The sequence below is a fragment of the Arthrobacter tecti genome (genome assembly GCF_054511355.1).
Genome location: NZ_JBTNCT010000006.1, coordinates 114,454 through 170,151 on the forward strand (window position 1 = coordinate 114,454; position 55,698 = coordinate 170,151).

Here is a 55,698-nt window from a genome sequence, read left to right on the forward strand (position 1 = left end):
AGAACGGATGTCCGGCCGGGTCAAGGTACACCCGGACACCCTCCTGCGGCTGAAACTCCGCGAGCTCCGCTCCCAGCCCGACGGCATGACTGCCGGCGGCATCCAGGTCGTCAACGTAGATGTCCAGATGCATCATCATCGGATGGTCTCCATCACCTGCCGGCCACACCGGGCGCACATACTGCGGTTCCGTCTGGAAAGACAGCGCCGCACCGCCGTCGGGCGCCTTGAGCATCGCCCAGTCATCCTCCGCGAACTTCGCCTCCCAGCCGAGCAGTTGCCGGTAAAAGTCGGCGAGCGCGCGGGCATCGGGTGAATCGAGGACGGTTGCTGAAAGCTGCAGTTTCAATTGGGACTCCGATCTTTTGGATGGCCTTGTGCGCACACAAGTCTTACGCCAACCTGCGGCCGCTGGAAAGAGGTGCATGTATTCTGTCAACGCTGGCCGACGGGCTCAGCGACACAGCACAGAGAGGAGGGCGTCGGACTCGTGGCCAGGCCCGGAGGTAGATCAATCTCCCGGGCTGCCGTGCTTGTCACCGGACTGACGGCGGTGTCCACGCTCCTCGGCTTCCTGCGCGACGTCGTCATTGCGGCGATCTTCGGCGCCGGAGCCCAGCTCGATGCCTATCTTGTGGCTCAGGGCCTCATGAATATCGTGCTCGGCCTGGTTGCTTACGCGATGGCGCGCTCGGCTACTCCGGTGGTCGCCCGCGAGGCAACCACTGAGGAGAACGGGTGTAGAGGCCACACCGGGTTCAACGTCGCTTTCACCGTCACCATGCTGATTCTCGGCGTGGGATCGGTCATCATGGGCATTTTCGCCGCACCGGTGACGTCCCTCATCGCGCCGGGTTTCGACGCCGGTGAAGCGGCCACGGTCACGATGCTCACCCGCATCATCCTCATCGCCACCGTGCTGGTCGCCGGCACCGATCTGCTCGCCGCCCTCGCGCAGTCCCATGGCCGCTTCGCCTGGGCTTCCCTGCAGGGCGTGCCTTTCAACCTCATCATGATCGCGGCTGCCGGGCTGTTCGGTCCGCAGTACGGGGTCAGCGCCCTCGCCGTCGGTTTCGTGGTGGGTTCCGCGGCCCGGCTGCTCCTGCAGTTGCCGCCGCTGCGCAGCATCGGCACCCGCGTCCGGCCGCGCCTGGCGCTGAAGGACCCCGGTTTCCGCGAGATTGCCGTCCTGGTTCCCCCGATGCTCGTTGGCAGCGCGATCGGCAACATCAACACCCTCGTGGACCGTGCGGTCGGCTCCACCCTTGAGGAGGGCGCCATCACCGCGCTGTCCTACGGGTGGCGGCTGGTCAATCTTCCTGAGCAGCTTCTCATCGCATCGCTACTCGTGCCGCTCTACCCTGCGATCAGCGCGTCCGTGGGCAATCTTCCCGAGCTGAAGCGCCTGGTGAACCGCGGCCTGTCCGTGACGGTGACCATCCTCGTACCGCTGTGCGTTGTGCTGGCCATTGCCGCGGTCCCCCTCGTTGAAGTGGCGTTCGGTCGCGGCGCATTCTCGCGGGAGGACATCGAGGACACCGCCACGGCCGTCGCCTGGTACGCCCCGGCGCTGCTCGCGTTGGGTTTCAGGCAGGTGGTGGTGAGTACGTCCTATGCCCTCGGCGACTCCAAAGCGCCCGTCGTCGTCGCCGTGGTCGCGATGATCGTCAACATCGTGGGCGACATCCTTCTCGCACCCATCATGGGCGTGGCGGGCATCGCATTGGCAACCAGCGCATCGCTGGTTACAGCCGCTCTTGCCAACGCGTGGCTGCTCCATCGCAGGCACGACGGCGTGGACCTGCGCACCGCCGTCGCCCTCCTGCTGCGCGCCGCGGTTCTGGCGGCTATCGCCGCCGGCGTAGGGCTTCTGCTGGTGGACGTGGTGGACGGGCCGGCGCTGCTGACGTGCGCCGTCGTCGCGGTTGCGGTGTGCGGGGCCTATGCGCTTGGGCTGATCGCGCTGCGCGCGCCCGAACGGAGCGTGCCCCTCGACATGATCCGCGCGGCACGACGCCGGTAATCGCCTCGATTCCGCCCTGATTGGTTCGGCTGCTGCTACTCCGGCTTGCTGAACCTCGAGGTCACCAGGTGCCAGGTAGGGCCGGGGTCACGGACGTCCCACACGCTGTGATGGGCGCGGCTTGCCCAGCGCATGGTGTCGACGACGTCGGCAAGCAGGCCGCCGCGCCGCTCAACCCGGGCCCGCCGCAGGTCACCCGCTGCCCAGACGTAACGAACGCCTGCGGGAGCATCGGTGAGCGAGGGGACTTTTTCGCCGAGCACCAGCCTCCCCCACGCATTTGCCAGCCCCGGCCTCGCGGCGTTCGTGAGCGCAATCGAGCCGAAGAAGCGGCCATTGAAGTCGATGAGGTGGGGGACGCCGTCGTCGTCGGTCAGGAACTGCAGTTCCACCAGACCCCACCAGCCGATATGGGACAGCAGCGCGTCCACCCTGCGGGCCAGGACGGGGTCGACGGCGACGGTCTCCGCCCGCGCGGAAGCCCCGTTGGGAGTGGGCCAAAGCCGGGGCGTGCTCTGCTGGACCCTTCCCTCGAGCTTGCCGTTCCGGAACAGCCCGATCATTGCGCCGAGCCGGCCCCGGATCGGTTCCTGCAGCAGCGGTTCCGCGCCGAGCTGCTCCATGTGGTTGATACGTTCCTTGGCGCTTGCGATGCTGTCGAACAGGCGGGCCTCGATGCGGTGGGGGCGGGTCTGTCCCGGGCACCAGTGGGCACGGGACTTCACGACTACCGGGCCCTCCCAATCGGCGATCGCATCCGGCGTTGCGGGGATCGTGAGCGGCGCAGCGAGCCCTACGTGTGCCGCGCTTTCTGCGAGGGTCACCTTGTCGAGCGCGCGCTGGACGGCTTCGGCAGAGGGATGTGCAACGGGTGTGGGGATGTGGTCGCGGTAGGTGGCCAGTGCCGCCATCCAGTCATCGCCGCCACCGAAAACGACGTCGTAACCGCCCGCCTGCACCGCCCGCTGCACGCCCTTGACGAATTCTGCGGCGTCACCGCGCGGACGGGGTACAACATGGGAGAAGGAGACCGCGCGCGATGTGCAGAGCATGCCTTTACCCTCCGGCGTACCTACCCCCACCACCCAGCCGTCCTGCTGGAGTGAACGCGCGGCCGCAAGTGCACCGCGGTCCCGCGCTGTACTGACAATCAGCGCGCGAGGCGGTTTGTCCAGTTCTTCATTGATCCTGGGCTGCGCGTTCACGAGGCCTTCAACGTCCTTCGGGCGGGAATCGGGTCTTGTTCAAGCTTAGGAAGGGCAGATGAGAAACAGATGATAAACGCACCACGGCGGGTCGTCGGTTCTCTATGCCGTTCGCCGGGGGTATTCACAGGCACCTTACAGGGGCGGCGGCGCGCAAGGGAGTGCGGAACCTGGATGTCTTTTTCGGGCGCGCCTGCACTGCAGGCAACGCATGGGCAACGACTGCAGAACAGGCAGATTCCCGGGACGGTACCCTGGCTCGAGGCGCACACCTTTTTGGCCGCCTTTCAGCCGATGGAACGGACCGAAGCTCCGCCCGAGCCGGCGGCCCTCACGCACCAGAGTCGCCCGTCGCCGAGCACAAGGGGATCCGAGTTGCCCGTCGCGTCGGTCACCAGCGCAGTATTTTCATCAATGGCATAGACAAGGACAGCTTCACCTGACTCGACCGCCGCAACTGCCCGGCTCAAAGTGCCCGCCTGTGCGCAGTGCACGTCAACGGTGAAGGGCACGAGTCCAAGTCCAGACTGAAGCGTCACTTCGTCGAGTCCTTCGGACCACTCTGCGGGACAAACAGCCACCCCGTCGAGCCGGTACCCGCCAATCACTGCCTTCTCAGCGGCGATCATCGCACCTGCAGAGAACCCCAGATAGGGCGTTCCTTCCCGCACCGCTGACCGGATCGCTTTGGCGACATCGCTGAGCGCCGTGTGGTATTCCGGCGTGGGGCCACCACCGACCACGATGCCGTCGACGTCAGCGAAGACTGTCGGCGCCACGCGCTCCTGATGCCGGGCATAGACGGGCAGAACCTCGCACCCGTGCAGCGGCTCCCCGTAGACGGGAAGGAAGTGGGGGCCGCTGCCTTCGTGGTCGAAGAGCACCACCGCAACCCGCGGGGTGCGGTCCTTCAACCCGGCACAACCCCGTGCCTCTTCGAGGAACGACTCGTAAACCGCCTCGTCCGTCGTAGTGTCAGGTCCGCCGCCCACCAAGAAAATGCTCACCTCGCCAACTTACAGCTCCACTGCACCGGCAACTGATCAGAGAAACTGCCCGGAGGTTTGGACCTGCCGGTTAGAACCGGCAGTCCTGAACCTACGGGCAGCCTCCGTGGGAGGCTCTCACCCAACCAGCCGGCGCGCGGCGGCGCTGTGCTCGGCAATCAACCCCTCCAGGTCCAGCCCGACGACGGCGCCGTCCTCCACCCGCCATCGCCCGCCGACCATCACACGGTCGGCGCGGTCGGCACCGCAGAGCAGCAGCGCGGACAGCGGATCATGGCTCCCGGAGAAACGCAGGTCATCGAGGCGGAACATCGCGAGGTCGGCCTGCTTCCCTACAGCGAGCTCCCCGACGTCGGAGCGCCCCAGCGCGGCCGCTGACCCCCGGGTTGCCCAGCCCAGGGCGCGTTCCGGTGTCGCCTGCTCCGCTCCATAGCGCAGCCGCTGGATGTAGAGGGCCTGCCGTGCTTCGAGGATCAGGTTCGAGGCATCGTTCGACGCCGAACCGTCCACCCCCAATCCCACCGAGACGCCGGCTTCCTCCAGCTCGACGGCCCGGCAGATCCCGGACGCCAACCGCATGTTCGACGTCGGACAATGGGCCACGCCGACGCCCGCCTCTCCCAGCCTGGCCACCTCGGAATCGTCGAAGTGGATCCCGTGCGCCAGCCACGTCCGTGGGCCCAACCAACCGACGCTGTCCAGGTAATCCACCGTCCGCAGACCGAAACGCTCCCGGCAGAAGTCCTCCTCATCCAGCGTCTCGGCGAGATGGGTGTGCAGCCGCACGTCGTGCAGGTCGGCCAGCGCAGAGCTCTCCTTCATTATCTCCGTGGTGACCGAGAAGGGTGAACACGGTGCCAGCGCGATCTGCACCTGGGCGCCGTCGCCCCGCTCGTGGTATCGGGTGATCAGCCGTTCGCTGTCCGCCAGGATCACCTCGGCCTCCTGCACCGTGTGCCGGGGCGGCAGGCCGCCGTCGTCCTCTCCCAGTGACATCGAACCGCGCGTGAGCATCGCCCGCATCCCCAGCCGCCGCACCACTGACACCTGAACGTCGATGGACTCCTCCATGCCTCCCGGGAAGAGGTAGTGGTGGTCAGCGGCTGTGGTGCAACCGGAGAGGAGGAGCTCGGCGAGCGCCGCCGTCGTCGCCAGTTCAAGATCGCGCGGGGTCAACCGCGCCCACACAGGGTAGAGATTGACCAGCCAGGGGAACAGCGGAACGTTCACCACGGGCGCCCAGGCACGGGTGAGGGTTTGATAGAAGTGGTGATGCGTGTTGATCAGGCCGGGCAGCACCACGTGTGAGCGTGCGTCGAACACGGAGTCGTACGGGACAGCGGGTGTGGAGCCGGCGGGAACGAGCTCCACGATCGTGGCGCCGTCGAGGACAAGCCCGCCGCCGGCGTCGTCGTCGTTCGCGGTGAAGATGGCCAGCGGTTCGCGGATCCAGATGCGTGTCATTGTCGGATTTCCGTTCTGTTTCTTTCCATGGAGGTAGGTGAAACGGCACAGGACCACCGACGACGGCGGTTGGTGCCGTCAGCTCAGTGGTCCTGTCTGCTGATCCAGGGTGGAATCCTTACCTACCCGAGTGCGCAGGTAGGTAAGGACGAACTAGTTAGTGCTTGGTGTCTCCGTCACAGATTTTGCGGATGTCTTCCGCGCACTCGATCTCGCCGTTGTCCAGCTTCTCCTTGACTACCTGGTACTGGGCGGCGGTCACCACGGGTACTTCGGTGCCGTCGGCTGCAACCAGCTTGCCGCCCTGGTAGCTGTCACCGTCCTGGAGGGCGGTGAGCTCGTCCTGGCGCACCATGCGTGGAGGGCTGGCCACGAAAACGGAAGCACGGTCCGGGTTGCCTGCCTTCAAGTGGTTGAAGAGGAGGTTCAACAGCACCGCCATGATGGCCGCGGAGCTGATGCCGGAGTGGAAGATGACGCCGAACCAGCTGGGGAACTCGTCGTAGAAAGTCGGCGCGACGACGGGGATCATGCCGAAGGCGAGGGACACCGCGACGATCACCAGGTTCATGTTGTCCTGGTAATCCACCTTGGCGAGGGTGCGGATACCGCTGGCGGCCACCGTCCCGAAGAGGACTATGCCCGCACCCCCGAGCACCGGCGTCGGAACCGCTGCAACCAGGCGTCCGAGGATCGGCAGGAGGCCGAGCACCACCATGATGAGACCGCCCGCCGTCACCACGTAGCGGCTTCGGACGCCCGTGATGGCGACCAGGCCGACGTTCTGGGCGAACGCTGTCTGGGCGAAGGAGTTGAAGACCGGGGCAAGCGCGCTGGATAGCATGTCGGCGCGCAGACCGTCGGCGATGCGGCGGGAGTTCACCTTGGTTTTGGCGATTTCGCCGACCGCGAGGATGTCCGCCGTGGTCTCCGTCATGCAGACCAGGATCACGATGGTCATCGAGATGATTGCCGCGAGGTCGAAGACCGGCCAGCCGAAGGCGAACGGCTGCGGGAAGGCGAAGATTGCACCGCTGCCCACGTTCGAGAAGTCCGCCAGTCCAAGCAGGGCTGCCACGACCGTACCGGCAACGATCGCCAGCAGGATGGACAGCCGGGAGATCGCCGCGTTTCCGAGCTTGCTCAGCAGCAGCACCAGCGCGAGGGTTCCCGCGGCGAGCCCGATGTTGGTCAGGCTGCCGTAATTCTCGGCCGCCGGGTTCCCGCCCATGGCCCAGTTGGCGGCCACCGGCATGAGGGTGAGGCCGATGGTGGTGATGATGACGCCGGTGACAACCGGCGGGAAGAACTTGATGATCTTTGCAAAGAACGGTGCAATGACAAGACCGATCAGCGACGCCACGAGGACCGCCCCGAAGACGGTCTGGAGGCCTCCGCCGCCGCTGAGGATGGCGGTCATCGTTGCGACGCCGGCGAAGGAGACACCCTGAACGAGTGGTAGCTGGGAGCCGAAGAACTTGACGCCGTAACTCTGCAGGATGGTCGCCGCGCCGCCGACGAAGAGGCAGGACGCGATGAGGACGGCGATATCGTCCTGCGAAAGTCCCGCCGCTGTGCCGACGATCAGCGGAACGGCAATGATCCCGCCGTACATGGTCAGGACGTGCTGGAACCCGTATGCGAAGGTGCGGCCCAAGGGCAGGCGTTCATCTTCCGGGCGTTGGGGCGCTGCATGGTGTTTCATGGAACTGGCTGCTTTCATGAGTATGACTTCCTTGTCTCACATGAGTAGTTGCTGAGCGGCCGGACACGTGCAGGTGTCCGGCCGCTCTTTTTGGTCAGCAGAATCCCGGGATGTTTTCCCAGATCCGTGCTTCGCCTGCTGTGTCCCCCTCGCGCTCACGTTCGATGGTTGCCTCGATGAGCCCGTACGGCCGGTCTGCCGCAAAGAAGACTTCGTTGGGGTTGTCCAGGCCAAACGGTTCCAGGTCCACAAGGAAGTGGTGGTTGTTCGGCAGGGAGAGCTTGATTTCCTCGATCTCGGGGTGGGCCTCGAGCACCTGCTTGCCCATCTGGAACAGGGTCTGCTGCAGCGCCAGGGAGTGGGTCTGCGCGAACGCGTCGAGCATGATGCTTCGCGCGCTGGCGTAGATGCCGTTGAAATCGATGTCGGTCACGTCCGGGTTGTAGCGCCAGCGCGCCGTCACATCGGTCGCAAGGATGCGGTCGGTGGTTTCCTTCAGGGTTGTGTACCGATCGCGGGGGTAGCCGTGGAACTCCGAGCCGGTTGACTTCAGCACGGTGACGTCCTGAATGCCCGCAACAATGTGGCGAACCCCGTTCTCAATCAGGAGTACGGCAGTGCGGGTCTCGGACTTATTGCGGAGGAACGCGTGATCGTGGTCGCTGATGCGGTCCCAGAAGTACTGCTCTGCGGCCCAGCGGCCACCGGTCACCCATTCGAAGTTCTCGGTGAAGTGCTTTCCGAGGCGGAGAAGGAACGCCTCGGGCGAACCCACACCGTCACGGGCGAATGCGTAGACGGTGTTCTTCTGGGTGTCGGTTGCGACAACCTGTGCGTTGTCGCCTTCGGTGTGCGCGGCCTCGAAATCGCCGTGCAGCTGCGAGGTGACATTGAGGTCCTCGACCTGGTGGCGGGCGGTGTCCCGGGTGACCTTGACGAGCCTGCATTCGGCCTTGCCGTACTGGTTGCGCCCCAGGACTATGCGGCCGGTGTTGGCCGCTGCGCCGGTTACATTGCTCTGTTCAGTGGTTGTTGCAGTCATGTCAGCTTCCTCGGTAGGTGGAATAGGCGAATGGGCTAATCAAAAGCGGCACATGGTAGTGCTGTGCCGGGTCGGTGAGTTCGAAGATGAGCGAGACCGAAGGAAAGAAGGTCTCTGTACTGGCCGCGGCGAAGTACTTTCCGGTCTCGAATTCGATCCGGTAGGTTCCCCGCTCCAGAGCCTCAGGCCCCAGGGAGGCGATGCGGCCGTCGTCGTCGGTGGTTCCTAAGGCAATCTCGTGCCAGCCGCCGGATTCCTGCCGGTCCAGCCGGGCGGCGACGCCGGCGGCGGGCTTTCCGGTCCCCGTGTCAAGCACGTGGGTGGTGATGTGGCTGCGGCTCATGCTGCAAGGACCCCCTTGAGTCGTAGGATGGCGATTTCGCGGAGCTGGCCTGCGATGATGTCCAGCTCCTGTTCGGGCGAGTTGTTCAGGCGCTCGTTCAGTGCGGCGAGGATCTCCTCGGCACTGCGGCCCGCCGCGCGGATGAGGAAGACGCGGTTGAACTTCTCCTCATAGGCCCGGTTGCCGTCCTGGAGCGCGGTTTGGGTTTCGACGGCGGTGCTGACGGCGGCCTGCTCACCACGGGACATCGTTGCTTCTGCGGTGTTCCCCTGGGCACGTTCGCCGATGCGCGGGTGGTGGGCGAGGGCGCCGTCGATCTCGGCCTCGGTCCAGGGGTACGCCGCGTGTTCGGCGAAGTCGATCAGTTCCGCTTCGGAGGAAAAGGAGCGGGCATCGACGATCGCATTGATCCAGCGTGGGATATCAACGCATGGTTTCAGGATGCCGGCCGCTTCCGCCGGGGAGGATGTATTGAGGGTGGACAAGCTCATGGGTGTCAGCTTTCTGTAGAGCGCTAACGCCGGCGCTGAACACCCTTACCCTCGAACGAATTCGATTTGACTCGATGTCTCCGGCGGTAGTTTGTGTACCGCTTAGTTTTTGTATCGTGGAATCTTTATTCCGAATTCATTGTAGTCCTCGTCACAGCTTCTCTGTCAAGAGTTTTCTGTCACCGACTGTTGTGTTGTGTAGGTCACATCATACGGGTTGAGCCGTAACCCGGGGAGATGTCCCCATCTACAAAGTCGCTCGGGCTGACTACTGTGATTGCTGACAGTCTCACCATGAAAGGCACCACCATGAGCTACCACCCTGTTTCAACGCAGGCCTCTTCAGACGCCCCACTTGACCAGCCGCTCCACGATGCATCTTTCGGTTCAGCGGTGAAGCGGTTCTTCAAGAAGTACGCCACCTTCTCAGGCCGTGCGAGCCGGAGCGAGTACTGGTGGGTGGTGCTGTTCAACTTCCTCGTCAGCATGGTGCTGTCGATCGTCATGATTACCGGAGCCTTCATCGGTATGGATCCGGAGACGGGCACTCCAGGCGGCGGGCTTATCGTGGGCGCCGTCCTGGTATCCCTGTACGGCTTCGCAATCCTCATTCCGAGCATCGCCGTCGGCGTGCGTCGCCTGCACGACGGCAACTTCAGCGGTTTGTGGTACCTGCTCAGCTTCATTCCCGGCGGCAGCATTGTCGTGCTGGTCTTCATGTTCCTGCCCAGCAATCCCCAGGGCGCGCGTTTTGATGCGAACGCCGGATACGGACCAGGCGCCGGGGGCTACGACCACCCAGGACAGAGCTACGGGCAGGGCAATACCGGGCGGTAGTGCCCTCCCTGCCCGTGCTGTACAAGTTGCGGGACGGCGGATGAGCACACCGGAACCAAGGCAAACGCCGCGATCCCCGCGGAATGAGGGATCGCCGCGTTGTCGTGCCAGGGGACGAGCTGCCTCTTTTAGCTATCCGTGGTCAAGACCTGGAGTTCAGCAAGGGAGAGCACGGCGTTTCCGCGCAGCTGGACTCGCACGTACCGGCCCTGTAGATCGTCTGTGTCGATCCGCGTCGGAGAGCCGGCCGGCTGGGTCTGCTCGAACGCTGTGACTCCCGACTGGGCCAGCACCTCGTCCAGATCCGTACTGACAAACGGTTCGTCTGAGACCAGCACGTAGTAATCATCGAGCCTTGAACCGCAGCAGTCGGTACGGTTCCACACTCCAATCTCACTAATGGACACATTGGTCTCAAGGTCCACCTGCCAGTAAGGCTCGGGTGATCCGTTCTCAGCTGTGTGCGTGACCGACTGACCGCCAAAGCTTCCGTTGGTATTCCCGTCCACGGCACGCGCTGCGACGCCGTTATTCGCGGTACTGCTTTGCTCCGCGGCTTTGCCGAGAGCGGCGTTATTCAGACACTCCATCTGGTTATCGGACCCCTGGACGCCATACGCCTCGTACGCACCAGCTATCTCCTCGGCCCTAAGCGCTTCGTCGTACACCTTGATCTCGTCCAGGTCACCGCGAATTCCTGATCCGAGGTCTCCGATGGAGCGCATGGGCAAATTGACGGATGCGTCCGCAACATCACGCAGTTCCCCGTTGACGTACAGCGATATCTGTTCCGGTCCGGCAACCATCGTGAGGTGAACCCATTCATTGAGCGGAGTGCTGTAGTCGAAGGAGTGGTCGGCAACGCCCTTCTCGGTGAATCCGACCCGACCGCAGGTTTGGTACTGCTGCAGTTTGATCGCCGTCTCCCCTGAGCTCAGGAGCGACGAGTCACCCATCTGCGCGCTGGTGCGCACCCACGCCGAGATAGTCCATGGAGGAGCTGTATCCAGGCCACCGAAGCCCACTCCGTCGCGGTCATTATTGAATCTGAACGCCGAACCTTCAATGCCGTCATCAATGTGCTCGGGATTGTTGATGATGTAGGAGGTTCCGTGCAGTTCACCCGCTTCGTCTCCGACGAAGAGCGTCTGGCCCTGACTGCCTGCATAGGTCCAGCCGGATGGATACGGTGCCGGCTCAAACGTCCAGTGGTGGCTCGCTTTGGCATCGTTCACGCGCTGCGGTGCGGGAGACACAGTCAGCCCAGGCGGAGTGCCGATCGCGCCAAGTCGGGCTTTGAAGTCCTGCACCCCGTCCGGGGTTGGAGAGGCATTCCATGAACGGTCCGCGAGGATAGCCCTCGGGGTTGTCATTAGCTGCTCGAAGTGCTGATCCTTGGCCCAAAAGTTGTAGTCAGCCCAATTCATCAAGCCGCTTCCGAGCATGTCGCCGGCGACGCTGGGCACCCACTCGTCATACATCCATGCCTCGTCCGGATACAGACTGTGGTAGTTGTTCGGCGTGAGATAGAACGGCCCGACGGCAATCTCATCGTGACCATTGATAATCGGCTCCGAGCCCGTACCTTCCCAGGTCATGAAGATTACGTCCTCATTCACATCCTGCTGGGGAGAGGCCATGTGCTCAACCCCGTTGTAAATGATGGAACGCTTGCCGTGTTCAGCAACAACCCTGTCCATTCGGTTGATGAAGTCGGTCGCGAGGTCACCCAGCGTACTCAGTTCGGGATCTGCGGCCAGGTATTGCTGAACCTTGGGGCAGTTACCCAACTGGCCTGGGAGTTCATCGGCTCCGAGATGGGCGTATGGGGCATCGAACCAAGGCAGGAATTCCTCGAGCAGACCGGTGGTGATGTCGTAGGTCCGCTGTTCGGTAATGTCGACAACCCAGTCGATGGTCAAATGGCTGTGCATGTGGGCGTTGGTGCAGGCGTTCGCATAGTCTCCGAAGCCGGTCTGAAATGCGTCGCTGATGACCGTGGCATGACCCGGGATGTCGATGCCGGGCACCAGCATCACGTGATGTTCTGCGGCGAACGCCACCAGGTCCTCAATCTCCGCTTTGTCGTAGCTCACGTCAGGATCGGCGAGTCCCGGAAACTTCGGACTGTCCAGTCGGAAGCCCTCCGAATCGGAGAACTGCAGGTACAGAGTGTTCAGTTTGTTCCACGACATCTGCCGAATCAGGTTCTTCAGGTAGTCGATCTCCCAATACTTCCTGCCCGCATCAAGCATGACCTGACGCATCGGCTGATCCGGCGTGTCCAGAGCGGTCCCGGCTGTGAGCGTTCGTCCGTCCGCAGAGGCTTGCAGCATTTGCTCGAGGGTGCGTGTGCCGTAGTACAAGCCAGTGCTGGTATTGGCTTCGACAGTGGTCGGGCCGCTGCCTATGTCGAGTCGGTAACCCTCCGCACCGAGCTCAGGGTCACTCACAAGCGAGAACAGGATGTCGTGGCCGCTCGCGGACGCAACACCCCGGCTTACAGGCGAGTGAAGACCGGTGATTGCCTCAAGTTCGTTGGCGAACTGCCGTGCAACCCGGTCGCCGGTCTGCTGGGAGAGACCTGGCTGAGTTGCACCCGTCGTCCATGAACGCGCCGTCTTCGGATCCAGCAGAATCCTTGTGCGCGCGTTCAGCTGAACGGTGTTGTCCGATGAACTCCATTCAGAGAGCCGGGGAACAACCATGTTGGCCATCTGGGCCTGCTGATCGTCGGCCACGTCGGCTGGCGAGAGAACAACCGGTGCCTGGCCCGACGCCGCACCTTCCGGCGCGCCATAGGCGCCAGCGGTGGCAAAGAGAATACTCCCCAGCGTCAACATCACTGATACGCCGGCAGCGGCCAGACGAAAGCTGGACTTGCGCGGATTAGAGCGGGTACTTCGAGTGAGACTCCCGGACATCATGGCTTCATTGCCTCCAGCGTGACGTTTACTGACTGAAATGGGGATCAGGTAATCACTAATAATCGCCTAATAGGTTCGCTGAAGCAATAGGCTCGTGAAGCCGTCCTAACGAATCTGCTCATTGAGGGGCCAAAGCTCCCGCCTCGAAGCTCATTGCACGATGGTGCAGAATGGGCGGATGGACGCTGCCGCAGCCCTGAACGAGATTGCCTTCTGGCTGGAACGTGAACTGGCTCCAAGCTTCAAGGTGCAGGCCTTCCGCCGGGCAGCAGAAACGATCGCCGAACTGGAGCCGGCGGAGCTCGCGCAACGCGCCCGCGACGGCCGCCTCAAGCGGATGAAGGGCATCGGTAACCGGTCCTTCGAGGTGATCACCCAGGCGCTCGACGGCGACGTCCCCGCCTACCTGGCGGATCTTCGCGAACGTTCGAAAGAAGCACTGGCCGACGGCGGCAGTGAACTCCGGGCCAAGCTCCGCGGAGACCTCCATAGCCACAGCGACTGGTCCGACGGCGGCAGCCCGATCCCGCTCATGGTTGAAGCGGCCCGCGCGCTCGGCCACGAGTACCTCGCTCTCACAGATCACTCCCCCAACCTCAAAGTAGCGAACGGCCTCAGCGCGGAACGGCTGACGGACCAGCTCACGGTGGTGGAACAAATCAACGACGACGGCGCCTTCCGCCTGCTCAAGGGCATCGAGGTGGACATCCTGGAGGACGGCACGCTTGATCAGTCGGATGAGATGCTGGGCCGGCTGGACATCGTGGTCGCGAGCATCCACTCGAAACTACGCTCGGACCGCCGCACGATGACCGAACGCATGCTCGGCGGCATCCGCGATCCCCACACCAACGTGCTGGGCCATTGCACCGGCCGGCTCGTCCAGGGCTCGCGCGGTCAGCGCCCGCAGTCCGAATTTGATGCGAAGAAGGTCTTCGCAGCCTGCGCCGAGCACAACGTCGCGGTCGAAATTAATTCGCGGCCCGAACGCCAGGATCCACCGGACGACCTGATTCAGCTAGCACTCGACGCCGGCTGCCTCTTCAGCATCGACAGCGACGCCCACGCCCCGGGCCAGCTCGACTTCCTCCAGTACGGTGCGCAGCGCGCCGAAGCCAACGGTGTTTCACCCGAGCGCATCGTCACCACCTGGCCGCTCGAAAAGCTCCTGGACTGGGCCCGCTCATAATCCCATCGACTCAGCAGGACACGCCGCTTCAGACCGGGCATACACGGCGTGTCCTGCTGACTCGATTTTCAGGGGAGATCGAGCAGCGAGTATTTCTCGATTGCCTGGCGGGGTGTGTCGGGGTCGACTTTTCCTTGTTCGGCGAGGAGTTCGAGGGTGCGTACGACGACGGAGTGTGAGTCGATCTTGAAGTGGCGTCGTGCGGCGGCGCGGGTGTCGGAGAAGCCGAAGCCGTCGGCGCCCAGGGTGGCGAAGTCCTGGGGGAGGAACTGCCGGATCTGGTCCGGGACGGCTTTCATATAGTCGGAAACGGCGACGATGGGTCCAGGTGCTTCGCCGAGTTGCTGTGCGACAAAGGGCACGCGTGGTTCCGAGCCGGGGTTGAGGAAGGCGTCTTCCTCGGCGGCGAGGGCGTCACGGCGTAGTTCGGTCCAGGACGTTACCGACCACACATCCACGGAAACACCCCAGTGATCGGCAAGGAGTTCCTGCGCTTCGAGAGCCCATGGCACTGCCACACCGGAGGCGAGGATCTGCGCCTTGGGGGCGGCGCCATCGTCGTCGTGCCCCGGCTTGAGCCGATAGAGACCGCGCGCGACCGCCTCGGCGTCGAGCCCTTCGGGCAGCGGCGGCTGGATGATGGGCTCGTTGTAGACGGTCAGGTAATACATGACGTTCGGATCCGCTGAATCCGCACCATACATCCGTTCGAGTCCGGCACGCATGATGATGCCGAGTTCGTAGCCGTACGCGGGATCGTAGGTGATGACCGCAGGGTTGGTCGAGGCCAGCAGCGGTGAGTGGCCGTCGGCGTGTTGGAGGCCTTCGCCGGTGAGGGTGGTGCGGCCGGCGGTGGCGCCGATAATGAACCCACGGGTCATCTGGTCCCCCGCCGCCCAGAATGAATCGCCCGTGCGCTGGAACCCGAACATGGAGTAGAAGACGTAGACCGGGATCAACGGCTCACCCTGCGTTGCGTACGCCGTGCCTGCAGCCGTGAAAGCCGCTACGGCCCCTGCTTCGTTGATACCCGGATGCAGGATGGCGCCGGCCGGTGACTCCTTATACGCGAGCACCAGGTCCCGGTCCACCGAGAGGTAATTCTGTCCGTGCGGGTTGTAGATCTTCGCGGTCGGGAAGAAGGCATCCATGCCGAAAGTGCGGGATTCGTCCGGCACGATCGGAACAATCCGGGAACCAAGGCCCTTCTCCCGCATCAGGTCCTTCAACAGACGCACAAAGGCCATGGTGGTCGCCGCCTGCTGCTTGCCCGATCCGCGGTTGGCGACTTCGTACGCTTTGTCTCCCGGCAAATCGAGTGCTTTCGCCCGGGTGCGGCGCTCGGGAAGGAAACCACCAAGCTCGCGACGCCGGTCCAGCAGGTAGCGGATCTCCTTTGACTCCGGCCCGGGATGGTAATAGGGAGGCGCATACGGGTCGGCTTCCAAAGCCTCATCCGAGATCGGGATGCGGAGGTGGTCGCGGAAGTCTTTGAGGTCGCCGAGGGTGAGTTTTTTCATTTGGTGGGTGGCGTTGCGGCCTTCGAAGTGCGCGCCGAGTCCGTAGCCCTTGACGGTTTTGGCCAGGATCACGGTGGGTTTACCGGTGAATTCGGTGGCGGCCTTGTAGGCGGCGTAAACCTTCCGGTAGTCATGTCCACCGCGTTTGAGGCCCCACACCTGGGCATCGCTCATGTCAGCGACGAGGTCCTTGGTGGCAGGGGTCTTGCCGAAGAAGTGATCCCGGACGAACCCACCGGATTCAGCCTTGTAGGTTTGATAGTCCCCGTCCGGGGTTTCATTCATGATCTTCACCAGATCCCCACTGGTATCAGCCTCAAGCAGGTCATCCCATTCCCTGCCCCAGACCACCTTGATCACGTTCCACCCGGCCCCACGGAAGAACGCCTCCAACTCCTGCATGATCTTCCCATTACCCCGCACCGGCCCATCCAGGCGTTGCAGGTTGCAGTTGATCACGAAATTCAGGTTATCCAGGCCCTCATTCGCCGCCAACTGCAGGAGTCCCCGCGACTCGGGCTCATCCATCTCCCCGTCCCCGAGGAACGCCCACACCTGCTGCCCACTGGTGTCCTTGATCCCCCGGTTCTGCAGGTACCGGTTCGATTGGGCCTGATAGATCGCGTTCATCGGCCCGATCCCCATCGACACCGTAGGGAACTCCCAAAACTCCGGCATCAACCTCGGGTGCGGATACGAAGACAGCGCGTGACCCTCTTTGGACTTCTCCTGCCGGAACCCGTCCAGGTCCTCCTCGGTCAGCCGCCCCTCCAGGTACGCTCTCGCGTACATGCCCGGGGACGCATGGCCCTGGAAGAAAATCTGATCCCCACCACTGGGGTGATCCTTCCCCTTGAAGAAATGATTGAACCCCACCTCATACAGGGTCGCCGCCCCCGCGTACGTGGAAATATGACCGCCCACACCAATCTCCGGACGCTGCGCCCGATGCACCATCACCGCCGCGTTCCACCGCATCCACGCCCGGTACTTCCGCTCAATCTCCTCATCCCCCGGGAACGCCGGTTCCTCATCGACCGGGATCGTGTTCACATAATCCGTGGTCACCACCGGCGGCAACCCCACAGACCGGCCACCAGCCCGGGCCAGCAACCGGCCCAACACCTCACGAGCCCGCTCCGACCCCCGCACATCAACCAACTGATCAAACGACTCAACCCACTCAGCCGTCTCCTCCGGATCCGAATCCACAGAACCCGAACCCACAATCCCCTGATCAGCAGCCATCCCAAAACCTCTTTCACGCCCCGGAGCTCATCCTTGGGCATCTGCGTTGCTCTGTCCGTCGTCGCACATGTTTTGCACTAAACGGTTCCACATTGTGGAACAATACTTCCATTAGATACCTACAGTGAACGACCACGAAGATCAGAATGTCAGGAACGAGGAGCGTACGTCATGAACCACTCGCCAGAGAGCGGTCCCCGCATCACCCTCGTCACCGGCGCCGGCTCCGGTATTGGGCGCGCAGTGGCGCATGCCTTCCTGGAGGCGGGTTACGCCGTCGTACTCGCCGGCCGGCGCCGCGAACCGCTGGAACAAACCGCCCAGGGCTGGGAGCTTGCGCAGGTGGTGCCCACTGATATTTCAAAGCACGACGACGTTGGCCGGCTCTTCGCGCAGGTGCGCAAACGCTGGGGTCGGCTGGACGTCCTGTTCAACAACGCCGGGATCTTCGGACCCGCGGGGGCTGTGGACGAGGTCGGTTTAGAGGAGTGGTCCAGCACGGTCGCCGTCAACATCACCGGCTCATTCCTGTGTGCGGCTGAGGCATTCCGGCTCATGAAGGAGCAGGACCCGCAGGGTGGGCGAATCATCAACAACGGGTCGATCGCAGCGCACTCTCCCCGCCCACGCTCAGCCGCCTACACGACTACCAAGCACGCCATCACGGGGCTCACGAAGTCGATCGAACTCGACGGGCGCCCCTACGGCATCACCTGCGGACAGATCGACATCGGGAATACGCACACCGACCTGATGGACACTCTGGGCGTGGGTGAGGGGGCGCTGCAGGCGGACGGCTCCCGGCGGGTTGAACCAACGTTCCCCGTCGAGGAAGCGGCGCGCACGGTACTGCACATGGTGCAACTGCCGGCGTCGGCAAGCATCGGGACTGTGGTCATGACGGCGAGCGGGATGCCGTTCATCGGGCGCGGCTAACGTTTAGACGCCGAAGCTCGCTACGTTCGCAGGCGAAGGCACAGTTTCCATAACGAATGCCCAAACAAACCCCTCAAAGGGTCCTTTGCCTGCTAGCTTTACCCCATGGGCTCAACGCGTAGACGTAGGAGAGTCTGGATCATAGCTACGGCGGTAGTCGCCGCGGCGGTCCTGGCGATTGGCCTGACAGTGTTCAAACCCTGGCTTCTGTTCATCGATGTCCGCGTCGATGAATCGCTGCCCACAGTCCTTACCCCGACAGCAACTGAGCCGCCCGAGACTCCGGGCTTACCGGAGGCATCCGTTTCCCCTGGCTCGCTTCCCACGGATCAAGCGACCGACGAGGTCCCAGCTGGACCGGTCCAGCTGGCCGAGGGCTCCCTGATCAGCCACGAGCACGCAACATCGGGAACGGTTCGAATCATCGAACAGCCTGACGGGCAGCGGGTGCTGACCCTGGAGAACCTTGATACCTCCAACGGTCCGGACGTGCATGTCTGGCTCAGCGCCGCTGATGTGGTCGAAGGCCCCGATGGCTGGTACACGGCCGGGTCCGCCGACTTTGTGGATTTGGGAATCATCAAGGGCAACCAAGGCAACCAGGTCTACGAGATTCCCGACGATGTGGACCTCACCACATTTCGCGCCGTCGACCTGTGGTGCGTGCAGTTCAGTGTCTCGTTTGGCGCGGCACAGCTTGAATGGGCGTGACTGCGCCTGACTGTCAGAATACGAAGAAGCCTCCCGGTGTTGAACACGGGAGGCTTCTTCGAGACTTTTCCGAGAAGGATCAGCTGTACCAGAACCAGTGCGGCGGGCTCCACATGGGCGGAACCTGATGCCCGTTGAACGAACCGCACACGGAACAGGAGTAGCTGACACTCGCAGGGATAAGGTCCCTGCCTTCCGAGGAGACACGCGCCGGAACAAAATCCTCATAGATCAGAAATTCGTCCGTACTGCATCGCTCGCACCACGGCAGCGCGCTGTCCCGCTCTGCCAGTCCTCCAGTCGATGGGAGGCCTGTGCTGCGATGGTCCGGGTTGATAATCGTCATTGTTTGTCCACCGTTTCCAAACCGCAAGTGAGTACAAGTAGTTAAGAGGAGCAACAACTAAGCTCGCTTAGTTAAGGTCTAATAACGATAGCGTTTGAATGCAAATTGCGGAAGTCCACGCGTACCTAATTACCGGCTGATTGGCACAATAAGGGTTATGATCCGCTCCCGCACGGCCCCCGCTCTCTCCGGGACCCAGCAGCGCTCCCTGTCACGGGCGATAAGCGAGAACGACGACGTCACTGTCTTCGTAGACGGCACCGCAGTGAAGCTGCCCGCCCAGGCTCGGGACGCCGTCGTCGACCTCCTGCACCGCCTCGCGGCCGGTGATTCCGTGACCGTGACCTCGGTCGCGGAGACACTGACCACCTCACAGGCGGCAGAAGCAGCCGGCATTTCACACACGTATCTTCGGAACCTGACCGACGCCGGCACCATCCCGGTCGAATACCGCGGGACGCACCGGCGGATTCGCCGGGACGCTATTGATGCCTGGCTCGCCTCCCAGCGGAAGTCAGATGCGGGGTCGGCGTGACCAGCGGCGGGTCTTGAGCGCGAGGTGCAATTCGAGCCGGACCTGCCCGCTCAGCGGATCGGCGCCGATGATCGACCGCACCCGCGCCAGTCGGTTGTACACACTGCTGCGGTGCAGGTGAAGCTGTTCCGCGACTTCCTGGACTGAACCGTTCTTGTCGTATAAAAGCTCCAGGACGGGAAGCAGTTCATGGTTGCGGTCATGATCCTCGATCTCAGCGAAGTACACGGAGCGGGCCGTAGACCGCTGCCACCCCCCTCCGGCAAGGAACTGGAATACCCCTATCGAGCGGTAATCCACGGCGTCACCCAGCTGCGCATCCACGGCTGACGCCTGCGCTGCCCACCGCGCCTGCTCATACGCGCCCGCAAGTCCGTCGGGTGCCGCGAACGGCTCGCTGGTCCCGGAAATCAGGCGATCCGCCGGATTTCCGGTCACCGTCGCAAGGCGCTCGGCATAACGACGCCGAATAGCCGCCTGCTCCGCGCGGCCGGACTCATGGCGGAACAACAGAATCGCGTGCGACGGCGTTCCTGCACTGAACGCCACCGGCTCGGCGCCGACCGTGGCCTGCAGCGCGGCCGTACTGTGAGCGAGTGTGGCGGCCTGCACGTCGCCTCCCGTGGGCCGCGCGGGGTCGAGTAGAACGGTGAGGTGCCAAGGCGCGGTTCCGCTGAGTTCCGGCCACCCCGCGAGGTCCTCCGTTGCCGGTCCATCACGATCGAGCGTGGCAAGGAAGACTGCCTCCCGCCTGCTCCGGTGCTCCGAACCCGCCGTGTTTCCCTCCAGCAGCAGTGCGGCGAGCCGGTCCATCCCGTCCCGCACACCCGGTAGCTGGGAGAGAATGTGCTGTGCGGAGTCTTCATCGACGTCCTGCTGCACCCACAGGTATCCCACCCGGAAGCCGCGCACCAGGAGCGGCACGCATACCCGGCCCAGCATCCCCAGTTCATCATTGGCGGGAACCGCAACCGGCCGCACCGCCGTTGCGATGCCGTGCCTCAACTGCCAGGCACTCACATCGGCCGGCACCTTCTTGCTCAGCAGGAAGTTGACGCGTACGCGGTCAGCCGAGGATTGGTGGCTGCTATAGGCCAATAGCACGCCGTCCAGGTCCTCCAGGGAGAGTCCGCGGCCAAGCCGGGTGGCTATCCGCTCAACTTCCCGCTCCACCTCCGTTGTCTGCACTCCTCCATCCTAGGGATCAACCCGACGACACTTGACGGCCCAGGACTCGACAAATGTCGAATGGCTTCACATCGCACCCTGTGGTAGTGACGACCATCACAACACGTCCTCCTCCGCGTGTGCGCGCCAAAGTGAACCGTACGACGACGACGCCACGCGCCGTCGTCGTACCCGTGCCCTTGGTGCCGCTGACTCGGCCCTGTCGGAGGAGCGGACCCGCTCGTATTCTGTAAGTGCCGGGCCAAAAGCTCTGCCGGCCATAACCGAACCCTTACGAGCAACGGAGAATCCCGTGATCATCGGCGTCCCCAAAGAAGTGAAGAACAACGAGTTCCGTGTGGCCATCACCGCCTCCGGTGTCCACGAGTTCCGCACTCACGGGCACACGGTGCTCGTGCAGAAGTCTGCGGGCGTCGGCTCCAACATCACCGATGCGGAGTACATCGCCGCGGGCGCCGAGATTGTCGAGGACGCCGACGACCTCTGGGCGCGCGCGGACATGGTGATGAAGGTCAAGGAGCCCATCGCCGAGGAGTACCACCGTTTCCGGCAGGGCCTGGTGCTGTTCACCTACCTGCATCTGGCGGCCGAACCCAAGCTCACGCACGCACTCATGGAGTCCGGCGTAACGGCGATCGCCTACGAGACAGTGCAGGAGGGACGCGCACTTCCGCTTCTCGCGCCGATGTCCGAGGTTGCCGGGCGCCTCTCGGTCCAGGTCGGCGCCCAGGTGATGACCGCGCCGTCGGGGGGCCCCGGCCTCCTGCTCGGCGGCGTACCCGGCGTCCGGCCTGCGAAGGTAGTTGTGCTCGGCGCGGGCGTTGCGGGAACCAACGCGACCGCGATGGCCGTTGGCACGGGAGCGGAGGTAACGATACTCGACATCAACATCGCCCGACTGCGCGAACTCGACGCGCAATACGCGGGCCGGGTGAAGACCATCGCCTCCAACGCGTTCGAAATTGAGCGTGCCGTACTCGACGCCGACCTCGTGATCGGTTCGGTCCTCATCCCCGGCGCAAAGGCTCCCAAGCTCGTGACAAACGATATGGTGTCCCGGATGAAACCGGGCAGCGTGCTCGTAGACATTGCCGTGGACCAGGGCGGCTGCTTCGAGGACTCACACGTCACCACTCACGAGGACCCGACCTTCACCGTGCATCAGTCGCTCTTCTACTGCGTAGGGAACATGCCGGGCGCCGTCCCGAACACGTCCACCTATGCGCTGACCAACGTGACCCTGCGGTACGGCATTGCACTGGCGGACAAGGGCGTGCGCGGGGCCTTCGAAGCGGTCCCGTCGCTGGTCCACGGCCTCAATATCGCGAGTGGAGCGGTGGCACACCACTCTGTATCCGACGCACACGGCCTTGAGCTCAATGAGGACTGGCGCCAACTGGTCTAGAGCCTGTGCGCTGCTTCGATAATGCGCTGCGCCTTCAGGCTGTCGGCTGGGTCCACAGGCACCGGCCCGCCGTCGACCAGCGCCGCGGCCAACTGTTCGTAGAAGTCCGGATAGGCACCGTTCTCTGTCCGCATCCGCTCCGCCTGCTGGTCGAACCCCAGTAAGCCCCAGGAGAGGCTGTCCTCGACGCCGTAGCCCGGGTCCGTGGGAAGCATCCCGGCGTCCACTGCTGCTTCCTGCACGTCCTTGCCCCATTTGGTGTACGCCGACTTCGATCCGGTTACCCGATAGCGCGGCGCTGCCTGCGGTGCCAGTGTGTTCATCCACAGATGGCTGATCACGCCGGAGTGATGATGCAGGGCAAGGAAGACGTCGTCGTCAGGCCCGTCCTCCTCCCGGTGGGCGGCCAGTTCGACGTGGGCGAGCTCCGCATCCCCGAAAAGCTGCAGCGCCTGGTCGATCAGGTGCGGGCCAAGGTCAAAGAGGATGCCGCCGCCCTCGCTTGCCGGGGTGCTCGCCTTCCACGGTTTGGTTACGAGCGGCTTGTAGGACTCCAGGCGGGATTCGAACCGACGAACCGTACCGAGGGCGCCCTCCTGCAACAGCTTTCGAATGGTGAGGTAACCGCCGTCCCACCGGCTGTTCTGGAAAACCGTGAGTAGTTGGCCCTTCTCGCGGGCGAGCTCGACCAGGCGCTCGCCATCGGCGGACTTCGCCACGAAGGGCTTATCGACGACGACGGCGACCCCCGCCTTGAGCGCCGCTTCCGCCAGGGGTGCGTGGCTGGCGGGCGGTGTCGTCACCACGATCAGATCGAGTTCATCCGCCTCCTGCCACAGCTCATCCACCGAGCGGATAATCCGCGCCTGGGGGTACTGCGTCTGGACCTGTGCAATCCGCTCCTCGTTCGAGGTCACCACAACGTCGAGGGAGTATCGCGGATTAGCGGCAATGAAGGGGGCATGGAAGACCCGCCCGCCGAGCCCGAACCCGATGACTGCTGTTCTGATTCTCGTCATGCGCCCAGCATATGACTCGGAGGCTGGTGCACCGCTGTGCGGCTCGATACACCGAGTTTGTTGCTCTCCGAACGCATACTATGATCAGGAACCGGTCAAGCAGCGGCCACGAGATCCTCGCAGTAAAAGGACCCCATGGTTTCCGCTCAGGACCCCAGTGCATCAAATCCCGCTGATTCGGCTGATGAACAGCCGACGCCCTTCGCAGCGAAGGAAGGGGGATATCTTGACCCTGACCAGTCAACCCGGCTCATGTTGACCACCGCCGCACACTTTGTGCAACAGCATCTTCACGATCAGCTTGGTGCTCTTGGACTCAGCCCTGCCGGGCATACGGTTCTCAGCGGCCTCGCTGACCTGCAGGAAGCAGGAGTTTCCGAAATTGCAGGCCAGTGCCTGCTGGCAGAATCTGCGGTTGAAGAAGCGCTCCAGGAACTAGCCGCGTCGGACCTCGTGGACGAGGGATCGGGCGTATATCGACTGACCTACGCCGGGAAGGCAATCCTCGCTGATGCGCGGGATTTTGAGGACTCACTGTTTGCGCAGAGAACCACGACCCTGCGGCAGGAACTTGGGGCATTAATCAGCAGACTTCGCGAGGGGGGCGACGTTCGGGAAGCATGAGCGATTGTTCAGTGCGTGCCGCGTGGGCTGAACGATTCATTGGCGAAACCCACCGTGTTGCCGGCGGGCTCAGTGCCAGAGGCTGTCTGCCCAGGCTGCGTCCCGGAGGTAGTCGCGTGCTGGTCCAACATCCCAAAGTTCGCCCTGGGATGCGATAACACCCATCCCGCGCAGGTTCTCCACCGTGTCGGGCGAGCATCCGAGGGCCTCGCTCAGGTCTTGTGCGTCCGTGGCGAGAATGACGTCTTCGTTGCGGGGCATTGAGAGATCTCCTTTCTCGTCACTCTATTGACGATGAGGCACAGTGAGAGTCAGTTTCGGTTGAAGAGGGTGCGCTCACGGTCTACGGTCCACGTACGTGCGTAGAGGCCAAGTACGGCTTCTTCGCGCGGAGTGAAGCCAAGACGATTGAGCGTCATGTGTGCCTGGTGGACGGTGAGGTGCTGCGCACTTCGGCTCACTCGTGCTTTGTCTGCCCGGTAGAGGTAGGTGTCCAGCGCCCGGAACCAACGCCGCCGCCAGTTATGCACAGCAGATTCCGCTGCAGTTGCAGACATCAGTCCGTGGAAACCGGGCACCTTTGCGTTCACCTGGGTCATCATTGCTTCACGGACGGAGGCACCGCGCGGCCCGAGGTCCGGCGTGCAGGTCTTCAGGTGGCTGTCCCAGTAGTAGTCCCAGGAGATTCGGCGGCGATCAGGCCAGCTCGCCGACCTTGGGCCCTTCATCATGCTCCGGGCCGAGTCGAACAGGATCAGCGAGGCAAACGCTGACCGGTTATGCATCTTGGCGAACCGCTGGGTGGCCCATGCGGCCAGTTCCGAAGAGAGCTCGAACGCTTCCTCTGCGAGCTGAAGACCCTCGACTCCCCCGTACTTGAACAACTCAGCTTCGAGCTGTGGATCAGAGTCCTCGATGCCACGGAGATAATAGCCGCTGCCAGCAGGAGGAGAACTGTGCTGGCGGGAGGGAAGGGACGCTAAATCGAGGTTGCTGCGCTTCACCAACGCCTGGTGGAAGGTCTGAAGCCGCTCGATCGTTCCAGGCTGCGCAAGTATATGCAGCCGCACCTGTACGGCAGATGGTTTCATACACCGTGAGTAGAACCATCTGCCGGCTCGCAGAACCTGCGCCTGCGCCGCCAGCGGGGTAACCAGATCTCCAATGATGCCGTCCGCTACATCGAAGCCACCTGCTTGTGTGGAGAGATGCCACCATTGAGCGCCAGTTGCTGTTCGTGAGGCGGTTCGAACTGCTGTTAGCTGACTCATGACATCCTCCTTCGGGCTTTGGTTACCCCCGCTGGGGCGAGTCTTTAGTTGGTTCGCTGCTTCCGTTGAGGACGCGAACCGTATTCAGTTGGTTATTTCGGCCAGTCCCAGCTTGCAACGACTGACTTGGGCCAGTCCCAGCTGGCAGTCACAGACTTGGGCCAATCCCAGCTTGCGGCTCCCAGAGCCGGGGATGCTGGTGCCAGAGCTGCTGCTGCGACAAGGAGGCCGGCTGTAGCGCCGATGATCCTCTTCATAAGATGTTTCCCTTCCGTCAGATTGCAAGTGACGCGGTCCTGCTCGCCGTCGAGCCGGTGAATCAAGCATGTGGCGCCTGATTACATGATGTCCAGCTGAGGAGGCGCCCTATTCAGGACATGACCTGATGCGGACACATGGCTCCTATGGGTACGGGAAGGACGTCAGGAGCGGCCGGCCGAAATGCCTGAAAATCCGCGCAATTACAAGGAAAAAGTGCAAACTTTGAGCATCGCGGCTATCGTATGTCATTAAGTGGACATGTCATGTTTTTACACGGTCATTTTTGGTTCTCTGATATGCAGAACATCCGACCATACCGGGAGACCAGGCTTACAGGTTCTGTAGGCTGACCTCAGGGAAGCGAACACTCGGAAAGGGACGCCGATGCTCGACGGCATATGCATAGAGCTGTACCGCTATGCCGTGGGCAATCCGGGCTGGACCCGATCTGAAGCTTCCGAAGCGCTTGGATACACCCTACGGGACATCGAGTCAGCGATGGAAGTACTTATTGAGCGCAGATTGCTGAGCACTCAGACAGCCAAGGAGCATGCCTTTGTTGCGGTCTCACCGGACGTTGCGCTGGCTGATCTCGTCGATGCCGATGAGCGGGCTGTGCAGGATCTGCGGACCCGAATCAGCGCGCGCAGGAGGGAACTCTCCACGCTCGTTCCCACCTATCTTGAAGCCCGCAAGAGCGTCATTTCCAGCTCCGCCGTGGAGACACTTGAGGATCCCCACCTGATTCACCGGGTCCTTATCGATTACGGACGTGACGTTACCGAAAAGGTGCTCATTGCCCAGCCAGGCCAGGGTTCAACGGCGGATGTGCAGGAGGAGAACGTTCGAAAGGATCTGGAGCTGCTCGCGAAGGGCGTGAAGCGCAAAACCCTGTATGACATCAGCATCCGCGACCACGTGCCAACCCGGAAGGCCGTTGCTGCGATAACGGCAGGCGGCGGACAGTTTGGAGCACTGCCCCGGGTACCGCTGCGAATGCTCATTTTCGACCGCAAGCTCGCCCTTGTTGCTCGGCAGCTTAAGCATGACGACAAAGCGGCGCTCGTTGTGCGTGACCCGCACCTGATTCACATCCTCACGCAGCTCTTCGAGTTCGCCTGGGAGCTCAGCGAGCCCTTCCTCGTGGATGAGCCGCTGGACTCACCCCTCAACAGCACCCAACAGGCAATCCTGAAGGGACTCGCGTCAGGTTTCCCGGACGAGATGATTGCCCGGCGTCTCGACATCAACGTCCGCACGTGCCGCAGGCACATTGCATGGATGCTTGAGCAGCTCGGAGCTGAGAGCCGTTTCCAAGCCGGAATCAAGGCGCATAAGGCAGGGTGGATCTAGAAAACTTCCGTTGTCTATCAGTGAACTGATCCCCTAGACTCGTCACGTGACTTCTCAGGACGAACTGAACTCCACGCTTCTGCCCGCCGAGACCGAGGTTGCCCTTGAACGGGCTGCGGAATCGGCTCATAGACACGAGGAATTGTTCTCCGAACGCGCCGCCAACATCAAACAGTCTGCAGTGCGGGACGTCTTCGACATATCAATCCGCCCGGGACTTGTCTCACTCGCCGGTGGCAGCCCCTACCTCAAGTCCCTACCCCTTGCGGATCTTGGCAAGACGGCAGAGCGCATCATCGCCGAACACGGGCTTGAGGCCCTGCAGTACGGCGGTGGACAGGGCATGGAGCAACTCCGTCAGCAGATTTGCGAGGTCATGGCCGCAGAGGGCATCCCCGAGGCGGATCCTGCAGACATCGTCGTCACCACGGGTTCCCAGTCAGCACAGGACGTAGCGGCCAAGGTCTTCTGCGATCCCGGCGATGTCATCCTGTGTGAGGACCCCACCTATGTTGGCGCGCTCAACACCTTCGAGGCATATCAGGTGGACGTGCAGGCAGTCGCTATGGACGAGGACGGTCTTGTACCCGAGCGTCTCGAGCAACGCATTGACGAGTTGCTCGCTGAGGGAAGGCGCATAAAGCTCCTCTACACGATCCCGAGCTTCAACAACCCGAGCGGCATCACCATGGCCGCGGATCGTCGCCAGCGTATTGTCGAAATCTGCCGTAGAAACAACATCCTCATCCTTGAGGACAACCCGTACGGCATGCTCCGCTTTGACGGGCACCCGCTGCCGCCAATGCGCGCAGATAATCCGGACGACGTCATCTATCTCGGCTCCTTCTCGAAGATCTTCGCCCCGGGAGTGCGGTTAGGGTGGGCGCTGGTCCCGAAGCACCTTCACCGCCGCTTCTACCTTGCCTGCGAAGCAGTTGTGCTTTGCCCGTCTCCGCTCACCCAGATGCTCGTTTCGGCCTACCTGAGTGACTACGACTGGCGTGGACACCTGGAAAACACACGCGCACTCTACAGCGAACGGTGCGAGACCATGCTCAAGGCCCTCGCCGAGCACTTGCCGGAGGGTGCATCCTGGACCACGCCCGACGGCGGGTTCTTTGTCTGGGTGACACTTCCGGAAGGCGTGGACACCTATCCTCTCCTACACCAGGCGATCGACGCCGGTGTGGTCTTCATTCCCGGTGCGGCCTTCACTCCCTCGGACGAGCCCTCGAACAAGCTGCGACTGGCCTTCAGCGCGGTTTCACCCGAGGACATCAAAGAAGGCATCCGCCGCCTCGCTCCCATCCTTCAGGGCGCAATCGCCAAGCAGCACAGCACCACCTAGGCGCCCTTAGCGACTACCGGCGTTAGTCGAGCAGGAGGGCTGGCTCCTCCAGGATGGACGCGACGTCGGCCATGAAGCGTGCGCTCAGGTCGCCGTCCACAACCCGGTGATCGAAGGATCCGCCGAGCGTAGTGATCCAGCGGGGGATGACCTCGCCGTCGAGCACCCAGGGCTTCTGCTTGATGGTCCCGAAGGCCACGATCGCAACCTCACCCGGATTGATGATCGGCGTACCGGTGTCGATCCCGAGGGCGCCAATGTTGGTGATCGTGAGCGTCCCGCCCTGCATCTGCGCGGGCTGCGTCTTTCCTGCGCGTGCGGTGGTCGCCAACTCGTTGAGGGCAACCGCAAGCTCCTTCAGCGAGAGGTCCTGGGCGTCCTTGATGTTCGGAACCATCAGCCCCCGCGGCGTCGCCGCCGCGATCCCCAGGTTCATGTAGTGCTTGACCAGGATCTCCTGGTCCGTCCAGGTAGCGTTCACATACGGGTTCCGGGCGGCCGCCCAGATTACCGCCTTCGCCAGGATCAGCAGCGGTGAAACCTTGATCCCCTCAAAGTCCCGCGAGGATTTCAGCCGCTTCACGAACTCCATGGTGCGGGACGCATCGACATCCACGAAGATGCTCACGTGCGGGGCCGTGAACGCACTCTCCACCATGGCCCGGGCGGTCGCCTTCCGCACACCTTTGACCGGAATCCGTTCGATGCGCTCATCCTGCGGGCGGCTCGCGGCACCCCAGAACGACGGCGCCGAATCCTGCTCCGCGTCCCGCTGGGCCTGGTAGCTGAGGAGGTCCTGTTTGGTCACTTCGCCGGACCCGCCGGTTGCCGGAACGTCTGCGAGATTGATTCCGAGATCGCGGGCCGCCTTGCGCACGGGCGGTTTGGCGAGCGTACGTTTCACAGCGCCGGACGAAGGCGCGGGATTGCCGTCTCCCGGCATCCGCGCGGGCGGCGCGCTTGCGGCGGCCGGCGCCGTCGTCGTTGTTTGCCTGCCGGGGCGATCGATTCTGGGGCGGCGGCGTGAGGAGTCGGCCTTGGGGCCCGTTCCCACCAGCGGAGCGTTGGCCTCCGCGGACGACGACGGCGCCTCCTGGCGGGGCGGCGTTACCAATTCGCCGGGCACATGGTTGGCAGGAGGAGGGGAGTCGATGGCGTCCGCGGTCCCGTCCGTCACGGAGATGATCGGTGTGCCTACCGCGACCGTTTCGCCCTCCTGCACGAGGAGCTCAGCGACCACTCCGGCATATGGCGAAGGCAGCTCCACCAAGGACTTGGCGGTTTCGATTTCCACGATCACCTCATTGACGGCAACTGTGGCTCCGGGCTGGACCTGCCAGCGGACAATCTCAGCCTCGGTAAGGCCCTCGCCAACGTCCGGGAGTTTGAAGGTATTCAGCGTCATGGGTCCTTCTAGTACGCGAGGGCGGTGTCGAGCGAGTGCAGGATGCGGTCGATATCCGGCAGGTAGTGTTCCTCGGTTCGCGCGGTGGGATAGGGCAGGTGGAAACCGCCGACGCGCAGCACCGGCGCCTCCAGCGAAAGGAAGGCGCGTTCGGTGATACGGGAGGCAATCTCGCCGCCGATCCCGCCGAACGTCGGTGCCTCATGAATGATCAGGAGCCTGCCGGTCTTCTGGACCGACGCCGTCACCGTGTCGAAGTCGATGGGTGAGATGGACCGGAGATCAATGACTTCCACGCTCGTGCCGTCCTCTGCTGCCGCGTCGGCAGCTGCGAGGGCAACCGGTACCAGGGGGCCGTAGGCGACCACAGTGGCATCGGTGCCTTCCCGGAGCACCTGGGCTTCGAACGGGGAGGAAGGTACAGCACTCAGATCAACCTCCCCCTTCTGCCAGTAGCGGCGCTTGGGTTCGAAGACGATCACCGGGTCCGTGCAATCGACGGCCTGCTGGATCATCCAGTAGGCGTCATGCGCGTTGGACGGCGTGATGATCCTGAGCCCGGCAGTATGCGCGAACAAGGCCTCGGGTGACTCGGAGTGGTGTTCGATGCTTCCAATCCCCCCGCCGTAAGGGATGCGGATCACCACGGGCGCGGTCAGTTGCCCGTCGCTGCGCGCATGAATCTTGGCCAGCTGGGTGGTGATCTGGTTGAACGCGGGGAACACGAAACCGTCGAACTGGATCTCGCACACCGGCCGGTACCCGCGCAGCGCCAGGCCGATCGCGGTGCCGACAATGCCAGATTCCGCCAGGGGGGTATCCACCACGCGGTCGGAGCCGAATTGCGCCTTCAAGCCCTCGGTGACGCGATAGACGCCGCCAAGGTCACCGATGTCCTCGCCCATGAGTAGCGCTGTGGGATGGGTGGTCAGCGCGGCGCGCAGTCCCTCGTTGAGGGCTTTGGCAATGGTCATTGTGGGCATCAGCTCAGCCCCTCCTCGCGGGCGAACCCGGCCTCATAGTCCTTCCAGGCCTGGAGTTCCTCCTGGATGAGGGGATGCGCCTCGGCGTAGGTGGTCGCGAAACGGTGTTCGAGTCCGGGCGCCTCCATGGCCAGCACCTCCGCGCGCAGTTCCTTGGCGAGGACGGCGGCTTCCTGCTCCAGATCCGCAAAGAAATCATCGCCAGTTCCCGTAGCGCGCAGGCGCCGTTCCACCCGGACCAGTGGATCGCGCGGCACCCATTGCTCCTCGTCGGCAGGCAGGCGGTACTTGGTGGGGTCATCAGCCGTGGTGTGCGCGCTCATCCGGTAGGTGAACGCTTCGATGAGCGTGGGCCCGGCGCCGTTGCGTGCGCGCTCAAGGGCCCAGCGCGTGACTGCCTGCACAGCCAGCACGTCATTGCCGTCAACGCGGATTCCGGGAAAGCCGTAGCCGCGCGCCCGGTGGGCAAGGGGCACCCTCGACTGCACTTCAGTGGGCACCGAGATGGCCCAGTGGTTGTTCTGGCAGAAGAAGACAACCGGCGCGTTGAACGAGGCGGCGAAGACCATCGACTCGTGAACGTCGCCCTCAGAGCTGGCGCCGTCGCCGAAGTAGGCAACCGTGGCAGCCTTCGGGAGAGCAGGGTCAGCCGCCTGATCGCGTTGCATGCCCATTGCGTAGCCCACCGCGTGCAGTGACTGGGCAGCGAGGACCAACGTGTAGAGGTGAAAGTTGGAGTCCTTTGGGTTCCAGCCACCGTTGGTGATTCCCCGGAAGAGCTTCAACAGGTCAGCGGGTGCAACACCGCGCGCAACTGCCACAGCGTGTTCGCGGTAGGTGGGGAAGACATAGTCCTGCGGCAGCATGGCGTATGCGGACCCGACCTGCGCCGCCTCCTGCCCCCGCAGCTGGACCCACAGTGCCAGCTCGCCCTGGCGCTGGAGTGCCGTAGCCTCCTGGTCGAACCGGCGGATCAGGTACATGTCACGGTAGAGCGTTTCGAGCTCGCCCCCTGGGGGCGCGTAGTCGCTGTAGGGGCCGCCGACCTTCAGGTCCCCGTCAGGTGAGAGGAACTGCACCATTCCGGCCGGATCACGCGCCAGATCCGGTGGGTGGTGGGCGTCGAACTGCTCCTCGGCGTCAAACTCGGCCGCTGGAAGGCCCGATGTTGCCATACTTTGTTCCTTGCCGGTCATATTCCATGAGGCGTATATTTACCCGGCTTTCATGCGCTGAAGCGCATGCGCCGTCCTCTTAGACTAACGACGACGGCGCTCCCTACCCATTTATGAAGTGCTAGGAAACTCCCGGACCCTTTGTGTAGGTTGCACAAAGGGCGAGGAAGCGGGAGTTGGCTTCGGCTTCTCCGATGCTGACGCGGATCCCTTCCGTGCTGAACGCCCGGACGGAAAGCGCCTGCTGCTCGGCGAGCGTAGCGAATTCAGGCGTGTTCTCGCCGAGGGAGAGCCAGATGAAGTTGCCCTCGGCCTCGGGTATGGACCAGCCAAGTTCCCGTAACCCGTCCACAACCCGGGTCCGTTCATCGACGATTGACTGGACCCGGTCCCGTACCTCGTCGATATGGCGGAGCGAGGTCACGGCCGCGTGTTCAGCGACCTGCGAAACGGCGAAAGGTGTTGCGCTCACGCGAAGGTGCTGGGTCAGGGCCGGCTGCGAAATGGAGTAGCCCACCCTCAGCCCTGCAAGGCCATGGGCCTTGGAGAAGGTCCGGAGCACAATGACGTTGGGGTAGTCGCGGTAGAGCTGGAGACCCTCGACCGCTTCCGGGTTCCGGACGAATTCCAGGTACGCCTCGTCCAGGATCACAACTACGTGGTTTGGGACCCGTGCCAGGAAGTCCCGCACCTGGCGTTCCGTCAGGGCCGGGCCAGTTGGGTTGTTCGGCGTGCACAGCAGGATGACCCTGGTCCGGTCCGTGATTGCGGCGGCCATGCCGTCAAGGTCGTGGGTAGCGTCAGGACGCAACGGCACCTGGACGCTTTTCGCGCCTGCGAGCCCGACGCAGATGGGGTAGGCCTCGAAGGACCGCCAGGGATAGATGACCTCGTCCGGAGCCTCGAAGTCATTCTGTCCTGCAAATGCTGCGAGCACCTGGTTAAGGGCTCCAAGACTGCCTGCTCCGGTCACGATGTCCTCGGCGGGGACCCCCAGGAAGTCAGCGAGTTCACTTCGCAACGTGGTTGTCATCGGATCCGGGTAGCGGTTGATTGCGGTCTGCTGTGCGATCGCTTCAAGAACTGCAGGCAACGGCGGGAGTGGGTTCTCGTTCGATGAGAGCTTGTAGCTCTCCAGGCCCTCGATGACCACCGGAGGTTTTCCGGCGGCGTAACGGGGAAGACGGCCAAGAACGCTGCGGGGGTGGATGCTGGTGCCCTGTTCCGCAGCTGCGTCGATGTGGTTTTCAGGTGCGCTCATGTTCTCAAGCGTACTGGGCGAAAGTCCCGCGCCCAGCGCAGCGAGGTGAAGGGAGCCCAGGTAGCGCGTACTGGGCGAGGGGGCTGTGATTGAGTACGCGCTGTGGGCCGTGCCGGTCATGATTGTTGTGATGGAACCTCCGGCTGCCGAAGACCACACACTCCGATTTCAGGCGACAACTTTGAGCACAAACGAAAAGCTGGATGATCTCCCTACGGAGGGGTAGTTCGCATGCTCCTCCATCTAGTGAGCACACAGAGCGTCGAGCCGCTACACCTCGCACTCGGAAAGAATCGCGAAGAACTTCTCGCCGAAATGGAGGGCGTTACCATTACTTTCGGCCATCCAGAAACTTCTCCCACGGCCGCTGACAGACGAATAAGCCAGCGCGAAGTTCTTCGCACAACCACGTCGCTCACACCAGGACTAGAATAGCCCCGCCGGCGTGAACCGGCGGGGCTATGTCTTCTCTCTCCAGGCGCAGAGCACGGCCCGACGCCAGGCGGAACAAGTTGACTCGTTCCGCCTTCGTCGTCCCCGCAATTTTGAAAAGGTCTAGCTTCTTTCTCTGCGATGCATGCGCAAGGCTTCGATGAACGCGGCAACCACGATCACGATTGAACCGATGGCAGTCATATATCCAAAACCTGGGTCATCGGACTCAAAGGCTCTCAGTGAGAGCACGGCCATGATTCCTGCCGCAAGTCCAGTGAATAGTCCCACCATGAAGCTCTTTGAACCGGCCCTAGTGGTCGTGGTCCCCGGAACGTACTTTATCTCGCTCATCATTCCTTCTTTCCTAGATCACCGGGCCGCAGGTGCGACAAACGCCCGCTCCCTGGCGTGCGCAGCAAGTGCGCAACGCTGGGCCGCAGGCGGATACGACGCACGCTACACACAGGAGACCGAAGGATCCGACACACCCTGCCAAACACGCCGCGCAGCCGACGCCCGTGAAGACGCATCCAGCAGCATCCGAGGTGTCGCAACTACCAGCTAAGTACATCCGGGAAGCTGAGCCGCATCCTCCGCATGGGTCTGCTGAAGTCGTTGCTGCACCGGAAATCCCTGCTGGAACCGGCTCAGACCGGATACCGTCGAAGCTTTCTTCTAGGGTCTTGAAATGCCCGTCCTCAGAACCAAACTCGAACAACGTAGCGCTGGTGAGATACGGACTCGGATGATCGTTCTGCTGGAAGTGCAGGTAGGTTTCAGATTGTGGGAAGGCAACAATCGTGTTCGTTGTCGTCCCTGCATTGGGCACCTGCACTTCGCGCTGAACGATGGCATACACCTGCCCAGGTACCTCAACCCCGTCGATCTTTGTGGTTCCCTCACCTGAGTGCTGCAACAGAACAGCTCCCTCCGCCATTCCCTTTGGTGTGGGGATGGTTTTGCCTGTCCGGAGGCTATTCAGGGTCTCTTTGTCGAGAATGTTGGTTACATCCGACACGGAGAGCATTCGCTTCATTCGCGGGGCCAAGGTGGTCGCCTGAACGTTATGTAACTTCGCGCCCTTCGGAAGCCCGGACGCTGCTGCGGGGCTGGCGCCCGTCAGGGACCCGGTTGAAAAAACTGCCGCAGCGGCAGCAATTCCGGCACCGAGCTGGAGGAAGCCTTTGCGGGATACAAGCTTTGGGGCTTTGTGCTGCCGGACGGATGGCTGCACCTCACCTTTCCGCTCGATCCCTAGTGCTTGGAGCACCTTCGCCGAATCTTTGACGCCTAGTTCCCGGACGAGCATTGGGGCCATGCCCCAGCCTGTCCAAGCTCGTACTTCCCCGTTTCTTTCCCGGATGAGGGTGGGCTCCCACGGTGCGTCCTTTCCTAGGGCTTGGGTCCTCCATGCAGATACCAGAGGATCGTTGAGACTGAGTGTCTGCAACTGACCGCCTGAAGCCTCTGAAACGATCGCCGAAATCCTCTTGCAGGTACCGCAGTTGGCATCGAATCCGAGGACTAGACGATCGGCTGAATCTGACCCGGTTGAGATGGATTGCGACTTTACTTCACTCATGTATTTCTCCCGTTATGTGATTGTCGCCTCGTTGTCAGTCCAACAAAGGCCCGTCCTCGATGTCAACCTGGCGTTGAGGATCTACCTCGAATTTTGCGACGCGACCTGTCTCGTCCGAAGTTACGTACGTCCTAGTCAGAGAAGCTTCATCTGGAGCAGATGTACACACCCAGCTCGGTCGCTTCAGCGCTGATATCAGACGAAAATCGCAACGGGGATGACCTTCACTACGGGCCCTGGGACAGTGAGGTTGGTGACAGGTCAACCTACTCCTCGACGGATCCGGACTTGTCGGCGGACTGCAGCTCTCGGAGTTGCGTAAGCGCAAGCACTTTCAACGATTAAGAATCTTGTTGCGGTTGAGGATGGAAAGTCATCCATCACCCTTCAGCGCGCACCGGGGATACACGGAGCCCCAGGGAGCACGTACTGGCCGAGGGACCCGCAGTGAGCGGGTGTGTCAGCATTGGTGCATGTTGAAGTTCATTGTCAGGGTCCTGATCAACGCTCTCGCTCTGTGGGTTGCGGCGTGGCTGTTGCCCGGAATCGAGCTCGGTTCGGAAGCTGCGACCGAAGCCTCGGGGAACGACACCGTTGGCAGCATCCTGTCCTACCTGTTCGTGGGGCTGGTGTTCGGCCTCGTCAACGCGCTGGTCCGGCCAATCGTTTCGCTGCTCTCGCTCCCCTTGACGACCCTCACGCTGGGCTTGTTCACCATCGTTATCAACGCGGGGATGCTCATGCTCACCTCCTGGCTGACCACCTTCACCCCGATCGGCTTCACGGTGGACGACTTCTTCTGGACGGCGATCCTCGGTGCGATCATCATCAGTCTGGTGTCGCTCGTTGCCGGTGCGGTCACGGGTAGCAACAAGCGCTAACGCTTCGCATCCCGAGCCTCCTGGCCCCCAAGCTTGCGTACCTCCGTGCTGCGTCGCGACGGCGGCGCGGGGAGCAGGGATGGTCTGGTCACCGAAAAAACGTGCCGTTTGGCCGTCGAACCAACGACGGCGGCGCCCAGTGCGGCAGTAATCGGTGCTATTGACGGGTGTGCGCTGTCATCGACAGCGCGGGCTCCAGCCTCGTAGCTCCGCAATTTGTGTGCCGGGCCCAGCCCGAAATCCTCCCCAGGGAGCAGGAATACTGGGTTATCCTGCACCACCGTGACCTGATTACGGGCGTCGGCCTTCGGTTGCATGTCAGCCCACGGCACAGCGTCGAGCTGGTGCTTCAGGTGAAGGTAGTTTGTACTCTCCGGAGCTGCCTCATCGTCAGTCGGTGATCCCGCGGTGATGACCGTACTCACCGAATATTTCTCCTGCACGGGTCCGCTGTTTGCCAGGTTCATGGCGTGCATTCCGCCCTGGCTGTAGCCGACCAGGACGACGTTCGCGCCCTCAGGCGCGCCCGCCTCTTCAAGCCCGCGGGCAACGGCGTCGTTCACGTAGAGACTGTCCGCCTGTTCAGCCTCCGGGACGCCGAAAGCGCTGAAGGTATCGGCCCATCCCAAGCCTTCCGTGCCCTGAAGCACCACCACATAGGTAAGTCCGTTCTCCCCTTCCACCTCAAGCACCTCGAACGCCGAACCGGGCTCACCTTCCACTTGGGAAACTCGCGCAAGCAACCCTTCGACGGTCCCCCTGAGCGGGATCTCCGAGGTCCCGGTCTTCTGAACGCGCAACGGAGACGAAAGGAACGGCAAGCCGCTGACTGAGTCGCTGAGGTTCTCAATCGGGGCGAAAGCGGCGAATCTGAGATGCACTTCCAGTTCCGCCATTGCGTAGCCAACCCTGCTAAGACGGATTCTGTCGGCGGTTTCGTGCAGCTCTGCTTCGGCTGCCTGCACGCTGGCCTGCACAACATAAACTGAATCGAGTGCGCGAGATCCGGCTGCGTAGACCTTCACTCCGGCCGGACCCGACTGCAGCCTCGTAACGCCCCCGGCCATCCATCCGACGCCATCCATCACCTCCCGCATGCGCTCAGCTGCATTCTGAATGACCTGTACGCCCCTATCCAGTTCCTCCCACTGGAAGCGAATGCCTCCGGCTCCGCCAACAACCCGTGCAATTGCGTCTTGATCCGGCCGGGTGACAACCGGCAGAAGGTCATCGCTCATTGCCCCGCCGCCATCGTCACTTCCGCTGCCTGCAAAGCCGAGGAATATGCCTCGAGATAGACCGCAGCCTCGCGCATTCGGGTGGCGGCGTCGGCAACCGCCTGGATACGCTCACCGAGATACTCCTTGAACTTCCGCCCTGCAGGCGATTCCCATTCAATGTCCTGCGCCCCGCACAGACGCGTGTGGACCTCCTCAAGGGTTTCTGCCTGAACCCTAAGGTGTCCTGCATACTCAGCAGCCACCTCACTGGACGCGGCCCCGAACGAAAGTGCCGGCGTCGTACTTTGAAACATGCTCCTGCCCCCTCTGATCCGCATCTAGCCTCTTCGAAAACGCTAGGCCTGCGAGAAGGACGACGACGGCGCCGCGTGCGGTATGTGCGTAAGTCGCCCGGAATTGGTGGCTGTGGAGGAGTTGTCATCCAAGCAGGGGAGGCGCGCGGGTCATGGAAGAATTGGTTCCATGCCTTCCACTGACTCCTCCCGGGTAAGCCTTGCGTCCGTCTCGATCCATCAGGGTGATAGCCAGGTTCCCATCGCACTGGGTCCCCTCGATGGCAGGTACCGCCCGGCCGCCGCGCCGCTCGTTGACTACCTCTCCGAAGCAGCTCTCAACCGCGACCGTGTGCACGTGGAAGTGGAGTGGCTCATTCACCTGACCCGTAACTCAGTGCTCCCGGGGACGAACGCACTGACCAGCGAGCAGGAAAGCGACCTGCGGGAGATCGTCACCTCCTTCGACGGCACCGCAGTGAGTGAACTCGCGGAGATTGAGCGAGTGACAGTCCACGACGTCAAGGCCGTGGAGTACTTCATCGGAAGCCGTCTTGAGGGCCTCGGCATCGCGCACCTCAAGCCGCTCGTCCATTTTGGCTGCACCTCGGAGGACATCAACAATCTCTCCTACGCGCTCGGCGTGAAAGGTGCGGTGGAGGAAGTGTGGCTGCCGGCGGCGTCGTCGCTCGTGGAGCAAGTGAAGGCGATGGCAGAGGAATCGCGGTCGATTCCCATGCTGTCCCGCACCCATGGGCAGCCGGCCACGCCCACCACCCTCGGCAAGGAGCTCGCCGTCGTCGCACACCGGTTGGGCCGCCAGCTCGAGCGGATCCGCAGAACCGAGTACCTGGGCAAGATCAATGGCGCAACGGGCACTTACGCAGCGCATGTGGCATCAGTGCCCGGCGCCGATTGGGAAAGTGTCGCCCGGCAGTTCGTTGAAGGCCTGGGCCTCACGTGGAACCCGCTTACCACGCAGATCGAATCGCACGACTGGCAGGCCGAGCTGTACGCCGACGTTGCCCGGTTCAACCGAATCCTGCACAATTTCTGCACTGACGTGTGGAGCTACATTTCCATCGGTTACTTCGCGCAGGTGCCGGTCGCCGGCGCCACCGGTTCCTCAACCATGCCGCACAAGGTAAACCCGATCCGCTTCGAGAACGCGGAAGCCAACCTGGAAATCTCCTGCTCGCTGCTGGACGTCCTCGCCTCCACTCTCGTCACCTCACGCTGGCAGCGGGACCTCACCGATTCCTCCTCGCAGCGGAACATCGGCGTCGCCTTCGGTCACTCCCTGCTCGCTATCTCCAATGCGGCAAAGGGCCTTGAGCGCCTCGACGTTGCCGACGCCGTCCTCGCCGCCGACCTTGATACCAACTGGGAAGTCCTCGGCGAAGCGATCCAGATGGTCATGCGCGCCGAAGCGATCGCCGGAACCCCAGGCATGGAAGACCCCTACGAGCGCCTGAAGGACCTCACCCGCGGCCACCGGGTGGATGCCAACCGGATGCGCGAGTTCGTCCTCGAACTCGGGCTCTCCCCCGAGGCCCAGGAGCGGCTGCTCGCACTCACCCCGGGCAGCTATATCGGCATCGCGGACAATCTGGTGAACCACCTGCGCTGATCCGCCCACCACACACAGAGATAGGATCGCCCGATGGCAGGCGTGTTGATCGGCTTTGCCATCGTGGGCGCGGTAATTTTCGTTGGGTATGTCGCCGGGCGGCTTGAACTTGCCGGCCGGGATGCGGCAAATGTGCTCAGCCGCACGGCCTTCTTCATCACCAACCCGGCGCTGCTCTTCACCATCCTGGCCCAAGCGGACCTCGCGGTGGTGTTCTCCGCCTACGCACCCGTTGCGCTCCTGGGTTCGGTTGCGTCGGCGTTGCTGTACGTGCTGCTGAGCAGGATCTGGTTCCGCCGAAGGGCCGCGGAGACAGCGGTTGGTGCCATGACCGGCTCCTACGTGAACGCCAATAACATCGGCATCCCGATCGCCCTCTACGCTCTCGGCGACGCGACGGCGGTGGCCCCGGTCCTGCTGGTGCAACTGCTGATCCTGACTCCCTTCTACCTGGGGTTCCTCGACCTCAGTTCCGGCGGCAAGGCCTCCTTCAAGCGGATTATCACCCAGCCTGTGCGGAACCCGATCATCATCGCCTCCGTCCTGGGCGTACTGGTGGCATGGACCGGCCTTGAGATCCCGGACGCCGTGTTTGAGCCGCTAGTGCTCCTCGGCGGAGCGGCCGTTCCCCTGGTATTGCTGGCCTTCGGTATGTCCCTGCGCGGGAGCCGCCCGCTCGGAGCACGCGAGTACCGGGCGGAGGTTATTGTCGCCACCCTGATCAAGACGGCGGCGATGCCGTTGATCACCTACTTCCTCGCCCGATTCGCATTCGGGCTCGAGAACGAACTCCTCTTCGCCGCTGTGGTGATGTCCGCGCTACCGACAGCGCAGAACACCTTCCTCTTCGCGAGCCGGTACAACCGCGGCATACCGATCGCACGCGACGTGATCGTGCTGACCTCCGCCCTCGCGGTGCCAAGCCTGATCGTGGTGACAGCTCTCCTAGCGTGAGGCGAGCGCCGTCGTCGTGCGCTGGTGGCTGTCCCAGCGCCGTAAGCCGGCCAGGGCGATGCTCCCATGGTCAGGCGGCAGGATTTCGACAGCCCGCGCGAGTTGATCCGGACTCAAGCCGCGCGCAAGCGTGAGGTGCGGGATCCAGCGCCCGGGCACACAGTTTTCAGCGATCTTCGGGACGTCGGCGAGCGCCTCGTGCACCTTGCGGTGCACCTCGAGCAGGGCAACGCCGACGACGACGGCGCGCGCCAGCACCAGCCCCCGCCCAGTGCGGAACACCATCAGGCCGGCAGTGTGCGCGGTGATGGGTAGTGCTTCAGCGAGACCCGCGAATTCGGCATCTTCATCGCCCGGTACTGTGGGCGCGGCGAGAAGCGTGATGTGTGGGCGATTGGAAGACGCCGTATGCCGCGCCTGCGACGGAAGCCCGGCGTCCAGCAGCTCGGCCCAATCGCGGCGGATCAAGTCCTCCGCCTCGACATTCAGCAGCAGTTCGACACTATCCATGCCTAGCGCGGGTGCTGGCGATAGTCACCGATTCCGATGGATCCGTCCTCCTCGACCGAACCGGTACGAGGATCAAACTGGGGTCGCTGATAGGCCAGTTCGCCGCCACTTCGGCCGCCGAAGGGGCGACCGTGATCAGCGTACTCTTCACGGAAGTAGGCAAGGCACCAGTCGCCGAGGTGTACTCGTGCCCCGGTCCGCAAAATGGTGGGACCGTTTGCACTGACACTTCCCGTCACCGGTCCGTGCGGAATAAGGACGTATTCGTCGTCGTCGTTGTGTTCCACAGTTGCGTGAAGCGGGAGCAGCCCCGGCAGGACGAGGTTGGATTCCGGGGCACTCCCGATGACGGTGCTGCGCTCGTCCAGATTTACCTCCCTGGGAATCTGTCCGTTGTAGCTGTCAGAGTTCTGGACGAAGATCAGCCGCGGGCGCCCACTGCCCGGTACAGCATGCGTGGTGGTGATCTGCCGCCTGATCCTCCGGTTGACGGTTGGAACCAGCGGAAACGGAGTGGACGGCGGCAACAGCGGTGCCCGGTTGGACCTGCCGCGCGACCGGATCAGCGGTGCCAATGCCGCGAGTGAGCCGGTGCGGATGTGCGGTGACCGGGTCATCAGGCGCTGCGCCATGGAGGTCTCGACTTTGCCAAGACTGACGATGGTGCCGCCCGGGCCGTCCACCGTCACGGTGAGCCCGAGACCCGCGAGCCTGGCCGCCAGATCGCGGACGCCGTCCAGCGAACCGACTCCGCCAAACGCGGCGACGGAAGGATCCTCGCAGGAGATAACGACCTCGGTGCCCGCCGCCTTCACGGTTCCGCTCCGAGTTTGTGGCGCGCCGCCGTCGTCGAACTGGTCCGTTACGGAGAAAGTGAGGTCGACGTCCAACCGGGCCTGGCGTGGCACGCTTCAGTCCCGGTGGGTGTCTGAACCGGGGGCATCGTTGTCGCTGGTGGTCACGCGCAACGTTCCGTTCAGTTTCCAAGTGGCGCGGGGCGCGTCGGGCCCGATGTCACGTGGCACTTCGACAGTCATGTCGATGAAGCTGTAATTGACGGCCGCGCCCTTGCCAGTCAGATAGGACCACATCTCTTCGGCGAGGTCGGCCCAGTCGCGGATGCTGTGGTTGTTATCGAGAGGGGCGTTTTCAGGCATGGAAATTCCTTCATCCAAATGCTGCGTCCGGTGCCCTCTACCCACCGAACATGACACACCCGAGCCTAACCGCTACTCCTGGTGAAATGAACCCATTCGAGCAGCCCCGTCAGCGCAGCCAGTGTCTGGCCTCGGCGGCCAGCTCCTTCCGACGGTCGTCGTCCATCCGGTCCAGCAACTGCACGCTCAGGCGCGTCCGGGGGTTACGGGCAAGCACTTCCCGGTAATCCGCGACGAACTGCCAGTACAGCGCGTCCCACGTGAACTGCCAGTCCCCCTGCCGCAGGTCACTCATCTTTCGTAGGTAGTTGCTGCCGCTGACGTAGGGCTTGGTGGTGATGGCGTTGCCGACGGCGAACTGGCTCATAGCGTAGACGTTCGGGACCATGACCCAGTCGTACGCGTCGATGAACATCGTCATGAACCACTCGTAACCGTCATCGGGATGGATTCGCAGGAGGCTCAACGCGTTCCCGAGGACCATGAGCCGCTCTATGTGGTGGGCATAGGCGCTCTGGAGGATGCGTTGGATGACTGTGTCGACGGGCTCCAGACCCGTAGTGCCGGTGTACCAGGAGTCGTCCAGAGACCTTCGCATGCCCAGGTGGTTTCCGCTACGGAACCGCCTGCCGTGGAGCGCGTAGGACGCCCGCATATACTCCCGCCACCCAATGATCTGCCGGATGAAGCCCTCAACGCTCGCGATGGGCGTGCGGTGCCGCGCCGCGAAATCGAGGGCCAGTTCGACGACGTCGGCCGGCTTGAGGAGACCGGTATTGAGACTTGAACTGAGAGCAGAGTGGAAGAGGTACGAGTGGGCGGAGGAGATGGCGTCCTCGTAAGGGCCGAAGAGCTCGAACCGTTCGGAGAGGAAGGCTTCGAGGGCACCGGAAGCCGCTTCGTGCGTCGTTGGCCAGTTGAAGCCGTCGGCTGAGCCCGGGTTGTCCGGGAACTCCTTGCTTACCCACTCCCGGGCGAGGCGGACGTCGTCGTCATTGTTGAAGGAGGGAAGCCCGGGCACCATGAGCTTCTTCGGTAACTTCTTGCGGTTCTCGGTGTCGAAGCTCCAGCGGCCGCCGGTGGGTCCGCCGTCGGGCTCTATCAGGATGCCAAGGCGCTTGCGTTGCCACTCGTAGAAATTCTGCATGCGCCAGTTGTTGTTGGCGAAATACCGGTGAAGCTCAGGCTCACTGCAGATGAACGCCGGGCTTTCGGCGACGGTGGTGTTGATGCCCAGCTGACCGAGCGTATTGGTGAGGCGCTGTTGAAGCCAGTCGTCGACGACATCATAGTAGGAGCACGCGGTGATGTTCAGGCGCTTCAGCACCTCGCCAAGCTGCTCCTCGGTGGGTTGGGGTGGACTGGTCTCGATGTACTCGACCTCGTGGCCTGCGTTCTGCAGGCGCCGGGCGAAGGCTTTCATGCTCGCCCGGTGAAGGATCAGTTTCTGGACGTGGAACCTGTATTGGCGAAAGAAGAGGTCATCCTCCACAAGAACGTAGCGCGTTGAATCCGGCGCGCGCAGGTGCTCTTCAAAGAGCTGGTGCGGGAAGATCAGCCGAACGTGCATGTGCTCAGGGTAATACCGGTGGCTGTCGGGGGTGGCTGCAAGACTAGGCTCATGGCATTTGACCGGTTTCCCATTCGACGTTTGGAGGAGAAGCGTGAGCAGCCGCTGAAGCGTGATGCCTGGCCGGCCACCCTGCCGCCGGTCGCGCAGCTCCTCGATGAGGGCCTGGAGCTTGGTCCCGCCACAGTATTCGTGGGTGAGAACGGGTCTGGGAAGTCCACGCTGATTGAGGCGATTGCGGGCGCTTACGGGCTTTCGCTCGAAGGCGGTTCCACCGGTGCCATGCACAGGACGCGGGCGTCCGAGTCTGCGTTGAGCGATCATCTTCAGCTGATCCGGAACGCCGGTACAACCCGCCGCGGGTACTTCCTCCGGGCCGAGACCATGCACGGATTCTTCACGTACCTGGAGAAGAATCGAGGGCTGCCGTCGGGCCGCGAGGACGTTCCCTTCCATGAGATGTCCCACGGCGAGTCCTTCCTCGAACTCGCGGTGGACCGGTTTCGCGGTGCCGGCCTGTGGGTCCTTGATGAGCCGGAGTCCGCGCTGTCGTTTTCGGGTTGCCTGGCTTTGTCCGGGGTGCTCAAACAGCTCCTCGCGGACGGGAAGTCGCAGGTCCTCCTCTCGACGCACTCCCCGCTACTCGCTGCGCTGCCGGGAGCGCGCATCCTCGAAGTCGGTGAGTGGGGGCTGCGGGAGCGCGACTGGGAAGACCTGGACCTCGTGCACAACTGGCGTGAATTCCTCAAGGCGCCCCAGAGATACCTGCGGCATGTCTAGGTGCACAGATCCATTTCGTGCAGGTTTTATGTTCCGGAACGACTAAATCCCGGCGTGTCTTGACCGACACGCCGGGATTCAATGCCATTCCTGCTAGAAATCGTATGCCAAGCGGTGCCTACTTGCGGAGTGTCTCCGATTCCGTGGCCGCTTCGGATCCCTTTGCCGCGCCGTCGTCGTGCGTCTCGTCGTCTTGCGTCTGTTGTCCGCCGCCGCTTCGATGACGCTTGATCACCTTCGCGACGAGCGGCCAGCACAGCACCAGCACGATGATGACGTAAGTGCCGACAGCGATCGGTTCGGTGAATAGTCCTGACCAGTCGCCGGCACTGAGTTGGAGCGAAGTGCGCAGCTCCTCCTCAATGCGGGGGCCGAGTATGAGGCCAAGAATGAGAGGAAGAACGGGTAGCCCATACCGCCGCATCGCGAATCCAAGAATTCCCAGCACCAGCAGAAGGACCAAGTCAAAAGCCTGCCGGTTCACTGCATAAGTACCGAGCACCGCGAAGAAGATAATCCCGGCGTAGAGGTACGGCCGCGGCAGCTGAAGTAGGCGCGCCCACGCCGGAGCCAGCGGGAGATTGATCAGCAGTAGGAGCGTGTTGCCGATGAAGAGACTGGCAATAAGCGCCCACACCAGCTGCGGCTCGCTGTCAAACAGCAATGGGCCAGGCTGGATGCCGTACTGGACGAATGCCGCCAGCATCACTGCGGCTGTCGCGTTGGTCGGCAGGCCGAGCGCGAGCATCGGCGTCATGGTTCCGGCGGCTGAGGCGTTATTGGCGGCTTCAGGCCCGGCCACCCCTTCGATCGCACCATGTCCGAATTCTTCCGGATGCTTCGAAAGTTTCTTCTCTGTTACGTAGGAGAGGAAGGTCGGGACCTCCGCGCCGCCGGCGGGAAGCGCACCGAAAGGGAATCCATATGCCGTACCGCGTAGCCACGGCTTCCAGGATCTCTTCCAGTCCTGCTTGCCCATCCATGGTCTTCCCACGGGGATAGTCTCTACAGGCTTTCGACGGAGGTGTGCGGCGATCCACAGCGCTTCGCCCACGGCAAAGATGGCAACTGCTACAACAACGATATCCAGTCCGTCCACCAGCAGTGGTTGGCCGAAGATCAGCCGCTGCTGACCGGTGACTGAATCGATCCCCACGTCACACCCCGGCAACCGTGCCGGGCCGTTATCGCCGTCCCGATACCATCCCTGCCTTTCTGGAAGCCTTTGACCATGCCGTCAAACCGGGCCCCGCACCCCGGACCAGGAGCGATACCAAACGTCGGCATGACACGAAGGTCGGCATAATCGCTTTCGACGCTCAAGATGTGAACGGGAACGCCCTGGATGGCGGCGAACATCCATTTCTGTTCCTTATTTTTTCACGGAACGGGCCTCGGTCCAGCCTGTGGCGATATCGGTGAAAATTCAGGGTGAAGCGGAACCGCCCTTGGCGTTGCCGCCGTCGGGGCCAACCAGGTCGATCTTCACGAAGCTCGGCCGGTGATCGTCCCACTTTGCCCAGGTCCGCACCGGGATCGAGTCCTTCAGCAATGTCTCGGGCGTGGTGTGGGACCGCACCCTCGCGGGTCCCGTTTTGCCCGGTCACCCTCGAGCCGGCGGTCCGTGGTGGCCGGGGAAAACTACAGCATCAACTCCGCAGTCGCGTCGTCATCATCGGTCTCCCCGTGCGGGCGTATCCGCAGCACCATGTCCGGAAGCGCCGCGGCCAACAGCCGCCCACACGAGGTGCCTTGCACGGCCCAGCAGAACCGCAGGGCCGTGGTCTCTCCTCTCCTCCCGGTTAGTAGGCTGGTGGCCGCGTCGGCCGCCCTACCGCTACGCGGGCATCTTTGATGAGTCCACGCGCCCCCTTCCATAAGGAACCTCAAGCTGATTACGATGAGCGTGGTACCAGGCTAGTGAAGTAACAGGGGTAATAACTCACCGAAGCGAGGACAGAGAATGAGAATTGCATTAAGAAGGACGCTGGCAATTATGGCAGCATCGTTGGCTGCTGGCATGATTCTGATACCTGCCTCACCGGCGAGCGCTGCTACTTTAAGTGGCTCGTACTTCAACGCCGTGACAGGCAAGTATGAGGGAGGTTACTCGTATATCGACTGCCGAGGGTGTCCAGATGACGGTGCGGTAATCGTATCGAATGTCAGCAACGGCTACCCCGTCAGGGTGCGACTGTACGCCGATGGGCACACCTACCTCAGTACGTACCTTTCGGACGGCTATAGCGGTAAGTGGCACGCTGGCTATCCGCCGGCTGGGGCGAAGGTCCGCTTGGAACTCTGCACTGTGAACTCGAGCTACCAAGTAGTCGGGTACTGCACCAACCGCTGGACAACCAACAGCACTTACTGACAAATTTTCGAATTAGTCAGGCGCGTGAGTGGCCGTCTTTGCACTAGGCGCGGCTTGTCACGTGTTTGTTGGCACGCACCTTGGCTGGCCGCCTCCTTGTGATGCACTCCGGAACCTAAAAAGGTCGTGAACTGCTTCCAGCCCTTGGCGAACGGTGCCCTCCCAAAAGTGGCTTAGTCTGTTCGTACTGCTTCGGAGTCGTCCCGGGTGACCGACCTGCGTGAGCGTCTCGAGTACTACCGCAGCGCCTACCGTGGGCTGGAAACCCTCCAGGACACCGCTGAGCAGTCAGATGTTAATCGGGTGTTCGGCGGTAGCACGCAGGCAGAACGGCTTCCCAAGGGCTTGAGCCAGGAAACCCTCAAGCTCGTTGAAAAAGCGCTCTCCGGCTGTGACCGAGACGTCTCTGCCGCTGACCTCGCCGCCCAGCTGGGTATTTCCCGGGTAAGCGCGCGTAGATATTTGGAGTACCTGTCCGACACGGGCCGTGCAGAAGTCACGCTGCGTTATGGAGAAGTGGGTAGGCCGGAACGGCGGTACACCAAGGCCTGAACCGGCTTCATTCCGTTCAGGTATGGCGGCCGTGAAGCGTGAATCCCCGGCGTGTCTTGACCGACACGCCGGGGATCAGCTTCAAACCTGCGGGGAATGGCAACTCAGACGCTTGCCCGTTCGGCCAGGATGACGTCGATCTGGCCCATGGCCTCCCGCATACCCTCCTCCATGCCCATGTCGACCATCTGCTGCAGTTGATCGGCGCTTTCGAAACGGGATGCGACGGTCATCCGGGTGCGGCCGGCGTCCAGTTCTTCCAGGGTAACGACGGCGTGGGTCTCCCCCATCTCCTCCGCCTTGGAGCCGTCTTCGTTGGCGAAACCGTCGTCGAACTCCAGGCGGTGCGGAGCTTCCACGGTGGTGAATTCCCACCAACCGCGGCTCTTCTCACCGTCGGGGCCGGTCATGTAGTAGCTGGCCGAGCCTCCGGGGCGGAGTTCGTGCTTCTCGAATGTGGCAGGCCAGGTGGGCGGGCCCCACCAACGCTCAAGCTGGCGCGGATCCTCCCAGACCTGCCAGACGCGTTCGACGCCGGCATCAAACTCCGCGACGAGGGTGAGGCTGAGCGCCTCGATATCCTTTTCCGTACTGATGACTGCCATGATGCTGCCTTCCTTATTAGGCGAAACCGCTACTTCTCAGCGAGGATGTCGGCGATCCGGTCTACGCGCTGCCGCCAGATCTTCTCGTATTCGTCAAGCAGACGCCGGGCCTTTCGCACTGCGTCAAGATTGGCCCGCACAATCTGCTCCCTTCCACGCTTCTCCTTGCTGACCAGGGAAGCGCGCTCCAGCACAGCCACATGCTTCTGCACTGCTGCGAAACTCATGGCGTAGTGGGCGGCCAGGGCCGAGACCGAATGTTCGCCGGTGATGGCGCGGGCGACTATGTCCCGCCGCGTTGCATCCGCCAGTGCGTGGAACAACCGGTCAACGTCGGAATCTGAAAGCTTATCTACAACCATTTGGTTGTAGATTATTCCTGTTCGGCGGTGGCGTCAAGAGGTTCCTACAGGACGGTATAGCGCGTCTGCACCGCTCCGCCCTTGAACGACTTCATCTCGGCAAGCTGTAGCCGGATATCCGCAGGCAGAGCGCCAAACAGCGGTTTTCCTTCGCCGATCAGCACCGGGACGCGGGTGAGCGTGAGTGAACGGATCAGGCCGGCCGCGAGGAAGCTGCGAACCGTTCTGCCGCCGTCGACGTAGACGCTGCGGGCGCCGTCGTCGTCAAGCCTGGCAACCGCCTCCTCCAGGGAGCGGACGATATGAACGCGTGAGTCATCGGTCTGCAAACGGGTGCTGAGGACAAGCACGGGAGTGTCACCATAGAACCACTCGCCCATGGAAAGGACGATTTCGTAGGTACTCCTGCCCATGACCATGTGATCAACGGACCGCATGAACTCCGTGAAGCCGGACTTGTCGGGGTCATCCGCATCCCCCGCGGTGCCGCCGGTGAGCCAGTCGAGATCATCATCCGCGCGGGCAATCATGCCGTCAACGCTCATGCCGATGAAAACGTGTCCCGCCCACTGCCGATCGCTCATGGAAGCATCGTAGACCTGGCGTCAACCGCGCAACAGGTGCCTACTCCCCGCCAGCCCGCACCCCTTCGCGCACCACGAGGTCCACGATCGCGAGGACGTCGTTGAGATCCTCCTCGGTCTGGCGCTCGGAGCTGGCGCCCTCGAAAAACGCGGCGTCATAGTAGAGACCATCCCCCATGAGTTTGATGGCGCGGGCAACCCGCCGGCTCCCGAGGTGTGCTTCCAGCGCATCGAGCCATTGCACCTGGATCAGCGTAAAGCTGGCCTGGGCCTTCGGGTGCCCCTGCTGGGCGAGCCGCGCCATGGCAACGAGCGCCCGGTCCAGCGGACTGTTCTCATACATCGACGTGCGCACATAAAACCGGGCCGGGCCCTCCGGGTCCGCAATCATCAGCTCGCGGTCCCGTGCGGCAAGGGCTTCCAACCGCTCGGCCAGCCCATCCACCAGCGCCTCCTTGGACGGGAAGTGGTACAGCAACCCGCCCTTGGAAACATCGGCAGCAGCAGCAACCGCCTCCATGGTGGCTCCTCGCTCACCATCCCTGATGAGGATGTCTTCGTAACTGTCGAGGATCCGTTCACGGGCACTGGCCATGAGGTTCATCATACTGAAGCTTAGCGGCTTTACTGTACCGGCTGGACGGTATAGTCTTTTGGGCATGACGCAGTACATCCAGCCTTCGACCCAGGAATTCGTTACCGCCACGACACCCCGCGCGGGCCGCCGAGAGTGGATGGCCCTGGCTGCGCTCATGCTTCCCGTCCTTCTGGTGGCGGTCGACAACACCGTGCTGAGCTTCGCCATGCCGGAGATTTCGCTCGCCTTCAACACCAGCGGGACCACTCTGCTGTGGATCATCGACAGCTACCCGTTGGTGCTCGCCGGCCTGCTTGTCGCCATGGGCAGCTTCGGTGACCGCTTCGGCAGGCGCCGCCTCCTCATGATCGGCGCCACCGGCTTCGCCGTCTTCTCGGTGATCGCCGCTTTCGCTCCGACGGCGGAATTCCTCGTCGCCGCCCGCGTTGGCCTGGGCGTTTTCGGCGCCATGCTGATGCCGTCAACGCTCTCGCTCATCCGGAACATCTTCCTGGACCGCAACCAGCGCCGGGTCGCCATCGCCGTCTGGGCTGCGGGTTTCTCCGCCGGCGCAGCCCTCGGCCCCCTGGTGGGCGGAGCACTCCTGGAGCACTTTTGGTGGGGTTCTGTCTTCCTGCTCGCCGTGCCGGTGCTGCTGGTATTGCTCGCCGTTACACCTTTGCTGGTTCCGGAATCCTCCGACCCCAATCCGGGCCGCGTGGACTACCTGAGCATCGTTCTGTCCATCAGCACCATGCTGCCGATCGTCTTCGCCATCAAAACCCTCGCCAAAGGCGGGTCGACGACGTTGGCCGTCACCGCCGTCGTCGTCGGACTTGTGGCCGGTACGGTGTTTGTCCGGCGGCAGCTGAAGCGCGAGAACCCCATGCTGGACGTGCGCCTGTTCGCGGTGCGGCCGTTCACGGGCGCCGTGCTGGTAAACCTGCTCGCGATCTTCGCGCTCGTCGGGTTCCTCTACTTCGTGTCGCAGCACCTGCAGCTGGTGCTCGGGTACAGCCCGCTGGAGGCAGGCGTGATCCTGCTGCCCGGACTCGTGATGACGATCGTCGCCGGCCTGGTGGTGGTGCCGATCGTCAGGCGGATTCCGCCGCACGTGGTGGTTCCGGCGGCGCTGCTGCTCTCAGCCGGCGCCTACGCATTCGTTGCCCTGACCGGCCAGAACGGCTCCGTTGCAACACTGCTGACGGCGTTCGTCCTGCTGGGAACGGGAGTAGGCGCCTCCGAGACCGTCTCGAACGACCTCATCCTTTCCAGCGTCCCCGCACCGAAGGCAGGCGCGGCGTCGGCGGTCTCCGAGACGGCCTATGAAGTGGGATCAGTCTTCGGAACCGCACTCCTCGGCAGCATCCTGCTCGCCTCCTACCAGCAGCACCTCGCGCTGCCTGCCGGATTGAGCACAGAGCAGGGCACGACGGCGACGGAGACCCTGGGCGGCGCGGTCAACGTCGCGTCGGAGTTGCCGGCGCAGACCGGATCCTTGCTGCTTGACTCGGCGTTCCACGCGTTCGACAGCGGCGTGGTGCTCACCTCCGGGATCGGCGCGGCCGTCATGGTCGCTGCGGCCGGACTGGCATTTTGGAGTCTCAGGAAGGTCTAGTGTTCCTGGATGCGGGCCTCACCCTTGCACCTAACCCACGGAACCGTCGCATGCATGCAGGTGACGCGGCATCGAAACCGCGTCACCTGCAGCGAGTCAACGGTTCCGCGATCACTTTGCAGCGGTCGGCCCTGGTTCCGGTAACGTCCCGGAACATGACAACACTGGAGATTGCAGTACAGGACGCTGCGGGTGCGCGAACCGCCCTTGAGAACGGCGCCGACCGGGTGGAGTTCTGCGCCGCCCTGCGGATGGGCGGGCTCAGTCCCTCGCTGGCCGCGGTGGAGCAGGCGGTTGCCGTCGGGATAGGTGTGCACGTGCTCGTACGCCCTCGCGGCGGCGGGTACGTGTACTCGCCGGCCGAAGTCGACCTGATGGTCGCCGAAGCCGAACTGGCGGTGCGAGCGGGGGGCGCCGGCGTCGTCATCGGTGCGCTCACTGAAAGCGACGTCTCCCTGGATGCAGAGGCACTGGGTCGGATTATTGCTGCGGCGCGGAGCGTGAATCCTGCGGCGGAGATCACGATCCACCGCTGCGTCGATGTCCTGCTTGAGCGGGGACTACCCGTAGAGACCTTGATCGGGCAGCTGCGTCAGCTCGGTGTGGATCGTGTGCTCACCTCGGGCGGTGCGCGAATCGCCGGCGAAGGCGTAGGGAAGCTACTGGAATTGAGCAGAATCGCCGGCGGCAACCCGCAGATCCAGGCCGGCGGCGGAGTGCGTCTCGCCGATATTGCCGCCCTGGCGGGTCTCGACGGGATTCACCTATCCGCACGGGCGGTCCGCCGAGATGGCGCATCAGGCCCAGGCGGCGGCAAAGAGGACTACGACGTCACCGACCCGGAACTCGTGGCGGCTGCGGCTGCGGCACTCGCTTGACCCTATTCCATCCCGCCGCTGATGGATGCAGCACCAACCACAGTCACCATTATCACGATGAGCAACACCCAGCCCAGGATCATGATGCCGTTGAGGATTACTCCCGTGATCGCCATCCCGCGCCCCGCGGGTTCTGACTTCAATCCCGCGAAACCGAGGATGAGCCCAATCAAAGGGGCTATGAACGTCCAACCGAAGAAGATGGACACCAGCCCCAACACCATGCTGGCGACGCTCTTTCCCCTCGGCGGCGCCTGTACGTAGACGGGTTGATAAGGGTGCTGACCGGGCTGATTCTGGTAGTAACTCATGGAGATGACCCAACTGTAGTTTGAGACCTATGGCTGCAGGCACCGCATGGACGGCTGCAGCCCTCATAGTACCTACGCATCCGCGACGTTCAGAGCCCGTGTGGATAACCTGACGCGCCGCGTGATTATGGGGTCGGGGACCCGGGCCAGCGACGATGCCGGGACATCGCGCGGCTCCAGGCTCCACGTGGGCCCGTTCTCAGGAGGGCCCTCAGAAGCCGTTCACCCGATAGCGCACATGAAGCGCCGTCTCGGTGCTCTGGGCCTGCAGCGGCTCCAGGATCACCTCGCGCTCGGGGGAACCCTCGAAAAGCCTGAGACCGTGCCCGAGGAGCACGGGAGCCACGTGCAGGGAGATCTCGTCCACGAGACCGGCGTCCAGGTACTGGCGGATGACATCGACGCCGCCCATTACGCACACATCGCGGTCTCCCGCAGCGCGACGAGCCGCTTCGAGGGCACCTGCCACACCTCCTGTAACGAATTCGTAGACCCCGTTCTCCGGCACCGCGGCTGGGGGTTCGTGGGTCAGGACGATCACCGGGCGTCGCGCCGGGCCTGTGGGCCCGTCGGCCTCCCACCAGCGGATCGAGTCGTCGTACGTGCGCCGACCCGTGACGACGGCTCCGAGTTCACCGACGCTTTCCTCGAGTACTTTCTGCCCCTCTTCGGAGCCCATCCATTCATGGAGACGCTCGCCGCCTCGTCCCATCGGTTCGTCGAGTGTCCGCTCCGCGCCGGCGACGTATCCGTCCAGCGAGATGCTGATGTCTGCGACCAAGATGCTCATGACTTCCTCTCCCGGGCGGGACCCTCCCGCACCTTTTACGCTCATAGAACGTCGCCGGAACCGCGAACTCATCGGTCGGAGCAGAATTCGTCACAAACGGGTCTTGCCGCGGTCTCCCTCCAACTCCATGGGCAGATCCAGCCATGAGAAGACGACTCGCTCAAACGTGGTGATCTCGGCGACGAGTCCGTCCGTGAATCGGAGGACGTCGAGCTTGAAAGCCGCGAACCGCTCCTCTCCCGGCGCCCTCAGATAGCAAGCGGCCGCCGGCATCCGGTTCACTGCGGTCGGAAGAAGCATCCACTCGCCCAGACCTTCCGGTCCGAACGCCCTCGCGTGCAGGGGCGCGAGGGACTCCCAGCCCTCGAAGCACAGTGGCTGGGGAGGCATCGTCACACGGATGTCGTCGCGGACAAGGGCCGCCATCTCGACCGGGTCGGGGTTCTCATGGATGGCGATGTAGCGTTCGAGAAGTGCTCGTTCCTCGGCGTCGAGGGTCGTTCGACGCACGGTGTCCGGCCTCGGTCGATCCTTCCGGATCGTGGACCGGGCGCGCTGGAGGGCGCTGTTCACGGCAGCGACGCTGATCTCGAGGATCTCGGCCGCTTCCGCCGCGGACCACCCGATCACGTCGCGCATGACGAGGACAGCACGCTGCAGGGGCGGGAGGAACTGCAAGGCGGCCACGAACGCCAACGCGATGGTGTCGCGTGCGATGGCGACCTCGTCGGGCGTCTGCCCTGGTGCCGGGACAGCGTTGAGGAGGTAGTCCGGATACGGTTGAAGCCATGGCAGGTCGGCGAACGACTGCGCCCGCGGCACCCGCTTCCTCCGGCGCAGTTCGTCCAGGCAGACGTTCGTGGCGATGCGGTACAGCCAAGCTCGGACGTTGTCGCCGCGGTCGAACGACTCGCGGTGCACCCAAGCTCGGACGACAGCGTCCTGAACGGCGTCCTCGGCCTCTTCGAACGATCCGAGCAGTCGGTAGCAATGGACGTGAAGCTCGCGTCGATGCTCCTCAAGGACGCGTTCCCAACTGGACTGATCGAGGCGGCCGGGCACGATGGCGTCCCTTTCCGGCTCGACGGCCTGCTGCTGGCGTGGCTGCCATCAGCATAGCGTCATGACCGCGTGCCACTTGCCCTATAGGCCAGACTTATAGCACCCATAGCCTGAACCGGCCTTCGCAAACTTGTCTATACAACTAGATACTTAAGCGACTGTTAGTGATCTGAATCACCTATAGCAGTACCGTTCCTCCCCACGAACGCCGACTGTAGACAGGATCCGGCTATGCCCGATACGAATTCGCCACAAACCGCTTTGCAGGACGATCCGCTGAATGCGCCCGTTGGGCTGAAGAGTGCCACCAAACGGCAGGAGCTGCGCAAATGGCAGTTCCGGATCTTTGCGCTGTCCTGGTTGGCCTACGCAGCTTTCTACTTTCCCCGATCCGCGTTTTCCGCAGCGAAGGTCGGAATACTTGATGAAGGTTTCCTCACTCGGCAGACCCTCGGGATCCTGGACTCCGCTTATCTGGCCGCTTACGCCATTGGCCAATTTGTCTGGGGAGCCTGCGCCGAGAAGTACGGCACCCGCGTGGTGGTCGCCGGCGGAATGATCATGGCGGCCGTCGCAGCGCTGCTGATGGGCATCATCCCGGCAGTGGCCCTGTTCCTGCCACTTATGATCGTGCAAGGGCTCGCGCAGTCCACGGGTTGGTCCGGCCTGAGCAAGAACATCGCGTCCTTCTTCACCATCAACAAACGCGGACGCGCCATGGGTTTCTTCTCCACCAGCTATGCCTTCGGCGGACTTGCCGGAGCGCCTGTCACCGGCTGGGTCGCCTACAGCCTCTTCGACAGCTGGCGCCTGGCGTTCGTCGCAGGCGCCGTCGCGATCACCATCGCACTCGTGCTGTTCCTCATCTTTCAACGCAACTCCCCACGGGATGTGGGGCTGCCGGGCATCGACGAGGATCCGGCCCTTCTCGATACAGAACACGACCGGAAGAAGATTCCCGTCGCAAAACGCGAACCCCGCACCCGGCTCTCAATCAAGGACCTGCTCGCAGCTGTCCGTCATGACCGAATGGTCCTCAAGCTCGGCATTGTGTACTTCCTCATCAAACCCGCCCGGTACGCAATTCTGTTGTGGGGTCCCATCCTGATCCTTGAGGCCATGCCGAACCTAAGCACCATGACCGCGATTCTGGTGCCCGTTGCCTTCGGCGTAACGGGAATGATTGCACCCATAGCCGCCGGCTGGGTCTCGGATACCGTGTTCGGTGCGCGCCGTGTTCCACCGAGCGTGCTGTGCCTGGCGCTCATGGTGCTTTCCCTCGCTCTCTGGCAGGTTGTCACCGAGAGTGGATCCATTGTCCTGATCACCGCACTACTCGCCTTCATCGGCCTCACGGCCTACGCATCAGACGCCATGATCTCCGGCGTCGCGGCCGTTGACTTCGGAACCTCCAAATACGCTGCGGGAGCAACTGGATTTGTGAACGGCTGCGGGTCCATTGGCGCCATACTCGGCGGCCTGCTCCCCGGTTTCTTTTCGGGCCCGGTCATCTTCTACACCTTCGCGGGAGCCGCCCTTCTGGCGGTCGCAATCCTGGTGCCCTCCTGGAACAAACGTCCGGCCAACGCCTGATTGAGCATTCAAACCACATCACGTACCAACAGAGAGACAGGCTTCATGAATTCGACCGTCGCAGAAGACCAGCACACAGACCTCATCATTGTCGGGGCCGGAATTATCGGCCTTGCACACGCATACGAGGCATTGCGTCGAGGGTATTCGGTACGAATCATCGAGCGGGACGAGCGCCCAAACGGAGCGTCTATCCGAAACTTCGGCCACTGTTGCATCACCGCCCAGGACGGGCCCTACCTCGAGACGGCGTACAGGTCACGGGAGGGCTGGCTTGCCGCAGCACAGGCAATGGGCTTTTGGGCACCTGCTGCGGGTGCTGTGGTGGTGGCGCGGAGTCAAACCGAACTGGCTGTCCTTGAACAGTTGAGCGACAAGCGTGGCGCCGAGAACGTTCAGTTACTGACCTCTCAGGAGGTCAGGGGACGCCTGGCTTCGGAGGGCTCTCCGGACAATGCCATTCTGGGCGGGGCTTTCCTGCCCGCCGACCTTCGGGTGGACCCCCGCACCGCTGCCGGGGATATCGCCGATTGGCTGCAGGCCCAGCAAGACGTCTCC

General features: G+C 62.9%; 52 protein-coding genes and 2 pseudogenes (2 of these 54 cut by a window edge). 19 read left to right on the plus strand and 35 right to left on the minus strand.

Annotation, left to right across the window (positions count from 1 at the left end; translation table 11 throughout):
- A protein-coding gene (locus ACX80C_RS09435) for a VOC family protein (RefSeq protein ID WP_459326212.1) crosses the window boundary here: on the minus strand, positions 1–349 show its 5' portion. 17 nt of this gene lie to the left of the window's left edge; the window shows 349 of its 366 coding nt (coding positions 1–349); the start codon lies at positions 347–349; its stop codon lies off the left edge, out of view.
- A 141-nt stretch (positions 350–490) separates the two neighbouring features.
- On the opposite strand from ACX80C_RS09435, the gene murJ reads away from it, so the two are divergent.
- Positions 491–2,023, plus strand: a complete 1,533-nt coding sequence (gene murJ, locus ACX80C_RS09440; protein WP_459326213.1) for a murein biosynthesis integral membrane protein MurJ — start codon at positions 491–493, stop codon at positions 2,021–2,023.
- A 35-nt stretch (positions 2,024–2,058) separates the two neighbouring features.
- On the opposite strand, the gene ACX80C_RS09445 is transcribed toward murJ, so the two are convergent.
- From ACX80C_RS09445 to uraD, 7 genes are all read right to left on the minus strand, one after another.
- Positions 2,059–3,228: an ATP-grasp domain-containing protein gene (locus ACX80C_RS09445; protein WP_459326214.1), complete on the minus strand. Its 1,170-nt coding sequence runs from the start codon at positions 3,226–3,228 to the stop codon at positions 2,059–2,061.
- A gap of 287 nt (positions 3,229–3,515) precedes the next feature.
- Positions 3,516–4,235, minus strand: coding sequence for a Type 1 glutamine amidotransferase-like domain-containing protein (locus ACX80C_RS09450; protein WP_459326215.1), 720 nt, complete (start codon positions 4,233–4,235; stop codon positions 3,516–3,518).
- A gap of 117 nt (positions 4,236–4,352) precedes the next feature.
- Positions 4,353–5,699 carry an 8-oxoguanine deaminase gene (locus ACX80C_RS09455; RefSeq protein WP_459326216.1) on the minus strand — a complete coding sequence of 449 codons (1,347 nt, stop codon included), beginning with the start codon at positions 5,697–5,699 and terminating at the stop codon, positions 4,353–4,355.
- Positions 5,700–5,856: 157 nt separating this feature from the next.
- On the minus strand, positions 5,857–7,422 hold the full coding sequence (locus tag ACX80C_RS09460; RefSeq protein WP_459326217.1) for a nucleobase:cation symporter-2 family protein: 1,566 nt from the start codon (positions 7,420–7,422) through the stop codon (positions 5,857–5,859).
- Between the two features lie 76 nt (positions 7,423–7,498).
- Positions 7,499–8,446 carry a factor-independent urate hydroxylase gene (pucL, locus tag ACX80C_RS09465; protein WP_459326218.1) on the minus strand — a complete coding sequence of 316 codons (948 nt, stop codon included), beginning with the start codon at positions 8,444–8,446 and terminating at the stop codon, positions 7,499–7,501.
- Between the two features lies 1 nt (position 8,447).
- Positions 8,448–8,789: a hydroxyisourate hydrolase gene (gene uraH / locus ACX80C_RS09470; protein WP_459326219.1), complete on the minus strand. Its 342-nt coding sequence runs from the start codon at positions 8,787–8,789 to the stop codon at positions 8,448–8,450.
- Positions 8,786–9,280: a 2-oxo-4-hydroxy-4-carboxy-5-ureidoimidazoline decarboxylase gene (gene uraD / locus ACX80C_RS09475; protein WP_459326220.1), complete on the minus strand. Its 495-nt coding sequence runs from the start codon at positions 9,278–9,280 to the stop codon at positions 8,786–8,788. The genes uraH and uraD overlap by 4 nt, the downstream gene beginning before the upstream one ends.
- A gap of 294 nt (positions 9,281–9,574) precedes the next feature.
- Here uraD and ACX80C_RS09480 point away from each other — a divergent pair, with 294 nt between their 5' ends.
- Positions 9,575–10,117 carry a DUF805 domain-containing protein gene (locus ACX80C_RS09480; RefSeq protein WP_459326221.1) on the plus strand — a complete coding sequence of 181 codons (543 nt, stop codon included), beginning with the start codon at positions 9,575–9,577 and terminating at the stop codon, positions 10,115–10,117.
- 128 nt (positions 10,118–10,245) lie between these two features.
- Here ACX80C_RS09480 and ACX80C_RS09485 read toward each other — a convergent pair whose 3' ends face one another.
- Positions 10,246–13,044, minus strand: a complete 2,799-nt coding sequence (locus tag ACX80C_RS09485) for a family 20 glycosylhydrolase (RefSeq protein ID WP_459326222.1) — start codon at positions 13,042–13,044, stop codon at positions 10,246–10,248.
- 178 nt (positions 13,045–13,222) lie between these two features.
- Here ACX80C_RS09485 and ACX80C_RS09490 point away from each other — a divergent pair, with 178 nt between their 5' ends.
- Positions 13,223–14,233, plus strand: coding sequence for a PHP domain-containing protein (locus tag ACX80C_RS09490; RefSeq protein ID WP_459326223.1), 1,011 nt, complete (start codon positions 13,223–13,225; stop codon positions 14,231–14,233).
- Positions 14,234–14,301: 68 nt separating this feature from the next.
- Here ACX80C_RS09490 and aceE read toward each other — a convergent pair whose 3' ends face one another.
- Positions 14,302–17,001, minus strand: a complete 2,700-nt coding sequence (gene aceE, locus ACX80C_RS09495; RefSeq protein ID WP_459326224.1) for a pyruvate dehydrogenase (acetyl-transferring), homodimeric type — start codon at positions 16,999–17,001, stop codon at positions 14,302–14,304.
- Between the two features lie 171 nt (positions 17,002–17,172).
- On the opposite strand from aceE, the gene ACX80C_RS09500 reads away from it, so the two are divergent.
- From ACX80C_RS09500 to ACX80C_RS09510, 3 genes are all read left to right on the plus strand, one after another.
- Positions 17,173–17,937 carry an SDR family oxidoreductase gene (locus ACX80C_RS09500; protein WP_459326225.1) on the plus strand — a complete coding sequence of 255 codons (765 nt, stop codon included), beginning with the start codon at positions 17,173–17,175 and terminating at the stop codon, positions 17,935–17,937.
- 105 nt (positions 17,938–18,042) lie between these two features.
- On the plus strand, positions 18,043–18,648 hold the full coding sequence (locus ACX80C_RS09505; protein WP_459326226.1) for a DM13 domain-containing protein: 606 nt from the start codon (positions 18,043–18,045) through the stop codon (positions 18,646–18,648).
- Positions 18,649–19,151: 503 nt separating this feature from the next.
- Positions 19,152–19,529: a helix-turn-helix domain-containing protein gene (locus tag ACX80C_RS09510; protein ID WP_459326227.1), complete on the plus strand. Its 378-nt coding sequence runs from the start codon at positions 19,152–19,154 to the stop codon at positions 19,527–19,529.
- On the opposite strand, the gene ACX80C_RS09515 is transcribed toward ACX80C_RS09510, so the two are convergent.
- Positions 19,509–20,717 carry a PucR family transcriptional regulator gene (locus ACX80C_RS09515; protein WP_459326228.1) on the minus strand — a complete coding sequence of 403 codons (1,209 nt, stop codon included), beginning with the start codon at positions 20,715–20,717 and terminating at the stop codon, positions 19,509–19,511. The genes ACX80C_RS09510 and ACX80C_RS09515 overlap by 21 nt on opposite strands.
- 96 nt (positions 20,718–20,813) lie before the next feature.
- Entirely contained in the window at positions 20,814–20,978 is a 165-nt protein-coding gene (locus tag ACX80C_RS09520) for a hypothetical protein (RefSeq protein ID WP_459326229.1), read from the minus strand.
- Between the two features lie 31 nt (positions 20,979–21,009).
- Here ACX80C_RS09520 and ald point away from each other — a divergent pair, with 31 nt between their 5' ends.
- Positions 21,010–22,122 carry an alanine dehydrogenase gene (gene ald, locus ACX80C_RS09525; protein ID WP_167995354.1) on the plus strand — a complete coding sequence of 371 codons (1,113 nt, stop codon included), beginning with the start codon at positions 21,010–21,012 and terminating at the stop codon, positions 22,120–22,122.
- On the opposite strand, the gene ACX80C_RS09530 is transcribed toward ald, so the two are convergent.
- A complete protein-coding gene (locus ACX80C_RS09530; RefSeq protein WP_459326230.1) occupies positions 22,119–23,141 on the minus strand; it encodes a Gfo/Idh/MocA family protein in 1,023 nt (340 codons plus the stop codon). The two genes, ald and ACX80C_RS09530, sit on opposite strands and share 4 nt — an antisense overlap.
- A 135-nt stretch (positions 23,142–23,276) precedes the next feature.
- Here ACX80C_RS09530 and ACX80C_RS09535 point away from each other — a divergent pair, with 135 nt between their 5' ends.
- Entirely contained in the window at positions 23,277–23,765 is a 489-nt protein-coding gene (locus ACX80C_RS09535) for a MarR family winged helix-turn-helix transcriptional regulator (protein WP_459326231.1), read from the plus strand.
- Positions 23,766–23,834: 69 nt separating this feature from the next.
- Here the strand turns inward: ACX80C_RS09535 and ACX80C_RS09540 are convergent, their stop codons facing one another.
- Both ACX80C_RS09540 and ACX80C_RS09545 read right to left on the minus strand, forming a co-directional pair.
- The gene (locus tag ACX80C_RS09540) at positions 23,835–24,026 is read right to left on the minus strand and encodes a hypothetical protein (RefSeq protein ID WP_459326232.1); all 192 of its coding nucleotides are present in this window, start codon (positions 24,024–24,026) and stop codon (positions 23,835–23,837) included.
- A 50-nt stretch (positions 24,027–24,076) separates the two neighbouring features.
- Positions 24,077–25,036 (minus strand): lantibiotic dehydratase C-terminal domain-containing protein, encoded by a 960-nt coding sequence (locus tag ACX80C_RS09545; RefSeq protein WP_459326233.1) that lies wholly within the window; start codon positions 25,034–25,036, stop codon positions 24,077–24,079.
- Positions 25,037–25,681: 645 nt separating this feature from the next.
- On the opposite strand from ACX80C_RS09545, the gene ACX80C_RS09550 reads away from it, so the two are divergent.
- Positions 25,682–26,650: a LuxR C-terminal-related transcriptional regulator gene (locus ACX80C_RS09550; protein ID WP_459326234.1), complete on the plus strand. Its 969-nt coding sequence runs from the start codon at positions 25,682–25,684 to the stop codon at positions 26,648–26,650.
- A gap of 46 nt (positions 26,651–26,696) precedes the next feature.
- A complete protein-coding gene (locus ACX80C_RS09555) occupies positions 26,697–27,998 on the plus strand; it encodes an aminotransferase-like domain-containing protein (protein ID WP_459326235.1) in 1,302 nt (433 codons plus the stop codon).
- A 22-nt stretch (positions 27,999–28,020) separates the two neighbouring features.
- Here ACX80C_RS09555 and ACX80C_RS09560 read toward each other — a convergent pair whose 3' ends face one another.
- The 5 genes from ACX80C_RS09560 to ACX80C_RS09580 form a co-directional block, all read right to left on the minus strand.
- Positions 28,021–29,403 (minus strand): dihydrolipoamide acetyltransferase family protein, encoded by a 1,383-nt coding sequence (locus tag ACX80C_RS09560; RefSeq protein WP_459326236.1) that lies wholly within the window; start codon positions 29,401–29,403, stop codon positions 28,021–28,023.
- A gap of 8 nt (positions 29,404–29,411) precedes the next feature.
- On the minus strand, positions 29,412–30,386 hold the full coding sequence (locus ACX80C_RS09565) for an alpha-ketoacid dehydrogenase subunit beta (protein ID WP_459326237.1): 975 nt from the start codon (positions 30,384–30,386) through the stop codon (positions 29,412–29,414).
- Positions 30,386–31,561 (minus strand): thiamine pyrophosphate-dependent dehydrogenase E1 component subunit alpha, encoded by a 1,176-nt coding sequence (locus tag ACX80C_RS09570; RefSeq protein ID WP_459326238.1) that lies wholly within the window; start codon positions 31,559–31,561, stop codon positions 30,386–30,388. Before ACX80C_RS09570 ends, ACX80C_RS09565 begins: the two co-directional genes overlap by 1 nt.
- Positions 31,562–31,682: 121 nt before the next feature.
- A complete protein-coding gene (locus ACX80C_RS09575; protein ID WP_459326239.1) occupies positions 31,683–32,822 on the minus strand; it encodes a histidinol-phosphate transaminase in 1,140 nt (379 codons plus the stop codon).
- A 555-nt stretch (positions 32,823–33,377) separates the two neighbouring features.
- A complete protein-coding gene (locus tag ACX80C_RS09580; RefSeq protein ID WP_459326240.1) occupies positions 33,378–33,611 on the minus strand; it encodes a hypothetical protein in 234 nt (77 codons plus the stop codon).
- Between the two features lie 1,701 nt (positions 33,612–35,312).
- On the opposite strand from ACX80C_RS09580, the gene ACX80C_RS09585 reads away from it, so the two are divergent.
- Positions 35,313–35,720: a phage holin family protein gene (locus tag ACX80C_RS09585; RefSeq protein WP_459326241.1), complete on the plus strand. Its 408-nt coding sequence runs from the start codon at positions 35,313–35,315 to the stop codon at positions 35,718–35,720.
- On the opposite strand, the gene ACX80C_RS09590 is transcribed toward ACX80C_RS09585, so the two are convergent.
- Together ACX80C_RS09590 and ACX80C_RS09595 are read right to left on the minus strand one after the other, a co-directional pair.
- Positions 35,717–36,958 (minus strand): PGAP1-like alpha/beta domain-containing protein, encoded by a 1,242-nt coding sequence (locus ACX80C_RS09590; protein ID WP_459326242.1) that lies wholly within the window; start codon positions 36,956–36,958, stop codon positions 35,717–35,719. The two genes, ACX80C_RS09585 and ACX80C_RS09590, sit on opposite strands and share 4 nt — an antisense overlap.
- Entirely contained in the window at positions 36,955–37,254 is a 300-nt protein-coding gene (locus tag ACX80C_RS09595) for a hypothetical protein (protein ID WP_459326243.1), read from the minus strand. Before ACX80C_RS09595 ends, ACX80C_RS09590 begins: the two co-directional genes overlap by 4 nt.
- A gap of 169 nt (positions 37,255–37,423) precedes the next feature.
- Between ACX80C_RS09595 and purB the strand changes: the two genes are divergently transcribed.
- Both purB and ACX80C_RS09605 read left to right on the plus strand, forming a co-directional pair.
- On the plus strand, positions 37,424–38,863 hold the full coding sequence (gene purB, locus ACX80C_RS09600) for an adenylosuccinate lyase (protein ID WP_459326244.1): 1,440 nt from the start codon (positions 37,424–37,426) through the stop codon (positions 38,861–38,863).
- Between the two features lie 33 nt (positions 38,864–38,896).
- Positions 38,897–39,817 (plus strand): AEC family transporter, encoded by a 921-nt coding sequence (locus ACX80C_RS09605; RefSeq protein ID WP_459326245.1) that lies wholly within the window; start codon positions 38,897–38,899, stop codon positions 39,815–39,817.
- Here the strand turns inward: ACX80C_RS09605 and ACX80C_RS09610 are convergent.
- From ACX80C_RS09610 to ACX80C_RS09625, 4 genes are all read right to left on the minus strand, one after another.
- Complete coding sequence (locus tag ACX80C_RS09610) at positions 39,809–40,327, minus strand: 2'-5' RNA ligase family protein (protein WP_459326246.1); 519 nt, start codon at positions 40,325–40,327, stop codon at positions 39,809–39,811. The genes ACX80C_RS09605 and ACX80C_RS09610 overlap by 9 nt on opposite strands.
- Positions 40,328–40,329: 2 nt before the next feature.
- Complete coding sequence (locus ACX80C_RS09615; RefSeq protein ID WP_459326247.1) at positions 40,330–41,235, minus strand: FHA domain-containing protein; 906 nt, start codon at positions 41,233–41,235, stop codon at positions 40,330–40,332.
- 3 nt (positions 41,236–41,238) lie between these two features.
- Positions 41,239–41,484: a hypothetical protein gene (locus tag ACX80C_RS09620; RefSeq protein WP_459326248.1), complete on the minus strand. Its 246-nt coding sequence runs from the start codon at positions 41,482–41,484 to the stop codon at positions 41,239–41,241.
- A gap of 109 nt (positions 41,485–41,593) precedes the next feature.
- Positions 41,594–43,054, minus strand: coding sequence for a cryptochrome/photolyase family protein (locus tag ACX80C_RS09625; RefSeq protein WP_459326249.1), 1,461 nt, complete (start codon positions 43,052–43,054; stop codon positions 41,594–41,596).
- 51 nt (positions 43,055–43,105) lie between these two features.
- On the opposite strand from ACX80C_RS09625, the gene ACX80C_RS09630 reads away from it, so the two are divergent.
- Complete coding sequence (locus ACX80C_RS09630) at positions 43,106–43,834, plus strand: AAA family ATPase (protein WP_459326250.1); 729 nt, start codon at positions 43,106–43,108, stop codon at positions 43,832–43,834.
- A 118-nt stretch (positions 43,835–43,952) separates the two neighbouring features.
- On the opposite strand, the pseudogene ACX80C_RS09635 reads toward ACX80C_RS09630, so the two are convergent.
- A pseudogene (locus ACX80C_RS09635) lies at positions 43,953–44,990 on the minus strand (tripartite tricarboxylate transporter permease); the annotation flags it as partial.
- A gap of 270 nt (positions 44,991–45,260) precedes the next feature.
- Positions 45,261–45,413: a hypothetical protein gene (locus tag ACX80C_RS09640; RefSeq protein ID WP_459326251.1), complete on the minus strand. Its 153-nt coding sequence runs from the start codon at positions 45,411–45,413 to the stop codon at positions 45,261–45,263.
- 1,005 nt (positions 45,414–46,418) lie between these two features.
- On the opposite strand from ACX80C_RS09640, the pseudogene ACX80C_RS09645 reads away from it, so the two are divergent.
- Positions 46,419–46,760 (plus strand): annotated as a pseudogene (locus ACX80C_RS09645) (HTH domain-containing protein); the annotation flags it as partial.
- A gap of 104 nt (positions 46,761–46,864) precedes the next feature.
- Here ACX80C_RS09645 and ACX80C_RS09650 read toward each other — a convergent pair.
- The 4 genes from ACX80C_RS09650 to ACX80C_RS09665 are packed head-to-tail and all read right to left on the minus strand — an operon-like array spanning position 46,865 to position 48,906.
- Positions 46,865–47,365 carry an SRPBCC family protein gene (locus tag ACX80C_RS09650; protein ID WP_459326252.1) on the minus strand — a complete coding sequence of 167 codons (501 nt, stop codon included), beginning with the start codon at positions 47,363–47,365 and terminating at the stop codon, positions 46,865–46,867.
- A gap of 29 nt (positions 47,366–47,394) precedes the next feature.
- On the minus strand, positions 47,395–47,727 hold the full coding sequence (locus ACX80C_RS09655) for an ArsR/SmtB family transcription factor (protein WP_459326253.1): 333 nt from the start codon (positions 47,725–47,727) through the stop codon (positions 47,395–47,397).
- 44 nt (positions 47,728–47,771) lie between these two features.
- Entirely contained in the window at positions 47,772–48,311 is a 540-nt protein-coding gene (locus ACX80C_RS09660; protein ID WP_459326254.1) for a dihydrofolate reductase family protein, read from the minus strand.
- 40 nt (positions 48,312–48,351) lie between these two features.
- Complete coding sequence (locus ACX80C_RS09665; RefSeq protein ID WP_459326255.1) at positions 48,352–48,906, minus strand: TetR/AcrR family transcriptional regulator; 555 nt, start codon at positions 48,904–48,906, stop codon at positions 48,352–48,354.
- Positions 48,907–48,970: 64 nt separating this feature from the next.
- On the opposite strand from ACX80C_RS09665, the gene ACX80C_RS09670 reads away from it, so the two are divergent.
- A complete protein-coding gene (locus ACX80C_RS09670) occupies positions 48,971–50,506 on the plus strand; it encodes an MFS transporter (protein WP_459326256.1) in 1,536 nt (511 codons plus the stop codon).
- Between the two features lie 155 nt (positions 50,507–50,661).
- Positions 50,662–51,384, plus strand: a complete 723-nt coding sequence (locus tag ACX80C_RS09675; RefSeq protein ID WP_459326257.1) for a copper homeostasis protein CutC — start codon at positions 50,662–50,664, stop codon at positions 51,382–51,384.
- Between the two features lie 2 nt (positions 51,385–51,386).
- Here the strand turns inward: ACX80C_RS09675 and ACX80C_RS09680 are convergent, their stop codons facing one another.
- From ACX80C_RS09680 to ACX80C_RS09690, 3 genes are all read right to left on the minus strand, one after another.
- Complete coding sequence (locus ACX80C_RS09680) at positions 51,387–51,695, minus strand: DUF4190 domain-containing protein (protein WP_459326258.1); 309 nt, start codon at positions 51,693–51,695, stop codon at positions 51,387–51,389.
- 211 nt (positions 51,696–51,906) lie between these two features.
- A complete protein-coding gene (locus ACX80C_RS09685) occupies positions 51,907–52,485 on the minus strand; it encodes a dihydrofolate reductase family protein (protein ID WP_459326259.1) in 579 nt (192 codons plus the stop codon).
- 90 nt (positions 52,486–52,575) lie between these two features.
- Positions 52,576–53,547: an RNA polymerase subunit sigma-70 gene (locus ACX80C_RS09690; RefSeq protein ID WP_459326260.1), complete on the minus strand. Its 972-nt coding sequence runs from the start codon at positions 53,545–53,547 to the stop codon at positions 52,576–52,578.
- A 231-nt stretch (positions 53,548–53,778) separates the two neighbouring features.
- Between ACX80C_RS09690 and ACX80C_RS09695 the strand changes: the two genes are divergently transcribed.
- On the plus strand, positions 53,779–55,140 hold the full coding sequence (locus ACX80C_RS09695) for an MFS transporter (protein ID WP_459326261.1): 1,362 nt from the start codon (positions 53,779–53,781) through the stop codon (positions 55,138–55,140).
- Positions 55,141–55,185: 45 nt separating this feature from the next.
- Positions 55,186–55,698: the 5' portion of a TIGR03364 family FAD-dependent oxidoreductase gene (locus ACX80C_RS09700; RefSeq protein WP_459326262.1), read on the plus strand. Its footprint extends 627 nt past the window's final position; the window shows 513 of its 1,140 coding nt (coding positions 1–513); it begins with the start codon at positions 55,186–55,188; its stop codon lies off the right edge, out of view.

Excerpts from the sequence above, each read along its gene's own strand:
- ACX80C_RS09455 (WP_459326216.1), bottom strand. The coding sequence starts at position 5,699 with ATGACACGCATCTGGATCCGCGAACCGCTGGCCATCTTCACCGCGAAC.
- ACX80C_RS09460 (WP_459326217.1), bottom strand. The coding sequence starts at position 7,422 with ATGAAAGCAGCCAGTTCCATGAAACACCATGCAGCGCCCCAACGCCCG.
- pucL (WP_459326218.1), bottom strand. The coding sequence starts at position 8,446 with ATGACTGCAACAACCACTGAACAGAGCAATGTAACCGGCGCAGCGGCC.
- uraH (WP_459326219.1), bottom strand. The coding sequence starts at position 8,789 with ATGAGCCGCAGCCACATCACCACCCACGTGCTTGACACGGGGACCGGA.
- uraD (WP_459326220.1), bottom strand. The coding sequence starts at position 9,280 with ATGAGCTTGTCCACCCTCAATACATCCTCCCCGGCGGAAGCGGCCGGC.
- ACX80C_RS09480 (WP_459326221.1), top strand. The coding sequence starts at position 9,575 with ATGAAAGGCACCACCATGAGCTACCACCCTGTTTCAACGCAGGCCTCT.
- ACX80C_RS09485 (WP_459326222.1), bottom strand. The coding sequence starts at position 13,044 with ATGATGTCCGGGAGTCTCACTCGAAGTACCCGCTCTAATCCGCGCAAG.
- ACX80C_RS09490 (WP_459326223.1), top strand. The coding sequence starts at position 13,223 with ATGGACGCTGCCGCAGCCCTGAACGAGATTGCCTTCTGGCTGGAACGT.
- aceE (WP_459326224.1), bottom strand. The coding sequence starts at position 17,001 with ATGGCTGCTGATCAGGGGATTGTGGGTTCGGGTTCTGTGGATTCGGAT.
- ACX80C_RS09500 (WP_459326225.1), top strand. The coding sequence starts at position 17,173 with ATGAACCACTCGCCAGAGAGCGGTCCCCGCATCACCCTCGTCACCGGC.
- ACX80C_RS09505 (WP_459326226.1), top strand. The coding sequence starts at position 18,043 with ATGGGCTCAACGCGTAGACGTAGGAGAGTCTGGATCATAGCTACGGCG.
- ACX80C_RS09510 (WP_459326227.1), top strand. The coding sequence starts at position 19,152 with ATGATCCGCTCCCGCACGGCCCCCGCTCTCTCCGGGACCCAGCAGCGC.
- ACX80C_RS09520 (WP_459326229.1), bottom strand. The coding sequence starts at position 20,978 with ATGGCCGGCAGAGCTTTTGGCCCGGCACTTACAGAATACGAGCGGGTC.
- ACX80C_RS09530 (WP_459326230.1), bottom strand. The coding sequence starts at position 23,141 with ATGACGAGAATCAGAACAGCAGTCATCGGGTTCGGGCTCGGCGGGCGG.
- ACX80C_RS09535 (WP_459326231.1), top strand. The coding sequence starts at position 23,277 with ATGGTTTCCGCTCAGGACCCCAGTGCATCAAATCCCGCTGATTCGGCT.
- ACX80C_RS09540 (WP_459326232.1), bottom strand. The coding sequence starts at position 24,026 with ATGCCCCGCAACGAAGACGTCATTCTCGCCACGGACGCACAAGACCTG.
- ACX80C_RS09545 (WP_459326233.1), bottom strand. The coding sequence starts at position 25,036 with ATGAGTCAGCTAACAGCAGTTCGAACCGCCTCACGAACAGCAACTGGC.
- ACX80C_RS09550 (WP_459326234.1), top strand. The coding sequence starts at position 25,682 with ATGCTCGACGGCATATGCATAGAGCTGTACCGCTATGCCGTGGGCAAT.
- ACX80C_RS09560 (WP_459326236.1), bottom strand. The coding sequence starts at position 29,403 with ATGACGCTGAATACCTTCAAACTCCCGGACGTTGGCGAGGGCCTTACC.
- ACX80C_RS09565 (WP_459326237.1), bottom strand. The coding sequence starts at position 30,386 with ATGCCCACAATGACCATTGCCAAAGCCCTCAACGAGGGACTGCGCGCC.
- ACX80C_RS09570 (WP_459326238.1), bottom strand. The coding sequence starts at position 31,561 with ATGGCAACATCGGGCCTTCCAGCGGCCGAGTTTGACGCCGAGGAGCAG.
- ACX80C_RS09575 (WP_459326239.1), bottom strand. The coding sequence starts at position 32,822 with ATGAGCGCACCTGAAAACCACATCGACGCAGCTGCGGAACAGGGCACC.
- ACX80C_RS09580 (WP_459326240.1), bottom strand. The coding sequence starts at position 33,611 with ATGATGAGCGAGATAAAGTACGTTCCGGGGACCACGACCACTAGGGCC.
- ACX80C_RS09585 (WP_459326241.1), top strand. The coding sequence starts at position 35,313 with ATGTTGAAGTTCATTGTCAGGGTCCTGATCAACGCTCTCGCTCTGTGG.
- ACX80C_RS09590 (WP_459326242.1), bottom strand. The coding sequence starts at position 36,958 with ATGAGCGATGACCTTCTGCCGGTTGTCACCCGGCCGGATCAAGACGCA.
- ACX80C_RS09595 (WP_459326243.1), bottom strand. The coding sequence starts at position 37,254 with ATGTTTCAAAGTACGACGCCGGCACTTTCGTTCGGGGCCGCGTCCAGT.
- purB (WP_459326244.1), top strand. The coding sequence starts at position 37,424 with ATGCCTTCCACTGACTCCTCCCGGGTAAGCCTTGCGTCCGTCTCGATC.
- ACX80C_RS09605 (WP_459326245.1), top strand. The coding sequence starts at position 38,897 with ATGGCAGGCGTGTTGATCGGCTTTGCCATCGTGGGCGCGGTAATTTTC.
- ACX80C_RS09610 (WP_459326246.1), bottom strand. The coding sequence starts at position 40,327 with ATGGATAGTGTCGAACTGCTGCTGAATGTCGAGGCGGAGGACTTGATC.
- ACX80C_RS09620 (WP_459326248.1), bottom strand. The coding sequence starts at position 41,484 with ATGCCTGAAAACGCCCCTCTCGATAACAACCACAGCATCCGCGACTGG.
- ACX80C_RS09625 (WP_459326249.1), bottom strand. The coding sequence starts at position 43,054 with ATGCACGTTCGGCTGATCTTCCCGCACCAGCTCTTTGAAGAGCACCTG.
- ACX80C_RS09630 (WP_459326250.1), top strand. The coding sequence starts at position 43,106 with ATGGCATTTGACCGGTTTCCCATTCGACGTTTGGAGGAGAAGCGTGAG.
- ACX80C_RS09650 (WP_459326252.1), bottom strand. The coding sequence starts at position 47,365 with ATGGCAGTCATCAGTACGGAAAAGGATATCGAGGCGCTCAGCCTCACC.
- ACX80C_RS09655 (WP_459326253.1), bottom strand. The coding sequence starts at position 47,727 with ATGGTTGTAGATAAGCTTTCAGATTCCGACGTTGACCGGTTGTTCCAC.
- ACX80C_RS09660 (WP_459326254.1), bottom strand. The coding sequence starts at position 48,311 with ATGAGCGATCGGCAGTGGGCGGGACACGTTTTCATCGGCATGAGCGTT.
- ACX80C_RS09665 (WP_459326255.1), bottom strand. The coding sequence starts at position 48,906 with ATGGCCAGTGCCCGTGAACGGATCCTCGACAGTTACGAAGACATCCTC.
- ACX80C_RS09670 (WP_459326256.1), top strand. The coding sequence starts at position 48,971 with ATGACGCAGTACATCCAGCCTTCGACCCAGGAATTCGTTACCGCCACG.
- ACX80C_RS09675 (WP_459326257.1), top strand. The coding sequence starts at position 50,662 with ATGACAACACTGGAGATTGCAGTACAGGACGCTGCGGGTGCGCGAACC.
- ACX80C_RS09680 (WP_459326258.1), bottom strand. The coding sequence starts at position 51,695 with ATGAGTTACTACCAGAATCAGCCCGGTCAGCACCCTTATCAACCCGTC.
- ACX80C_RS09685 (WP_459326259.1), bottom strand. The coding sequence starts at position 52,485 with ATGAGCATCTTGGTCGCAGACATCAGCATCTCGCTGGACGGATACGTC.
- ACX80C_RS09695 (WP_459326261.1), top strand. The coding sequence starts at position 53,779 with ATGCCCGATACGAATTCGCCACAAACCGCTTTGCAGGACGATCCGCTG.